Annotated in this window: 66 protein-coding genes, 1 other RNA gene and 3 other annotated features (2 of these 70 cut by a window edge); of the genes, 52 read left to right on the top strand and 15 right to left on the bottom strand. The window is 45.4% G+C overall.

Features of this window, described 5'->3' with window-relative positions:
* Positions 1-15, top strand: a sequence feature (ribosomal protein L21 leader region) (it extends 55 nt beyond the left edge of the window).
* 13 nt (positions 16-28) lie between these two features.
* The 8 genes from rplU (at position 29) to SFC25_RS05860 (ending at position 5585) form a co-directional block, all read left to right on the top strand.
* Positions 29-337 carry a 50S ribosomal protein L21 gene (gene rplU, locus SFC25_RS05895; protein WP_038561656.1) on the top strand — a complete coding sequence of 103 codons (309 nt, stop codon included), beginning with the start codon at positions 29-31 and terminating at the stop codon, positions 335-337.
* A gap of 8 nt (positions 338-345) precedes the next feature.
* Positions 346-675 carry a ribosomal-processing cysteine protease Prp gene (locus SFC25_RS05890; RefSeq protein ID WP_411214376.1) on the top strand — a complete coding sequence of 110 codons (330 nt, stop codon included), beginning with the start codon at positions 346-348 and terminating at the stop codon, positions 673-675.
* A gap of 14 nt (positions 676-689) precedes the next feature.
* Positions 690-980: a 50S ribosomal protein L27 gene (rpmA, locus tag SFC25_RS05885; protein WP_038561650.1), complete on the top strand. Its 291-nt coding sequence runs from the start codon at positions 690-692 to the stop codon at positions 978-980.
* Between the two features lie 130 nt (positions 981-1110).
* Positions 1111-1644: a Spo0B domain-containing protein gene (locus SFC25_RS05880; protein ID WP_411214375.1), complete on the top strand. Its 534-nt coding sequence runs from the start codon at positions 1111-1113 to the stop codon at positions 1642-1644.
* A gap of 9 nt (positions 1645-1653) precedes the next feature.
* Positions 1654-2934: a GTPase ObgE gene (obgE, locus tag SFC25_RS05875; protein ID WP_411214374.1), complete on the top strand. Its 1281-nt coding sequence runs from the start codon at positions 1654-1656 to the stop codon at positions 2932-2934.
* Positions 2935-2961: 27 nt separating this feature from the next.
* Entirely contained in the window at positions 2962-3411 is a 450-nt protein-coding gene (locus SFC25_RS05870) for an ACT domain-containing protein (protein WP_411214373.1), read from the top strand.
* 18 nt (positions 3412-3429) lie between these two features.
* Complete coding sequence (gene pheA, locus SFC25_RS05865; protein WP_411214372.1) at positions 3430-4293, top strand: prephenate dehydratase; 864 nt, start codon at positions 3430-3432, stop codon at positions 4291-4293.
* An 89-nt stretch (positions 4294-4382) separates the two neighbouring features.
* Positions 4383-5585 (top strand): SafA/ExsA family spore coat assembly protein, encoded by a 1203-nt coding sequence (locus SFC25_RS05860; protein ID WP_411214371.1) that lies wholly within the window; start codon positions 4383-4385, stop codon positions 5583-5585.
* Between the two features lie 39 nt (positions 5586-5624).
* Here SFC25_RS05860 and SFC25_RS05855 read toward each other — a convergent pair whose 3' ends face one another.
* Positions 5625-5834, bottom strand: coding sequence for a hypothetical protein (locus SFC25_RS05855; RefSeq protein WP_411214370.1), 210 nt, complete (start codon positions 5832-5834; stop codon positions 5625-5627).
* A gap of 164 nt (positions 5835-5998) precedes the next feature.
* On the opposite strand from SFC25_RS05855, the gene SFC25_RS05850 reads away from it, so the two are divergent.
* From SFC25_RS05850 to yajC, 7 genes are all read left to right on the top strand, one after another.
* Positions 5999-6484 (top strand): BofC C-terminal domain-containing protein, encoded by a 486-nt coding sequence (locus SFC25_RS05850; RefSeq protein WP_411214369.1) that lies wholly within the window; start codon positions 5999-6001, stop codon positions 6482-6484.
* 119 nt (positions 6485-6603) lie between these two features.
* Positions 6604-7218, top strand: coding sequence for a Holliday junction branch migration protein RuvA (gene ruvA, locus SFC25_RS05845; protein WP_095226826.1), 615 nt, complete (start codon positions 6604-6606; stop codon positions 7216-7218).
* A 12-nt stretch (positions 7219-7230) separates the two neighbouring features.
* Positions 7231-8232: a Holliday junction branch migration DNA helicase RuvB gene (gene ruvB, locus SFC25_RS05840; protein ID WP_411214368.1), complete on the top strand. Its 1002-nt coding sequence runs from the start codon at positions 7231-7233 to the stop codon at positions 8230-8232.
* The gene (locus tag SFC25_RS05835; protein ID WP_411214367.1) at positions 8229-8429 is read left to right on the top strand and encodes a DUF2905 domain-containing protein; all 201 of its coding nucleotides are present in this window, start codon (positions 8229-8231) and stop codon (positions 8427-8429) included. Before ruvB ends, SFC25_RS05835 begins: the two co-directional genes overlap by 4 nt.
* Positions 8430-8451: 22 nt before the next feature.
* A complete protein-coding gene (gene queA / locus SFC25_RS05830; RefSeq protein WP_411214366.1) occupies positions 8452-9480 on the top strand; it encodes a tRNA preQ1(34) S-adenosylmethionine ribosyltransferase-isomerase QueA in 1029 nt (342 codons plus the stop codon).
* A gap of 29 nt (positions 9481-9509) precedes the next feature.
* Entirely contained in the window at positions 9510-10646 is a 1137-nt protein-coding gene (gene tgt, locus SFC25_RS05825) for a tRNA guanosine(34) transglycosylase Tgt (RefSeq protein ID WP_374076741.1), read from the top strand.
* A gap of 16 nt (positions 10647-10662) precedes the next feature.
* Positions 10663-10926, top strand: coding sequence for a preprotein translocase subunit YajC (gene yajC, locus SFC25_RS05820; protein WP_038561613.1), 264 nt, complete (start codon positions 10663-10665; stop codon positions 10924-10926).
* Positions 10927-10960: 34 nt separating this feature from the next.
* On the opposite strand, the gene SFC25_RS05815 is transcribed toward yajC, so the two are convergent.
* Positions 10961-11332 carry a TIGR04086 family membrane protein gene (locus SFC25_RS05815; protein ID WP_411214365.1) on the bottom strand — a complete coding sequence of 124 codons (372 nt, stop codon included), beginning with the start codon at positions 11330-11332 and terminating at the stop codon, positions 10961-10963.
* Positions 11333-11438: 106 nt separating this feature from the next.
* Between SFC25_RS05815 and SFC25_RS05810 the strand changes: the two genes are divergently transcribed.
* Positions 11439-12104, top strand: coding sequence for a DUF421 domain-containing protein (locus SFC25_RS05810; RefSeq protein WP_411214364.1), 666 nt, complete (start codon positions 11439-11441; stop codon positions 12102-12104).
* A gap of 6 nt (positions 12105-12110) precedes the next feature.
* On the opposite strand, the gene spoVB is transcribed toward SFC25_RS05810, so the two are convergent.
* The gene (gene spoVB / locus SFC25_RS05805; RefSeq protein ID WP_411214363.1) at positions 12111-13658 is read right to left on the bottom strand and encodes a stage V sporulation protein B; all 1548 of its coding nucleotides are present in this window, start codon (positions 13656-13658) and stop codon (positions 12111-12113) included.
* 119 nt (positions 13659-13777) lie between these two features.
* On the opposite strand from spoVB, the gene SFC25_RS05800 reads away from it, so the two are divergent.
* The 11 genes from SFC25_RS05800 to ssrS all read left to right on the top strand — a co-directional run bounded on the left by SFC25_RS05800 (position 13778) and on the right by ssrS (position 26629).
* Entirely contained in the window at positions 13778-14074 is a 297-nt protein-coding gene (locus SFC25_RS05800; protein WP_411214362.1) for a post-transcriptional regulator, read from the top strand.
* 154 nt (positions 14075-14228) lie between these two features.
* Positions 14229-16487 carry a protein translocase subunit SecDF gene (gene secDF, locus SFC25_RS05795; RefSeq protein WP_411214361.1) on the top strand — a complete coding sequence of 753 codons (2259 nt, stop codon included), beginning with the start codon at positions 14229-14231 and terminating at the stop codon, positions 16485-16487.
* 86 nt (positions 16488-16573) lie between these two features.
* Positions 16574-16957, top strand: a complete 384-nt coding sequence (locus SFC25_RS05790; protein ID WP_411214360.1) for a LapA family protein — start codon at positions 16574-16576, stop codon at positions 16955-16957.
* Between the two features lie 57 nt (positions 16958-17014).
* Complete coding sequence (recJ, locus tag SFC25_RS05785; RefSeq protein WP_411214359.1) at positions 17015-19360, top strand: single-stranded-DNA-specific exonuclease RecJ; 2346 nt, start codon at positions 17015-17017, stop codon at positions 19358-19360.
* Positions 19350-19865 (top strand): adenine phosphoribosyltransferase, encoded by a 516-nt coding sequence (locus tag SFC25_RS05780; protein WP_411214358.1) that lies wholly within the window; start codon positions 19350-19352, stop codon positions 19863-19865. Before recJ ends, SFC25_RS05780 begins: the two co-directional genes overlap by 11 nt.
* A gap of 167 nt (positions 19866-20032) precedes the next feature.
* Positions 20033-22249: a RelA/SpoT family protein gene (locus tag SFC25_RS05775; RefSeq protein ID WP_411214357.1), complete on the top strand. Its 2217-nt coding sequence runs from the start codon at positions 20033-20035 to the stop codon at positions 22247-22249.
* Between the two features lie 18 nt (positions 22250-22267).
* Complete coding sequence (gene dtd / locus SFC25_RS05770) at positions 22268-22729, top strand: D-aminoacyl-tRNA deacylase (protein WP_411214356.1); 462 nt, start codon at positions 22268-22270, stop codon at positions 22727-22729.
* A gap of 80 nt (positions 22730-22809) precedes the next feature.
* Entirely contained in the window at positions 22810-22980 is a 171-nt protein-coding gene (locus SFC25_RS05765) for a hypothetical protein (RefSeq protein WP_411214355.1), read from the top strand.
* Between the two features lie 46 nt (positions 22981-23026).
* Positions 23027-23245 (top strand) — a binding site (T-box leader).
* A 76-nt stretch (positions 23246-23321) separates the two neighbouring features.
* The gene (hisS, locus tag SFC25_RS05760; protein ID WP_411214354.1) at positions 23322-24614 is read left to right on the top strand and encodes a histidine--tRNA ligase; all 1293 of its coding nucleotides are present in this window, start codon (positions 23322-23324) and stop codon (positions 24612-24614) included.
* Positions 24607-26388 carry an aspartate--tRNA ligase gene (gene aspS / locus SFC25_RS05755; protein WP_411214353.1) on the top strand — a complete coding sequence of 594 codons (1782 nt, stop codon included), beginning with the start codon at positions 24607-24609 and terminating at the stop codon, positions 26386-26388. Before hisS ends, aspS begins: the two co-directional genes overlap by 8 nt.
* A 62-nt stretch (positions 26389-26450) precedes the next feature.
* A non-coding RNA gene (gene ssrS, locus SFC25_RS05750) (6S RNA) lies at positions 26451-26629 on the top strand.
* 57 nt (positions 26630-26686) lie between these two features.
* Here ssrS and SFC25_RS05745 read toward each other — a convergent pair.
* Together SFC25_RS05745 and SFC25_RS05740 are read right to left on the bottom strand one after the other, a co-directional pair.
* Positions 26687-27427, bottom strand: a complete 741-nt coding sequence (locus SFC25_RS05745; RefSeq protein WP_374076723.1) for an RsfA family transcriptional regulator — start codon at positions 27425-27427, stop codon at positions 26687-26689.
* A 105-nt stretch (positions 27428-27532) separates the two neighbouring features.
* On the bottom strand, positions 27533-28801 hold the full coding sequence (locus SFC25_RS05740; RefSeq protein WP_411214352.1) for a replication-associated recombination protein A: 1269 nt from the start codon (positions 28799-28801) through the stop codon (positions 27533-27535).
* Between the two features lie 158 nt (positions 28802-28959).
* On the opposite strand from SFC25_RS05740, the gene cymR reads away from it, so the two are divergent.
* From cymR to greA, 15 genes are all read left to right on the top strand, one after another.
* Positions 28960-29379, top strand: a complete 420-nt coding sequence (gene cymR, locus SFC25_RS05735; protein ID WP_411214351.1) for a cysteine metabolism transcriptional regulator CymR — start codon at positions 28960-28962, stop codon at positions 29377-29379.
* 15 nt (positions 29380-29394) lie between these two features.
* Positions 29395-30543 carry a cysteine desulfurase family protein gene (locus SFC25_RS05730; protein WP_411214350.1) on the top strand — a complete coding sequence of 383 codons (1149 nt, stop codon included), beginning with the start codon at positions 29395-29397 and terminating at the stop codon, positions 30541-30543.
* Between the two features lie 5 nt (positions 30544-30548).
* The gene (mnmA, locus tag SFC25_RS05725) at positions 30549-31661 is read left to right on the top strand and encodes a tRNA 2-thiouridine(34) synthase MnmA (protein WP_411214349.1); all 1113 of its coding nucleotides are present in this window, start codon (positions 30549-30551) and stop codon (positions 31659-31661) included.
* 54 nt (positions 31662-31715) lie between these two features.
* The gene (locus SFC25_RS05720; RefSeq protein ID WP_411214348.1) at positions 31716-32390 is read left to right on the top strand and encodes a tetratricopeptide repeat protein; all 675 of its coding nucleotides are present in this window, start codon (positions 31716-31718) and stop codon (positions 32388-32390) included.
* Between the two features lie 13 nt (positions 32391-32403).
* Positions 32404-34743, top strand: a complete 2340-nt coding sequence (gene recD2, locus SFC25_RS05715) for an SF1B family DNA helicase RecD2 (RefSeq protein ID WP_411214347.1) — start codon at positions 32404-32406, stop codon at positions 34741-34743.
* A 59-nt stretch (positions 34744-34802) separates the two neighbouring features.
* Complete coding sequence (locus tag SFC25_RS05710) at positions 34803-35003, top strand: hypothetical protein (RefSeq protein WP_093727763.1); 201 nt, start codon at positions 34803-34805, stop codon at positions 35001-35003.
* Positions 34969-36069 carry an AI-2E family transporter gene (locus tag SFC25_RS05705; protein ID WP_411214346.1) on the top strand — a complete coding sequence of 367 codons (1101 nt, stop codon included), beginning with the start codon at positions 34969-34971 and terminating at the stop codon, positions 36067-36069. The genes SFC25_RS05710 and SFC25_RS05705 overlap by 35 nt, the downstream gene beginning before the upstream one ends.
* Positions 36070-36111: 42 nt before the next feature.
* Positions 36112-36325 (top strand) — a binding site (T-box leader).
* A 55-nt stretch (positions 36326-36380) separates the two neighbouring features.
* The gene (gene alaS, locus SFC25_RS05700) at positions 36381-39017 is read left to right on the top strand and encodes an alanine--tRNA ligase (protein ID WP_411214345.1); all 2637 of its coding nucleotides are present in this window, start codon (positions 36381-36383) and stop codon (positions 39015-39017) included.
* A gap of 67 nt (positions 39018-39084) precedes the next feature.
* The gene (locus SFC25_RS05695; protein WP_411214344.1) at positions 39085-39348 is read left to right on the top strand and encodes an IreB family regulatory phosphoprotein; all 264 of its coding nucleotides are present in this window, start codon (positions 39085-39087) and stop codon (positions 39346-39348) included.
* Positions 39345-39773, top strand: coding sequence for a Holliday junction resolvase RuvX (ruvX, locus tag SFC25_RS05690; RefSeq protein WP_411214343.1), 429 nt, complete (start codon positions 39345-39347; stop codon positions 39771-39773). Before SFC25_RS05695 ends, ruvX begins: the two co-directional genes overlap by 4 nt.
* Before the next feature lie 13 nt (positions 39774-39786).
* Entirely contained in the window at positions 39787-40074 is a 288-nt protein-coding gene (locus SFC25_RS05685; protein ID WP_095222443.1) for a DUF1292 domain-containing protein, read from the top strand.
* 139 nt (positions 40075-40213) lie between these two features.
* On the top strand, positions 40214-41341 hold the full coding sequence (gene mltG, locus SFC25_RS05680; protein ID WP_411214342.1) for an endolytic transglycosylase MltG: 1128 nt from the start codon (positions 40214-40216) through the stop codon (positions 41339-41341).
* A gap of 22 nt (positions 41342-41363) precedes the next feature.
* Complete coding sequence (locus tag SFC25_RS05675; RefSeq protein WP_411214341.1) at positions 41364-42002, top strand: O-methyltransferase; 639 nt, start codon at positions 41364-41366, stop codon at positions 42000-42002.
* Between the two features lie 29 nt (positions 42003-42031).
* The gene (gene udk / locus SFC25_RS05670; protein ID WP_411214340.1) at positions 42032-42664 is read left to right on the top strand and encodes a uridine kinase; all 633 of its coding nucleotides are present in this window, start codon (positions 42032-42034) and stop codon (positions 42662-42664) included.
* Positions 42665-42783: 119 nt separating this feature from the next.
* Positions 42784-43260: a transcription elongation factor GreA gene (gene greA, locus SFC25_RS05665; RefSeq protein WP_411214339.1), complete on the top strand. Its 477-nt coding sequence runs from the start codon at positions 42784-42786 to the stop codon at positions 43258-43260.
* Positions 43261-43305: 45 nt separating this feature from the next.
* Here the strand turns inward: greA and SFC25_RS05660 are convergent, their stop codons facing one another.
* Positions 43306-43560: a hypothetical protein gene (locus SFC25_RS05660; RefSeq protein WP_411214338.1), complete on the bottom strand. Its 255-nt coding sequence runs from the start codon at positions 43558-43560 to the stop codon at positions 43306-43308.
* Between the two features lie 219 nt (positions 43561-43779).
* On the opposite strand from SFC25_RS05660, the gene SFC25_RS05655 reads away from it, so the two are divergent.
* The 3 genes from SFC25_RS05655 to SFC25_RS05645 all read left to right on the top strand — a co-directional run bounded on the left by SFC25_RS05655 (position 43780) and on the right by SFC25_RS05645 (position 45425).
* Positions 43780-44412 carry a YrrS family protein gene (locus SFC25_RS05655; RefSeq protein ID WP_411214337.1) on the top strand — a complete coding sequence of 211 codons (633 nt, stop codon included), beginning with the start codon at positions 43780-43782 and terminating at the stop codon, positions 44410-44412.
* A 12-nt stretch (positions 44413-44424) separates the two neighbouring features.
* Positions 44425-45117 carry a 5'-methylthioadenosine/S-adenosylhomocysteine nucleosidase gene (gene mtnN / locus SFC25_RS05650; RefSeq protein ID WP_411214336.1) on the top strand — a complete coding sequence of 231 codons (693 nt, stop codon included), beginning with the start codon at positions 44425-44427 and terminating at the stop codon, positions 45115-45117.
* 80 nt (positions 45118-45197) lie between these two features.
* A complete protein-coding gene (locus tag SFC25_RS05645) occupies positions 45198-45425 on the top strand; it encodes a YrhC family protein (RefSeq protein ID WP_411214335.1) in 228 nt (75 codons plus the stop codon).
* A gap of 25 nt (positions 45426-45450) precedes the next feature.
* Here SFC25_RS05645 and SFC25_RS05640 read toward each other — a convergent pair whose 3' ends face one another.
* From SFC25_RS05640 to sda, 9 genes are all read right to left on the bottom strand, one after another.
* Positions 45451-45576, bottom strand: a complete 126-nt coding sequence (locus SFC25_RS05640) for a hypothetical protein (protein WP_411214334.1) — start codon at positions 45574-45576, stop codon at positions 45451-45453.
* A gap of 49 nt (positions 45577-45625) precedes the next feature.
* On the bottom strand, positions 45626-46324 hold the full coding sequence (sigK, locus tag SFC25_RS05635) for an RNA polymerase sporulation sigma factor SigK (RefSeq protein ID WP_095218165.1): 699 nt from the start codon (positions 46322-46324) through the stop codon (positions 45626-45628).
* A 112-nt stretch (positions 46325-46436) separates the two neighbouring features.
* Entirely contained in the window at positions 46437-46829 is a 393-nt protein-coding gene (gene mnhG, locus SFC25_RS05630) for a monovalent cation/H(+) antiporter subunit G (RefSeq protein ID WP_411214333.1), read from the bottom strand.
* On the bottom strand, positions 46810-47121 hold the full coding sequence (locus tag SFC25_RS05625; protein ID WP_411214332.1) for a monovalent cation/H+ antiporter complex subunit F: 312 nt from the start codon (positions 47119-47121) through the stop codon (positions 46810-46812). Before SFC25_RS05625 ends, mnhG begins: the two co-directional genes overlap by 20 nt.
* Positions 47118-47594 carry a Na+/H+ antiporter subunit E gene (locus SFC25_RS05620; RefSeq protein WP_411214331.1) on the bottom strand — a complete coding sequence of 159 codons (477 nt, stop codon included), beginning with the start codon at positions 47592-47594 and terminating at the stop codon, positions 47118-47120. Before SFC25_RS05620 ends, SFC25_RS05625 begins: the two co-directional genes overlap by 4 nt.
* Complete coding sequence (locus SFC25_RS05615; protein WP_411214330.1) at positions 47595-49079, bottom strand: Na+/H+ antiporter subunit D; 1485 nt, start codon at positions 49077-49079, stop codon at positions 47595-47597.
* On the bottom strand, positions 49072-49410 hold the full coding sequence (locus SFC25_RS05610; protein WP_411214329.1) for a Na(+)/H(+) antiporter subunit C: 339 nt from the start codon (positions 49408-49410) through the stop codon (positions 49072-49074). Before SFC25_RS05610 ends, SFC25_RS05615 begins: the two co-directional genes overlap by 8 nt.
* Positions 49410-51767, bottom strand: coding sequence for a hydrogen gas-evolving membrane-bound hydrogenase subunit E (gene mbhE / locus SFC25_RS05605; protein ID WP_411214328.1), 2358 nt, complete (start codon positions 51765-51767; stop codon positions 49410-49412). The genes SFC25_RS05610 and mbhE overlap by 1 nt, the downstream gene beginning before the upstream one ends.
* A gap of 172 nt (positions 51768-51939) precedes the next feature.
* A complete protein-coding gene (sda, locus tag SFC25_RS05600; RefSeq protein WP_038561505.1) occupies positions 51940-52080 on the bottom strand; it encodes a sporulation histidine kinase inhibitor Sda in 141 nt (46 codons plus the stop codon).
* A 389-nt stretch (positions 52081-52469) separates the two neighbouring features.
* Between sda and SFC25_RS05595 the strand changes: the two genes are divergently transcribed.
* The 7 genes in view from SFC25_RS05595 to rsfS are tightly spaced (at most 13 nt apart) and all read left to right on the top strand, a layout consistent with a single transcriptional unit that may run on beyond the window.
* A complete protein-coding gene (locus tag SFC25_RS05595) occupies positions 52470-52985 on the top strand; it encodes a YqeG family HAD IIIA-type phosphatase (RefSeq protein WP_411214327.1) in 516 nt (171 codons plus the stop codon).
* Between the two features lie 2 nt (positions 52986-52987).
* The gene (gene yqeH, locus SFC25_RS05590) at positions 52988-54091 is read left to right on the top strand and encodes a ribosome biogenesis GTPase YqeH (protein WP_411214326.1); all 1104 of its coding nucleotides are present in this window, start codon (positions 52988-52990) and stop codon (positions 54089-54091) included.
* 13 nt (positions 54092-54104) lie between these two features.
* Positions 54105-54941, top strand: coding sequence for a shikimate dehydrogenase (aroE, locus tag SFC25_RS05585; RefSeq protein ID WP_411214325.1), 837 nt, complete (start codon positions 54105-54107; stop codon positions 54939-54941).
* 1 nt (position 54942) lies between these two features.
* Complete coding sequence (yhbY, locus tag SFC25_RS05580) at positions 54943-55233, top strand: ribosome assembly RNA-binding protein YhbY (RefSeq protein ID WP_411214324.1); 291 nt, start codon at positions 54943-54945, stop codon at positions 55231-55233.
* Between the two features lie 11 nt (positions 55234-55244).
* Positions 55245-55814: a nicotinate-nucleotide adenylyltransferase gene (locus SFC25_RS05575; RefSeq protein ID WP_411214323.1), complete on the top strand. Its 570-nt coding sequence runs from the start codon at positions 55245-55247 to the stop codon at positions 55812-55814.
* Positions 55801-56373: a bis(5'-nucleosyl)-tetraphosphatase (symmetrical) YqeK gene (gene yqeK, locus SFC25_RS05570; protein ID WP_411214322.1), complete on the top strand. Its 573-nt coding sequence runs from the start codon at positions 55801-55803 to the stop codon at positions 56371-56373. The genes SFC25_RS05575 and yqeK overlap by 14 nt, the downstream gene beginning before the upstream one ends.
* Positions 56374-56490 carry the start of a ribosome silencing factor gene (gene rsfS, locus SFC25_RS05565; RefSeq protein WP_411214321.1) on the top strand. The gene runs 240 nt beyond the window's last position, so only the first 117 of its 357 coding nucleotides appear in the window; it begins with the start codon at positions 56374-56376; its stop codon lies beyond the right edge, outside the window. It begins immediately after the preceding gene.

The following is a 56490-nucleotide window of genomic DNA, read 5'->3' as shown; positions in this document are numbered from 1 at the left end:
AGTCTGAGTTTAAGAGGAGGTGCGTTACATGTACGCAATTATTGAAACTGGTGGAAAACAAGTTAAAGTAACAGAAGGACAAACTATCTACGTTGAGAAATTGGACGGAGAAAACGGTGCAGAAGTTACTTTTGACAAAGTATTGGTAGTTGGTGGCGACGATGTTAAAATCGGTGCTCCATTCGTCGAAGGTGCGACGGTTACTGCAACTGTTGAGAAGCAAGGCCGCGCTAAAAAGATCAACGTGATCAAGTTCAAAGCGAAGAAAAACTACAAACGCAAACAAGGCCATCGTCAACCTTACACTAAATTGACAATCGGCAAAATTAACGCGTAAGGCGAACCATGATAACTGTTACAATAAACCGTGTCGATGAGGATATTCACAGCTTTGAGCTTAGCGGACATGCGGAGAGCGGCCCTTATGGCTATGATCTTGTGTGTGCAGCTGTTTCGGCAGTTAGCTTCGGGGCAGTGAACGGCCTTTTCGTTCTCGGTGAGTTTGAGCCAGAGGTAGAGCAGGGCGGCGACGGTGGGTATCTACGAGTAGTACTTCCCGATCAATTGTCTGAGGAGCAGCTTGATAAAGCGTCTCTTTTACTTGAAGGTATGCTCGTCTCGCTCCAAACGATTGAACAGGACTATGGGAAGCATATAAGAATTATCGAACAATAAGGAGGTGCACCACTATGCTACGTTTAGATTTGCAGTTTTTCGCATCCAAAAAGGGTGTTGGTAGCTCCAAAAACGGACGTGACTCTGAATCCAAACGCCTAGGCGCTAAACGCGCTGATGGTCAGTTTGTAACTGGCGGATCCATTCTTTACCGTCAACGCGGTACGAAAATCTACCCAGGAACAAACGTTGGAAAAGGAGGAGACGACACATTGTTCTCTAAGATCGACGGTGTTGTTAAATTCGAACGCTATGGCCGTAACCGTAAAAAGGTCAGCGTATATCCGGTAGCTCAAGAAGCTTAATGTTTGCAGAGAGACTCTAGCCTTCGGGTTAGAGTCTTTTTTTCTAATCCACATCTATTCGCACCACATATTGTTGAGTATGAAGAAGGAGTTGCCCTCTCAACTGCTTTTTCTTAAAGGAGGAATACAGTTGGAATATCATGAAGTGATGACGCTGTTGGGATTTACACGCCATGAATGGATGAATCGGCTCCAACTCCTACATAGCTATTCCAAATTAGGCAAGGATGAAAAGGTACAGGAAAAAATCGAGGAAGCCATTCATTTGGCGGATGAAGAGCGAAAGCTTTCCAATCTGAATATTCCAGAGACTTTTGTCTGGATTCTTTCTTTCAACTGGACCTACTCCCAGTTTCGGATTAAATTCCAAGTGGATGAGCCTATACCGAAGATTTGGGAATATGACAAGCGGATTCGTGAAAACTTAGAAGCAGTAGTGGATGCATTAAGTGAAAGCGCACAAGAGATGGAATTGTATGAAGGCTTACTCCATATAAAGACACGGGAGGAAGAGCCAGTCATTGAAATGTCGTTTGTCGGAACGTTTACTGGCTGGGATAATTTGCAATTGATCGGCCAGAAAGATTATGTCCGAGAAGTGAAAATCGAATCATTGCCAGAGAAGAAATCACGCTGTACCATCGTACTGGCGTGCAATATATGAGGTGAAACCATGTTTGTAGATCAGGTCAAAGTATTTGTAAAAGCAGGCGATGGCGGTAACGGTCTAGTTGCTTACCGCAGAGAAAAGTATGTTCCGCTTGGAGGTCCGGCAGGTGGTGACGGAGGAAATGGCGGAGATGTCATTTTCAAAGTAGACGAAGGTTTGAACACATTAATGGATTTCCGTTATCAGCGCCATTTTAAAGCAAAACGCGGCGAAAATGGAATGAGTAAAGGACAGCATGGTAAAAATTCGGAACCGCTTATTTTGCCAGTACCACCTGGCACGCTGGTTCGCGATGAAGATACGGGTGAAGTAATTGCGGATTTGACAAAACATGAACAAGAAGCAGTCATCGCAAAAGGCGGCCGCGGCGGTCGTGGGAATTCACGGTTCGCTACACCGCGCAATCCTGCTCCCGACTTCGCGGAAAATGGTGAGCCAGGTGTGGAGCGTAATCTTCAAATCGAGCTGAAATTGATCGCGGATGTCGGTCTGGTCGGCTTCCCGAGTGTAGGAAAATCTACATTTATATCTGTAGTAAGTGCGGCAAAACCGAAAATCGCGGATTACCATTTTACGACGCTTGCTCCAAATTTGGGCGTTGTTGAAACACAGGATCAGCGCAGCTTCGTACTTGCTGACTTACCAGGTTTGATTGAAGGGGCGCATGAAGGAATTGGTCTTGGACATCAGTTTCTTCGTCATGTAGAGCGGACCCGTGTCATTGTCCATGTAATTGACATGGCTTCGACTGAAGGGCGTGATCCGTACGATGACTATGTGACAATCAATGAAGAACTGAAGCAATATAATGAGGACCTTACAACCCGTCCGCAAATCATTATTGCTAACAAGATGGATATCCCGGAAGCAGAAGAAAATTTGGTTGTCTTCAAAGAGAAGATACCAGCAGATATTGACGTATTCCCGATTTCTGCTATCACTCGTGATGGTCTCCAGGATGTGCTGTACGCTATTGCGGACAAGCTGGATGAGATTCCGAAAATCGATAAACCGGTTGAAGAACAGACAGAGCGTGTTGTCTACCGTTTCGAGGAATCAGAAAAACAATTCGAAATCACTCGTGATCCGGATGGAGCATTCGTCTTATATGGAGAGCCAATCGAGAAGCTGTTCAAGATGACGGACTTCAACCGGGATGAAGCAGCTAGACGTTTCTCTAGACAGCTGCGTGCAATGGGCGTAGATGAAGCGTTGCGTAAGCGCGGAGCCAAAGACGGCGATATAATCCGTCTATTGGAACTTGAGTTCGAATTTATAGATTGATTCTGTATTAGCCAAGGTGGGGATAGCATGGCAGAGAAGGAAGAACAATTTTATCTCGTGCGCAGTGATGTACTGCCGGAATCGATGAAAAAAACATTGCAGGCAAAGGAACTGCTGGAGCGCAATAAGGTTGCTTCGGTTTTCGATGCAGTACAGCAGGTTGACCTTTCCCGCAGTGTGTTTTATAAATATCGGGATGCGGTATTCCCGTTCCGCGCAATGGTGAAGCAGCGGATGATCACCCTTTTCTTCCACTTAGAGGATCGGACAGGCACGCTGTCTGAGCTTTTGGCTATCGTAGCAAGATCAGGGGGAAACATCCTGACGATTCACCAGACGATTCCCTTGCAAGGAAGAGCCAACGTAACCATATCATTGAATACGGCTGGCATGCATACTGATATCCAGTCGCTGCTGGATGAACTTAGAGCATTGGCATATGTAGATAAAGTAGAGATTTTGAGTTCGGAAGCTTAGGCAAGGGAGCAGAGGAAGATGAAAATCAGTTATCTAGGTCCAAAGGGAACATTCACGAAAATGGCTGTAGATGCTTTATTCCCAGGTGAAGAAGCATACAGCTATGCCACGATCCCGCAATGCATGGATGCTGTCACAAATGGGGAAATGGACTATTGTGTCGTTCCAGTCGAGAATACGATTGAGGGTACAGTACCAATCACGATGGATTATCTGATCCATCAAGCAAAACTGCCGATTGTCGGTGAAATTGTCATTCCGATACGGCAGCACTTACTGACAAAGCATCAGTTGGAGTTAAGTGAAATTGAAGCGGTGTACTCCCATAGTCATGCGATTGCACAGTGTCATCAATTTTTGCATACAAAGCTCCCGCAAGCAATCACCCATGCCACTTCTTCCACTGGAACAGCGGCTGAGATGGTTGCTGGAATGGAGGAGTCTGCAGCGGCTATTGGCAATGAGCTGGCTGCAAAAGAGTTCGGGCTGAAGATTTTGCAAGAAGATATCCATGATTACGCGAATAATCATACACGCTTCTTCATTTTGGCGGACCCGGCAGCGAAAGTACCGGAAACAATCGTTTCAGGGATCAACAGAAAAACATCCTTGTACGTAACGCTTCCTCGTGACTACGCAGGTGCGCTGCATCAAGTATTGGCAGCTTTTGCTTGGCGAAAGATCAATATGTCGAAAATTGAATCCAGACCGATGAAAACAGGACTGGGGAATTATTTCTTTATTATGGATGTTACGTGTGAAGCGGAGGATGTTCTTTTCCAAGGTGTCCAGCAGGAACTTGCGGCTTTAGGCTGCAGTCTCACGGTACTTGGAAGTTATCCGATTCATCAATATGAGAAAAAAGCCGGCGCGAATTTATAGCGTGCCGGCTTTTTCTATTTCAACCTTTTCGAATGTGATGCATATGATGGTGAAGTAGTGCGTGAGTTCATGAAAGGGGAGTTTCAGTTTTGAAGATTCATATTGTACAGAAAGGCGATACAATGTGGAGTATCGCGAGAAAATATGGTGTCAGCTTTGATGAATTAAGAGAATTAAACGGGCATATCCGTGAGCCGGAACTTGCAGTGCCAGGGATGAAGCTGAAAATACCATCAACAGCAAAAGTGGTAGAAAAAGAAGCGGTTCTCCGCTCTGAAGCTGGAGGAAGCACACCTCCTGTAAACACTGGACAGCAAACACCTGCTCCGACGTTTCATGATACACCACCTATTCAAGAGGATGACATGTCTGCTGCTCCATATCCAATCATGCCGCAGATGCCGCAAATCTCGATGCCAGGTCAAGGCGGAGGATCTTATCCTAATTTGCCGCAGCAGCAGGCTTATACGGGAGCGCTTCCTATGCAGCCAATTACTCAAATGCAGCCAGATCAGCAGCTGCAAGGGTTTCCATCTTATCAGCCGCAACAAGGTATTTGGCAGCAGCCACAGCACGGAAGCTGGCTGATACAGCAGCCAGGATATGGCGGTATGCCGCAGCATGGAGGCTGGAACATGCAAGGAATGCAGCCAGGTCAGCAAATGCAGGGTGACTGGAGCATGCAAGGAATGCAACCAGGCCAGCAGCTGCAGGGTGACTGGAACATGCAAGGAATGCAGCCAGGTCAGCAGCTGCAGGGTGACTGGAACATGCAAGGAGGTCAGCCAGGTCAGCAAATGCAGGGTGACTGGAGCATGCAAGGAATGCAGCCAGGCCAGCAGCTGCAGGGTGACTGGGGAATGCAAGGAGGTCAGCCAGGCCAGCAGCTGCAGGGTGACTGGGGAATGCAAGGAGGTCAGCCAGGCCAGCAAATGCAGGGTGACTGGGGAATGCAAGGAGGCCAGCCAGGCCAGCAAATGCAGGGTGACTGGGGAATGCAAGGAGGTCAGCCAGGCCAGCAAATGCAGGGTGACTGGGGAATGCAAGGAGGTCAGCCGGGTCAGCAAATGGGAGTCCCTTATAGCCCTCAAAATCAAGCAGCGCCGTATTCCTACCCGCCAGCGACGATGCGCTCTTGTTGCGGACCGGATATTCCTTTTACAGCAGTACCAGAGTTTACGCAAGCACAGCCTGAATATAGGGATCCGTACGGTGTTCAGCAGCCTCTTGCCGATTTCTATGAACCTTCACCTGCCCATGATCTGCCGGGAGAAGAACAAGAAGATAAATGACATAAAAAAAGTCCCTTCACTCGCTGAAGGGGCTTTCATTTATAATATACCATGTTCTTCGAAAATGCGGTGCATATCCTGGCGATACTTATCCTCCATAGCGAGTACTTCTGCTTTGGACAAGCCGGCGTGCTGGATGTGATTTCTAAGTATCAAGGTCGCTTTTTCCTCTGAGAAAACGCTCGCCATGTTTGCTTCGCTTTTCGCTTCCACGTAGTGGAGGTACTTTTGCTGCGCAGTGTTTCTCACTTATATCCCGCCTTTGTTTTTAACTTTCTAGACCTTTACCACATATAATCGAAAAGAAAACCTAAAAAGTGTGGGTCAAAATAAAATTTTTTCAAAAAAACCGGATAAAGAAGCCCTAGCAGGAAAAAATGAGAGCAAATGCAACGGAATAGGGGTGGAAGATCATGAGGCGTTTCGTAGTCTTTTGTTTGCTTTTCCTTTTAGTGGTTCCAAGTATGACAGCGCAGGCTGCAGATCCAGTAGAAGTGAAGGTTATACTGCAGCGTCAATACATTGATGGCAAGCACACGGAGGTTGCCCATCAAGAGAAAATCTATGCAATGGAAGATTTCTGGTCGACCTATCATGATTGGCAGCTTGTTTCCCAGAAAGAAGGTTTGGTTATATTCAAACAGGATGTGATGGATATCTCACCTTCATTAAAAAAGAATGGCTATTTCGGTATCTACAAAGGGAAGCTTACGATATTTGAAGGCCGTCCAATCGATCAACAGGCAATCCAATCTTTCTATCAAATAAATAAAGGTAAGCTGGAGAGCCATCAAGCGAAAGAGCTTGAGGAAGGAATCAAAATTCAATCAAGAGAAGTATATGAAGATGTCCTGGAAGCATTCCGCTCCAAAAACGATATAGCACCGATGCCAGGCTAAGGATCGTCCCTCAGGAGAGGGAGGTCCTTTTCCTGTTTTTCGCCTTTAACCTTATACGAACATACGCTTGTGTGGTAAAATAGAAGCTAGTTATTTGATTCAGGTAGGGGAGAAACAGCATGATAGCGTATGTGAAAGGCAAGATTACTGGAATTACAGAAGAAGCGGTGCTTGTAGAGGCACACGGTGTAGGTTATGAAATCATCTGCCCGAACCCTTTCCAATTCCAAATGGAAGAAGGCAAGGAGGCACTGGTCCATACATATCATTATGTACGGGAGGATGCACAGACATTGTTCGGGTTTAAAAATACAGAAGACAAATTCTTGTTCCAAAAACTGCTTGGAGTATCAGGTATCGGACCAAAAAACGCCCTGCAGATCCTAGCAGGTGTCAATGTGGAGGAATTTGTCGCTGCAATCGAGCGGGAAGATGACAAGTTCCTGACAAGCTTCCAGGGTGTCGGTAAGAAAACAGCACGTCAGATGGTGCTTGATTTGAAGGGCAAACTCGTTTATATGGTTTCACTTACGGCCATTGAAGCGTCTGCGGGAACAGAAAGCAATACATCCAAGAAACGTCTTGCATTGGCAGATGCAGAGGATGCGATGCGTGCTCTCGGCTATCAGGAGCGGGAGATCAAGGCAATATTGCCGCAGCTGAAAAAAGAAGACAGCGACAGTGCGGATCACTTGATCAAGAAAGGCTTGGCTTTGTTAAGTCAAAAGAAATAAAGGAGTGCGAAGATGGAAGATCGCATGATAACGAACGAATTGAAACAGGAGGACGAAGTAATCGAGCTGAGTCTGCGTCCGTCCACCTTAAAGCAATACATCGGTCAGCATAAAGCGAAGGAAAATCTGGCTATCTTTATTGAGGCAGCTAAGATGCGTGATGAGCCGCTCGACCATGTTTTACTGTATGGGCCTCCTGGTCTTGGGAAAACAACAATGGCGTCAATCATTGCCAATGAAATGGGAGTCTCTTTCCGGGCAACGAGTGGTCCGGCTATTGAAAAAGCAGGAGACTTGGCAGCGATTTTAAGCTCGCTTGAAGCAGGCGATGTACTGTTCATCGATGAAATCCATCGTTTGCCGCGAGCTGTCGAGGAGATTTTGTATCCGGCTATGGAAGATTTCTTTTTGGATATTGTAATTGGAACCGGACCTAGCGCCCGCAGTGTGCGTCTTGACTTGCCGCCATTCACACTGGTTGGCGCGACAACGAGAGCAGGATTGCTATCTGCACCTCTAAGAGACCGTTTTGGCGTGCTAAGCCGTCTTGAATTTTATAATACCGAAGATTTGGCCAGCATTGTAGAGCGTACAGCCGTCATTTTCGATGTAGAGATTGAACCTTCCGCTGCCAACGAAGTGGCATTGCGTTCGAGGGGGACACCCCGGATTGCCAATCGGCTGCTGAAACGGGTGCGCGATATATCCCAGGTCAAAGGGGAAGACTATATTACGCAAGAGACAACCCATGCAGCGCTAAATCAACTGCAAGTCGATGAAAAAGGCTTAGATCATATTGATCATAAGCTGCTGACAACTATCATGGATCAATTCCGCGGAGGTCCGGTCGGACTGGATACGATCAGTGCGACAATCGGGGAAGAGTCCCAGACGATTGAGGATGTATATGAACCGTATTTGCTGCAAATTGGTTTTATACAACGTACACCGCGCGGACGCGTTGTGACACCGCTTGCCTATGCCCATTTCAACCGGGAGGTGCCAAAGGCTTGACCGGCATTGGAAAAATCTTTATTCTTATAGGCGTTGTGTGTATTATAATCGGTATCATTATGTCGTTTATTGGCAGACTGCCAGGAGATATCGTTTTCAAGAAAGGGAACACGACAGTTTACTTCCCGATTGTGACATCAATCTTAGTAAGTATCGTGCTGTCGCTCATTTTGTTCCTTTTCAACAAATTTCGCTGATACAGACTAGGAGTTAACAGGTATGGATATACAGGATTACGATTTTCATTTACCAGAAGAACTAATCGCCCAGACGCCGCTTCAGGATCGGACAGCGTCGAGGCTGCTTGTTCTAAATAAAGAAGAGAAGACAATGGAGCACCGTCATTTCGCTGATATCGGTGACTATCTTAAAGCAGGTGACTGTCTTGTCCTCAATGATACGCGTGTGCTTCCGGCACGATTGTATGGTATCAAGAAGGACACACAGGCAAAAGTGGAGATTCTTTTATTGAAGCAAGTGGAAGGTGACAGCTGGGAGGTATTGGTCAAACCGGCCAAGAAAGTCAAAGTTGGTACAGAGCTTAGCTTTGGTGACGGTAAACTAAAAGCTGTGTGCAAGGAATTGCTTGAGCATGGCGGCCGGATTGTTGAGTTCCAGTATGACGGCATATTCTATGAAGTGCTTGAGCAGCTTGGAGAAATGCCTTTGCCTCCATATATCAAGGAACAGCTTCCCGATCAGGAGCGTTACCAGACTGTTTATGCTAAGGAACAAGGATCGGCTGCTGCTCCGACAGCAGGGCTTCATTTTACAAAGGAGCTGCTTGCGAGTCTCCAGGAAAAAGGTGTGGAAATCGCGTTCATTACACTGCACGTTGGATTGGGAACGTTCCGTCCAGTTAGTGTGGAATCAATAGAGGAACACGAAATGCATGCTGAATTCTATCAGATGTCACAGGAAACAGCAGATCAGCTGACTCGGATCCGTGAAAACGGCGGACGGATCATCTCGGTCGGAACGACATCCACACGAACATTGGAAACAATCACGCGTGACCATGATGGGAAATTCGTGGCAGCAAGCGGGTGGACGGATATTTTCATTTATCCAGGTTTCACCTATCGGGCTATAGATGGCTTGATTACTAATTTCCATTTGCCGAAATCCACATTGATCATGCTAGTAAGTGCATTTGCAGGGCGGGACTTCATCCTCGATGCGTACCGGACTGCTGTAGAAGAACGTTATCGTTTCTTCAGCTTCGGCGATGCAATGCTGCTCGTATAGATTGATAACAGAAAGGGAATTACTATAATATGGCAATTCGTTATGAATTCATTAAACAAGATAAGCAGACAGGCGCAAGGCTCGGAATCGTACATACACCTCACGGAAGTTTCGAGACGCCTACATTCATGCCAGTAGGAACATTGGCAACGGTAAAGACAATGAGTCCGGAGGAATTAACCGAACTTAACGCGAATATTATTCTATCAAACACCTATCACCTATGGCTTCGTCCGGGACATGAAATCATTCGCGAAGCAGGCGGGTTGCATAAGTTCATGAACTGGGATGGAGCTATTCTGACAGATTCGGGCGGCTTCCAGGTGTTCAGCCTGAGTGATCTTCGTGACATTCAGGAAGAAGGCGTGCATTTCCGCAATCATATTAGCGGAGAGAAGCTGTTCCTTTCCCCTGAAAAAGCGATGGAGATTCAGAACGCGCTTGGCAGTGACATTATGATGGCATTTGATGAATGTCCGCCGTATCCAGCGACATATGATTATATGAAGGCATCAGTAGAGCGGACAAGCCGTTGGGCAGAGCGCTGTTTGACTGCACATGCTCGTCCGGATGTACAAGGCCTATTTGGTATTGTACAGGGAGGGGAGTTTGAGGATCTTCGTAAACAGAGTGCACAAGATCTTGTCAGTATGGACTTCCCTGGCTATGCTGTAGGCGGTCTGTCTGTAGGCGAACCAAAGGACGTCATGAACCGTGTGCTGGAATTCACCACTCCATGGCTTCCGCAGGATAAGCCGCGTTACTTGATGGGTGTTGGCTCACCAGATTCCTTGATTGACGGTGCTATCCGCGGCATCGATATGTTTGATTGTGTGCTTCCGACCAGGATTGCACGTAATGGAACATGTATGACATCCAAGGGCCGTCTCGTTGTCCGTAATGCGCAATATGCTCGTGACTTCGGCCCTATCGACGAGAATTGTGATTGTAAGGTATGTAAGAATTATTCACGCGCTTACATTCGCCATCTTATCAAATGTAACGAAACATTCGGATTTAGGCTTACTACTTACCATAACTTGCATTTTCTGATAGAATTGATGAGGAAAGTCAGAGAGGCGATCAAAGAAGATCGACTTGGCGATTTTCGAGATGAATTCTTCGAAAGTTATGGTTTCAACAAGCCGAACGCGAAGAATTTCTAGAAAGGGGGAGCAGTGAATGAATATTCAAAGTTTAATACTGATTGTATTAATGTTTGTCATCTTCTACTTCCTGTTGATTCGTCCGCAGCAGAAGCGTCAGAAACAGGTTAGAGAAATGCAGTCTAGCTTGAAAAAAGGAGACAGCATCGTTACCATCGGTGGTTTACATGGTAAGGTGCATGCTATAGACGAGGCATCTGTAGTCTTGACTACGGATGACGGCAGCAAATTGACGTTTGATCGTAACGCGATCCGTGACGTTAAACCTTCAGAAGTGTAAAAGACAAAGACAGGAGATTTCTCTCCTGTCTTTTTTATGTGCTTGTTTTAATGTTGACACCAATCATACCTCCGACAAGTGCAGCTGCTAGAAACCCGCCATGCGTCAGCAGCTGTGTACCGGAAAATCCCACTTGATAACCGAGATACTGATAGAGAAGAATGAATAGGGAGAAGCCGATTGCGGTCATTCCGCCGAGCATCCAACCCTTATCTTCGCCTTTCACCCCAGCAATGAAACCACCGATGAATAAACTGAGTACTCCAGCTCCGAGGGTTGTCCAGTCGAGCATACCTTCTCCCATTTCCGTGAATCGAAGCAGCAATGCCAGTGTGAAGCTGATGAATAGCAGCAGTGCAAAGACGGTAATCCAGCCATACAATATTGCTTGTACATTTCTTTTCACAAAGATCCCTCCAGCATGTCTATATGGCTACTGTATGCTCGTCCATCCAAATTAAGAACGAATAGAACTAGTACTCTTACACAAAATAAACAAAAAGGAGGCAGGCATGTTGTTGGATGCATTGGAATGGTCCATTATAGGAAGAACGTTTCTTTCTTATATAGTCATCGTTATTATTTTCCGCCTTATGGGAAAACGCGAGATAGGTGAACTGAGTATCATCGATTTAGTTGTTTATTTGATGTTAGCTGAAATAGCTGTGTTCTCCATCGAAGACCCAAGCAGTCATTTGCTTCACTTTATCGTACCGATGGTTATACTCTTGATTATACAAAGAGGCACGGCACTTCTTTCTTTGAAATTTCCTAAGATGCGTGATTTCATGGAAGGAAAGCCATCTGTCATTATTTCCCGGGGGAAGATAGACGAGCATGAGATGCGCAAGCAGCGTTACAGTTTTTCTGATCTCCAGCAGCAGCTGAGAGAAAAGGGGACGAAAAGTGTACAAGATGTTGATTTTGCTATTCTGGAGACATCCGGTGAGTTGTCTGTATTCGAAAAGCAGGATACAGATGATGGCAGCAGCGGATTTGTCCAGCCATTGATTATTGACGGCGAAATACAGCAAAAGGGATTAGATACCCTGGATAAATCTGCATCTTGGCTCCGCGGTGAGATGAAGCGTCATGGCCACCCTGATATACAGCGTATCTCGTATTGTACCCTCGACCAAGATCACAATTGGTACATTGACCGAAAAGATGAACGCTGACACTAATTACCGTTTCTTTCGGGACATGAATTGCTTTACTTCATCTCTCGTTATAAAACCAAAACTTAACATGAACAACAGATAGAGAATCGTTAGAATGAAAAGCAGTAATAGAAATGATGGAAGGTTATATAATGAGCTGGCGAATATTCCCTTCAATAGATGCGCAGTAAAAGCTGTTAATCCGAGCAAACCAAGCATTTGGCCGAGTTCCTTCATAGATAGCCGGAAGCCAGCCACACGTGAGAGTGAGATCAAATGCAATAGTGTAATCAAAACAACTGTGACGATCATACTGATAGCCACTCCGATAATGCCAAACTTCGCATTGGAAGCCAATGAGACGAGCAGGATTATTTTCACACCTGCGCCGATGATGGTATTCCACATTGCAGATTTGGCTGCGTCAAGTGCTTGAAGCGCGGTGCTGAGCGGCATTTGGATATACATCATAAGATAAAATGGCGCCATGAGCAGAATGAATCGCTCCGCATTCTCGCTTCCGTACATATAATGGAGGATAGGCCCTGCGAATACAGTCAGAATGACCGTTGCTATTGCACCTGAGGCAAAACTTAGCCGGATTGCCTGGTGTATCCGATAATGGACGAATTGGTGCCGGTTCTGTTCATTTGCCTCGCTGATAGACGGCAGCAGAGCTGTTGCGAGAGAGTTCGTAATAAAAGTAGGTAAAAACAATAGGGGCAGTGCGTAACCAGTAAGTTCTCCGTATTGCCTGGTTGCCATTGCCGTGCCGACTCCGGCCAGGGCGAGACTTTGGGCAGTAAGGATTGGCTCAAGAAAATGGGTGCCGCTGGCAACCAGCCTGCTGCCAGTGGCTGGTAAAGCAATAGAGAATAGACGCTCTAATGTCTGTTTGCCTCCCTTTAGGGCAGTAAAGAAATGAGATCGTATTTTTACGGTCTTTTTTCGTTTGAATTGATAAAACATATAGAGCAATGAAATGAATTCTCCAATGAACACAGAAATCATCGCCCCTAGAGCAGCGAATTCCACTCCATAAGGCAAAAAGAATTTTACGAGAAAGACAGTACAGCTAATCCGGACAATTTGTTCAATCACTTGGGAAAAGCTCTGCGGCTTCATGTTTTGTTTGCCTTGAAAATACCCTCGGAGTACCGCAGCCACTGCCAAGATCGGAATGATGGGTCCGATTGCCAGCAAGGGATAAATAACACGTGCATCTTTCAGCAGTTTATCAGCAAGAAATGGAGCTGCTAAGTAAAGAACTCCAACAAATACAATACTGATACTCAGTGTAACCGTCAGGGAGACGACGACAATTTTTTTGATTTGATCGTTGTCTCCGCGTACATCTGCTTCGGCTACCCGCTTGGAGATAGCGGTCGGTAAACCAAATTGTGTGATAGCTATTGCCAGAAACAATGTCGGCATAGCCATCATGTATAGACCAATCCCTTCTTCTCCCATGACACGTGCAACGACAATCCGGTTCACGAATCCAAGGAAGCGGGTGATCAAGCTGGCAGCAATCAGAATGAGTGCCCCTTTTAGGAAAGTCTGCTTTGTCACATCGACAACCTGCCTTCTCAAATGTTAGTTTTTCGGCTACAATTAAATGTATGCATGAGATATGGCCAAGCATGACTAGCCTGTACAGAACAAGGCAAGTTGTTTTAGGAGGTAGAAACGTGTACGAAACAAAGACAGTGAACGAGTGGAAGTCGGAAGTGATGCCTGCAGTGATCAGCAAGAAGGAAGAATTTCACCTGCTTGGCTATGATAAAGCGTCTGCTGCGGATATTTGGAGCTGTATGGAGAAAAAGGTTTGGAAGAAAGAGAATGATCAGCCAAAACGTCTATATGAAGTAGTCGCTGATATCATGCAGCTGAATGTATCGGTTTATATGGGATACTTGACAATGTCAGTATACGAGGAAGATGAGGATCTGATGGCATCTATCGCAGCGATCAATGGTCTATCCTGATCAGGGTGAAGTTGACAGTGCTGTATCATGTTCTCTATACTATGTGAGTATTTGACGGACAAGCACAGCATGTACATACATGTAATGGTATTGCAGACAACATCTGCAGCATATTAGGTTTCCGTTTGAACGGAAAATGGGAGGCAGTTGCATCATGGTGAAAAGAGGCAGAATTGTTGCCTTCTTCTTGATCGTCCTATTACTTTTGGGAGCGATGGGAACGACGATTAAAGGAATCGCAAATGATTTAAACTTAGGACTCGATCTGCAGGGCGGATTCGAAGTACTATATGAAGTTAGTCCGCTGGAAGAAGGGGACGAAGTGAATACGGCAACGCTGAATGCCACAGCGCAGGCATTGAACGAGCGTGTCGATTCCTTGGGTGTCAGTGAAACAAGCATTGATATCGAGCAGCCGAACCGTATTCGCGTCCAGCTTGCTGGTGTGAAGGACCAGGAACAGGCTCGTGAAATGCTATCGACTACTGCGAATCTATCATTTCGTGATACAGAAGATAAAGAGTATCTGAATGGTACAGATATCGAGGCAGGCAGTGCGAAACAGGCGTTCGACCCGCAAACGAATCAGCCGCTTGTCACGGTCGATATGAAAGACGCTTCTAAATTCGGTGAAGTGACGAGTGAACTTTCTCAGCGTGCATTCCCGGAAAACCGTCTGGTCATTTGGCTGGATTATGAGGATGGGGACTCTTATGAAGAGGAAGCACAAAAGCCTGAGGATGAACAAAAATTCATCTCTGCTCCTGCAGTTTCTCAGACTATCAATAGTAAGTCGGTTCAGATCGAAGGTAACTTCACAGTAGAAAGTGCGCAGGAACTTGCGGATCTGCTGAATGCTGGCTCACTTCCTGTGAAGATGGATGAAGTGTATTCCAACTCAGTAGGAGCTCAATTCGGGCAGGAAGCACTTGACCAGACAATGCTTGCAGGCTATATTGCATTCGCTCTTATTCTGCTGTTCATGATCGTCTATTACAGACTTCCAGGTTTGATTGCATCCATCACATTGGCAGTTTTTGCTTATCTAAACATTCTTGTATTTGATTTATTAGGCGTTGTTCTGACGCTTCCAGGAATTGCAGCATTAATTTTGGGTATAGGAATGGCAGTAGATGCCAACATCATCACATATGAACGGATTAAAGATGAACTGAAAACAGGCAAGTCACTCAAAGCTGCCTATAAAGCTGGTAACAAGAACTCATTGGCAACAATTACCGATGCCAACTTGACTACGATGATTGCGGGTATCGTTCTATTCATCTTCGGAACGAGCTCCATCAAAGGTTTCGCAACGACGTTGATCATCAGTATTCTATTGAGCTTCTTCACCGCTGTTTATGGATCACGTGCTTTGCTTAGTTTGATGGTGAAAAGCCGTGCATTCGATAAAAAGCCAGGCTGGTTCGGTGTATCGAAGAAAAATATCCGCAAACTGAATGACAAAGAAGAGCGTGAAGTCACTTTCTACGGTTTGAAACTGAACCTAGTGAAACACAGAAAAGTGTATTTCGCTTTCTCTATCGCCCTTACGATTGCCGGGATCATCTGCTTGAGTGCATTCAAGCTGAATCTTGGTATCGACTTTACGAGCGGGTCACGTGTGGAATTCGATTCCAACCAAGCTTTGACAACAGAACAGGTAGAGCAGAAGTTTGATGACTTCGGCTTTGAGTCGAGAGAAACACAGCTTTCAGCTGATGGCAAACACGCCTCTGTCCGACTTGATGATACACTCACAAAAAATCAAGAGAACGAATTGAAGAGCAGCATCCAGGATGAATACGGAGATGCACCGAGCATCAGTACCGTATCTCCTGTAATTGGAAAAGAACTAGCAAAAAATGCATTGTATGCTGTCATATTCGCTTCAATAGGTATCGTGCTGTATGCCACGATCCGATTCGAGTTTAGATTTGCTGCAACAGCTATCCTGGCCTTACTGCATGATGCCTTCTTTATTCTGGCAGTATTCAGTATTACAAGGCTGGAATTCGACATTACGATCATTGCGGCAATTCTGACGATCATTGGTTATTCCATCAACGATACGATAGTTACCTTTGACCGGATCAAAGAAAATATCCGGATCAAACGGAAAGTCAAAACGTTCGATGAGCTGGCCAAGATTGTGAATGACAGCTTGTTACAGACACTTGTGCGAAGTGTGAACACAGTATTGACAGTCATCGTCGCAGCGATCATTCTTTGGATCTTCGGTGCGGCATCAATCGCTAACTTCTCCATTGCGCTTATAATTGGTTTAGCAGCGGGGACATACTCATCCCTGTTCCTTGCTTCGCAGCTGTGGCTCGTATGGCGCGGCAAAAATATTGAAAAAAATCCAATCATCCATGAAGAGAAAAAGAAAGTGGAAGGACCTCAAGTCTGATTGGAGGACCCCCGTAGTAAATACGGGGGTTATTTTTTTTGAAATAGGGAATGTAAAGAGTAGCCGCATTAGAAAGGAGCCAGCAAATGAAGGCACAATGGTATATCATTCTAGCAGTCATCTTTGCAGTACTTATTGCAGTATTCGCAGTTATCAACGTAGACAGCGTGCAGGTGGACTATTTATTCGGAACAGGTTCCGCCCCGCTAATCCTGATCATTCTGTTCTCCGTTTTGATGGGCGTCTTGATTACAGCATCTGTAGGAGGGTTGCGTATGTTCAAGCTAAATAGGGAAGTACGCGCTTTACGTAAGGATAATGATAAAAAAGCAGCTGAAATAACGGAACTTCAAGAAAAACGTGCGGAACAGGGACATGAAGAATTGGAACGTCCCACGACAAATATTTCCGATCCGACAACGAATACGTATCCAACATCCGAACGGATAAGAGATGAATACAGGCAATAACACATTGCTCCCTTGACCAGGCTCTAGTATAATAGCTTGGTTAGGGGGTCTTTTTTTATGTTGGAAAGCAGAATGAGATGGAAGGATAATAGCAGCAGCCCTTTAGCCTACGAGCCGATGGGCTTAGGTGTTTCTCCGCTTGTGGAGCAGCTGCTCATACAGCGCGGAATTACATCGGTCGAGGCTGCAAAACGGTTCCTTCATCCGTCTCTTGAGGACCTACACAGCCCGGAACTTATTTCTGATATAGATGTTGCAGCGGAACGTATCCATGCTGCAGTGGAGCAGGGTGAAAAAATTCTGGTTTTCGGAGATTATGATGCAGATGGTGTTTCATCCACTGTAGTTTTGTTGGAAGCATTACGGGAACTGGGAGCGGACTGTGATTATTATATTCCGAATCGATTTACAGAAGGGTACGGACCGAACGAGGCAGCTTTCCGAGCTGCTAAGGACAATGGTTATCAGTTGATTGTGACAGTTGATACCGGTATTGCTGCGAACCATGAAGCAAAAGTAGCAAAACAAATCGGAATCGATCTTATCATCACGGATCACCATGAAGTGCAGGAAGCAGTCCCTGAAGCTATCGCAGTTGTACATCCAAAATGCTCGCCAGATTATCCTTTCCATGAGCTCGCAGGAGTAGGTGTCGCTTTTAAGCTGGCACATTATTTACTAGGCTATTTCCCAAAGCAGCTGCTTGATCTTGTTGTGATCGGAACGATTGCTGATTTGGTGCCGCTTGTAGATGAGAACAGGGTGCTGGCTGCAGAAGGATTAAAGGCGATCGCAGCGTCGACGAGGCCTGGAATCCGCGCGCTGAGGGACAGCTGCGGACTGGATGGTGTTGTAACGGAAGAGGATATCGGTTTCAAAATCGGTCCGCGCATCAATGCTGTTGGACGATTGCAGGATGCCGACCTTGCTGTTGAACTGCTGCTTGCAGCTTCGTACGAGGAAGCTGCTGAAATGGCAGAGGAAATACAATCACTCAATACGGAACGACAGAATATCGTGGCTAAAATAGCCAAAGAAGCAGAAGCAATGGTTAGGGAACAGTCTGCTGAAGACAGCAGTCATGTCATCGTCGTTGCCAAAGAAGGCTGGAACGAAGGGGTTCTTGGTATTGTGGCCTCTAAATTGGTGCGTACTTTCGACCGGCCTGCGATAGTGCTTGCGATCCATCCGGAAAAAGGTACGGCAAAAGGGTCTGCCAGAAGCATAGATGCGTTTGATTTATTCCATCATTGCATGCAAGTTCGCGACCACTTCGTCGCTTTTGGCGGACACTCTCAAGCAGCTGGGATGACATTGGAATTGGAACAATTGCCCAAGCTTCGAAAAGCATTGAATCAAATGGCAGCAGAAACGCTCTCTGCGGAAGATTTCAAACAAACGCTTGCCATCGACTTGTCTGTTACCGTCGGTGATGTATCGATCGATTTGATACGGGACATGGCTCAGCTCTCGCCTTTTGGAATGCAAAATCCAAAGCCGCTCGTCAAGCTTACGTCACCAATGCGGGAAGTTAAGCTCATCGGAGCAAATAAAAACCATCTTAAGTTCGTATTCGCAGAAGACAGCGTACAGTTGGATGGTGTATGTTTCGGACAAGGAGAGCTTTATCCATTCCTCACTCCGGCAGATGATTTGGAAGTTGTCGGAGAATTGTCTATCAATGAATGGAACGGAAGACAAAGACCGCAGATTTTGATTGAAGATGTGGCAATCCGCTCTTGGCAGTTATTTGATCATAGAGGCAGCAGACAGCTGCAGAAAGTCGTCCAAATCAAAGACGCAGAAGAGACAGCTGTCGTACGGTTCCGGCCGAATACGGATTTAAGCTGGCTGTCTGATCAAATTCGCGTACTTGATTTTGAAACAGAAGGGCTTGCAAATGCGGCCGGCAATACCAAGGCAGTCATACTCGCTGACCTGCCCCGCCGTTTGGCAGATCTTGCGTATGTCTTGCAGCATATACAGCCAGATTTAATTTATGCTTGTTATGACGTCAAGGAGAATGCCTATCTTCAAGGGTTCCCGGATCGTGACCAATTTAAGATATTTTATGCCCTTGTACTGAAGCAGAAGACAATGCTTTATCGCCAGCTCGAAGATTATCTGAAAAACAGCAGGGGCTGGAGTCCGGAAAGGACCAAGTTTATTTCCGACGTGTTTTTTGAGCTGGAATTTGTTAAACTAGATAAGGATCAAATTTCAATCAGCCCAAATCCTTCCAAACGTGATCTGGCTGACTCCGAGGTCTACCAGGGATTGAAGGAAGCGATAGAAGTAGAGAAGATCTTATATTATTCCGGCTATAAAGAATTGAAAGCGTGGCTGGAGCGCGTACTTGAACGCGGGGAAGTTATCGAGGAGGAAGCAGTAAATGGATTATAAAAAATATATCACAGTCGTAGAGGACTGGCCGAAACCGGGTATCCGATTCAAAGATATCACTACTTTGATGGATAATGGTCCGGCTTATAAATCAGCGGTAAATGAAATCGTGGAATTCGCTAAGGATAAAGATGTGGACTTGATCGTCGGTCCTGAAGCTCGCGGCTTCATCGTTGGCTGCCCAGTATCTTATGCATTGGATATCGGCTTTGCCCCTGTCCGCAAAGAAGGCAAGCTTCCTCGTGAAGTAATCAAAGTCGCTTATGGACTTGAATACGGCGAGAATGTTTTGACAATCCATAAAGATGCAATCAAACCAGGACAGCGCGTCCTCATCACGGACGACCTGCTTGCAACTGGCGGTACAATCGAAGCAACAATCAAGCTTGTTGAAGAATTAGGCGGCATTGTTGTCGGATGTGCGTTCTTCGTAGAACTGTCATATCTGGACGGCAGAGATAAGCTTGATGGTTACGATGTACTTACACTGACTAGCTACGAATAATATCGAACATAACTGGAGTGCCCTTTTTCGGGGCACTCTTTGTTTCATTTTAAGAAACAGATACTTGTCGAATAGATTGGATATTTGTTAAGCTTATAAAAATAACATGTGACAGTTTAGAACCCTCGTCGCTTATGCAGACGATGAGAAGGAGTTTAGCTAAAGAGATGCCAAAGGAAAAAGTTCTCACGGCCGAAGAGGTCATTCAAGAAGCAGCCCGATATCTGTCGGACGAGCATATAGATTTTATCCGGAGAGCGTATGAGTTCGCCGAAAAAGCGCATGAAGGACAATTCCGCCGTTCCGGTGAAGCTTACATTATCCATCCTGTACAAGTGGCGGGAATCTTAGTTCATCTTGAACTCGATGCTGAAACAATTGCAGGCGGCTTCCTGCACGATGTAGTGGAGGATACACCGGTTACGGTCGAAGAATTGGAAGCGGCCTTCAATGCGGAAGTTGCAATGCTCGTTGATGGTGTTTCCAAGCTTGGGAAAATCAAATATAAGTCAAAACAGGCCCAGCAGGCTGAGAATCACCGGAAGATGTTCGTTGCGATGGCAAAGGATATCCGGGTTATTCTGATCAAGCTGGCTGACCGTTTGCATAATATGCGTACGCTGAAGCATTTGTCACCTGAAAAGCAGCGCCGGATTTCCAATGAGACGCTTGAAATTTTTGCGCCGCTTGCTCACCGGCTGGGGATCAGCACGATCAAGTGGGAACTGGAGGATACGGCACTTCGCTATATGAATCCGCAGCAGTATTACCGAATCGTCCACCTGATGAAGCAAAAGCGCGATGAACGGGAAAGCTACATTGGCGACGTAATGGATCAGATTCGCAGCCAGCTTAGTGATATTCATATCGATGCCGATATATTCGGACGGCCAAAGCATTTGTACAGTATATACCGGAAAATGGAATATCAGCATAAGCAGTTCAATGAAATCTATGACCTGCTTGCGGTTCGAGTCATTGTAAAGAGCATCAAGGACTGTTATGCCGTTCTGGGTGTGATCCATACATGCTGGAAGCCGATGCCTGGCAGATTCAAGGATTATATTGCGATGCCGAAACTCAATTTGTATCAATCATTGCATACGACTGTCATCGGACCAAAAGGCGACCCGCTGGAAGTGCAGATTCGTACAGAAGAAATGCATGAAATCGCAGAATATGGTATCGCAGCCCATTGGGCATATAAAGAAGGCAAACAGCTGAACACGAGCACACAGAAAAAATCATTTGAAGAGAAACTGACATGGTTCCGTGAGATTCTTGATTTCCAGAATGAATCGGATAACGCGGAGGAATTCATGGAATCACTTAAGCTCGACCTTTTCAGTGACATGGTTTATGTGTTCACACCAAAAGGCGATGTGATCGAACTTCCTTCGGGTTCTGTTCCGATTGATTTCGCTTACCGAGTCCATACAGAAGTGGGTAACCATACGGTTGGCGCGAAGATTAACGGTAAGATGGAGCCGCTTGAGTATAAACTGAAGAATGGCGATATTGTGGAGATGATGACTTCCAAGCATTCCTATGGACCATCTCAGGACTGGGTCAAGCTTGCCCAGACTACGCATGCTCGCAATAAGATCAAACAGTTCTTCAAGAAACAGCGCCGGGAAGAGAATGTAGCCAAAGGCAAGGAGCTAGTCGAAGAAGAAGTCAAGCAGTCTGGCTTCGATCTGAAGCTTGTATTTACGCCGGACAACCTTCGCAAGGTAGTCGAGAAATTCAACTTCACATCTGAAGAAGATATGTATGCAGCTGTTGGTTACCAAGGTATAACAGCAGCTCAGATTACCACCAGACTTACCGAGAGCCTGCGCCGTCAGTATGAAAAAGAAGAAGTGATGGAGAAGACGATCGAAACAGCGAAGATGGCAAGTGCGTCCAAATCCGCTGCTTCAAGCCGCAAGCGGGATTCCGGGGTACGTGTCGAGGGTGTTGATAATATGCTAGTTCGTCTGTCCAAATGCTGCAATCCGGTACCAGGTGATGAAATTGTCGGCTATATAACGAAGGGAAGAGGCGTTTCTGTCCATCGCAGCGACTGTCCGAATATGCAGACGGAAGATGCTCAAACACGTAAGCTTCAAGTCGATTGGGAAAACAATGCAACCATTTCGAAGCAGTATCATGTAGACTTGGAGATTACTGCTTTTGACAGACATGGATTGATGAATGAAGTGCTGCAGGCAGTCAATGAGACGCGAACACAGATTACTGCTGTCGACGGAAAATCCGACCGGAATAAACTAGCAACAATCCACCTGACCATCTTGATTCACAATATCGGTCATCTTCGGAAAATCGTAGAGCGGATCAAGCAAATCAAAGATATTTATACAGTTACAAGAATGCTGCAATAGAGAAATGAGGCGCAAGACATGAAAGTAGTAGCACAGCTTGCCAAGGAAGCCAGCGTCACTGTGCGTGAAGAGGTTATCGGAAAAATCGGAAAAGGCTTTATGCTGCTTGTGGGCATCACACATGATGATATGGAAGCGGATCTTGACTATATCGTAAATAAACTGATTCACCTTCGCGTATTTGAAGATGCTGATGGGAAGATGAATGAGTCACTCCTTCAAATCGGCGGGGAAGTACTGTCGATATCCCAATTCACTTTGTATGCTGATACGCGGAAGGGACGCCGCCCGAGCTTCACTGACGCTGCTAAGCCGGATATTGCCATTAAGCTTTACGAACAATTCAACCAAAAGCTCATGGAAGCAGGCATTCATGTGGAAACTGGGGAATTCGGTGCGCATATGGACGTACAGCTGATCAATGAAGGACCGATTACCATTATCCTGGACAGCGCAGATCGACCGAACAAGGAAGCATAGAGCTTTCTTGTTTTTTTTGTATAAAAAAGGCTTGAACCGAGAATACTAGTTGAGAAAAAATCCGAAAAGGTGTGATCAGCTTGCGAAGCAGTAATGCGCAGCAGCATGTATTCGCCGCAGCCCGGCTCGATGCTGTCCGGCTTCGGGGTGAGCCAGCTTCTATGAAGGATGATCTGTTTATACCCGACTGCACAGGATTACCTAACAGCATCGAACGAAAAAAATTACAAGAACGGCTAAAACAATCTTGACAATCTTTCTTACAAACATGTACTATTATTACAATCTAAAGAAACCGGAAATCCGATGAGGGAAAGAGTAAGTCGAAATCACTGTGATCAGAGATCAGGCGTCATTGGCTGTAAGCGCCTGGCACAGCTTCGAACTGAAAGACATTCCTTAGGATCACTGTCGAACAACGCAGTAGACAGTGACGTAGCAGGCGTTAACTGACCAAGGTGGGATACAGCTGTATCCAACTAGGGTGGCAACGCGGGAAAAACTCCCGTCCCTTGTGTTATAAGGGACGGGGGTTTTTTGTCGTTATTTTTAGGAATCCGGGGATTGGGTCATTAGTCGAGGAGGTTATCACATGGATATGAAAGCGCCAAGAGGTACACAGGATATCTTGCCTGGTACATCAGAAAAGTGGCAGTATGCAGAAAAAGTACTGACAGATCTGGCAAGCAGATTCAATTACAAGGAAATAAGGGTGCCGATTTTTGAACACACAGAGTTGTTCCTTCGCGGTGTAGGGGAAACAACTGATATCGTACAGAAAGAAATGTACACATTTAAGGATAAAGGCGACCGCAGCTTGACGCTTAGACCAGAAGGAACGGCTTCTGTCGTCCGCGCATATGTACAAAACAAGCTTTATGGTCAGCCAGAGCAGCCGACAAAACTGTTCTATTATGGACCGATGTTCCGTTATGAGCGACCGCAGCAAGGACGCATGCGTCAGTTCGTTCAGTTCGGAGTTGAGGCATTGGGAAGTGAAGATCCGGCAATCGATGCAGAAGTAATCAGCTTGGCAATGAGCGGCTATCAGCAATTGGGCTTGAAATCATTGAAACTGATCATCAATACGCTAGGAGATAAAGAAAGCCGCGAAGCACACCGGAAAGCTCTGATCGATCACTTCACACCTGTCAAAGATGAGCTATGTGCTGACTGTCAGAACCGTCTGGAAAAGAACCCGTTGCGCATACTTGATTGTAAGAAGGATCGGGAGCACCCGAAAGTGAAGAGCGCACCATCCATCCATGATTACCTTAATGATGAATCCAAAGCATACTTCGACGCTGTTAAAGCGAATCTGGATGCAATCGGTATTCCGTATGTAGTAGATCCGAATCTTGTCAGAGGCCTGGATTATTACAATCACACAGCATTTGAAATCATGAGTGACGCGGAAGGTTTTGGTGCTCTTACAACACTTACAGGCGGCGGACGCTACAACGGTCTTGTCGAAGAAGTTGGCGGACCATCTACACCAGGTATCGGTTTCGCATTGAGCATTGAACGTTTATTGTTTGCGTTAGAAGCAGAAGGTATCGAATTGCCTGTTAAAACTGGAACGGACGTGTATGTCGTAGCACTTGGTGACGAAGCTGTCCAACAAGCAGCAGCGAGGCTGACATATCAGCTGCGTTTAGCTGGAGTGACTGCAGATAAGGACTACCTTGGCAAGAAAATGAAGGGCCAATTCAAGGCTGCCGATCGCCAGCAGGCGAAATTCGTAGTTGTCCTCGGTGAAGATGAGCTGGCAAAAGGTGTTATCTCCTTACGTAATATGCAAGATGGACAGCAGAACGAAGTAGCAATCAAGGAAGCTGTTGAGACGATCAAACAACAGCTGGATGGAGGAAAAGCGGATGAGTGAAAGACAAAAGGCTGGCCTGCTGCGAACGAGCCATGCAGGTGAAACAGTAACAATCAAAGGCTGGGTTCAGAAACGCCGTGATTTAGGCGGACTGATTTTTGCTGATATCCGGGATCGTTCCGGAATCGTGCAAGTCGTTTTCAATCCTGATGTATCCAAAGAAGCACTCGAAACTGCTGAGCAAATCCGCTCTGAATTCGTCGTCAGTGTGACTGGTAAAGTTGTGGAGCGCGAAGAAGCAACTAAAAACCAGAACATGGCTACTGGTGAAGTTGAAGTTGTCGCAGAAGAAATCAGCATTTTGAACAAAGCGAAGAGCCCAGCATTCCAAATCGAGGATGATGTAGATGCATCTGAAGATGTCCGCTTGAAGTACCGCTATCTCGATTTGCGCAGAAAGCCGCTGCAGGAGACATTCCGTCTTCGCCATCAGGCAACACAAGCGATCAGAAACTTCTTGAACGAAGAAGAATTTTACGAGATGGAAACGCCGATGCTGACGAAAAGCACACCAGAAGGAGCGCGCGACTATCTTGTACCAAGCCGTGTGCATCCAGGTGAGTTTTATGCACTTCCGCAATCTCCTCAGCTTTTCAAACAGCTGCTGATGATTTCAGGTTTCGAAAAGTATTACCAGATTGCTCGCTGTTTCCGCGATGAAGATTTGCGCGCAGACCGTCAGCCAGAGTTCACTCAAATCGATATCGAGACTAGTTTCATGTCCACTGAAGAGATCATCGGTATGACAGAACGCATGATGAAGCGCGTAATGAAAGAAGTGAAGGACGTTGAGGTTCAAGTGCCATTCCCGCGCTTGCCTTATGCAGAAGCAATGGAACGCTTCGGTTCCGATAAGCCGGACACACGTTTTGAACTTGAATTGGTAGATGTGAGGCAAGCAGTGAAAACTGCCGACTTCAAAGTATTCCAGGATGCGATTCAAAACGGCGGCCGCGTCAGCGCAATTAACGTCAAAGGACAGGCTTCCAACTTCTCTCGCAAGGATATTGACGCACTAACTGATTTTGTTAAGATTTACGGAGCAAAAGGTCTTGCATGGGTCAAGACAGAAGAAGATGGCAGCTTGAAAGGGCCAATTGCGAAATTCCTTGATGAAACTGTCCAAGGCCAGCTGAAGGACGTTCTTTCTGCTGAAGCAGGTGACTTGCTGGTATTCGTTGCAGATAAGACAAAAGTGGTCTTTGATAGCCTAGGAGCATTGCGTAATAAATTAGGTCGCGAGCTTGAACTTATCGATGAATCGAAATTCAACTTCCTATGGGTGACAGATTGGCCTTTGTTCGAATACGACGAAGAAGAAGGCCGCTATTATGCAGCCCATCATCCATTCACGATGCCGGCAGCAGCGGATATCGACAAGCTGGAAACAGATCCTGCTTCTGTCAAAGCGGAAGCATATGACATTGTCCTCAATGGCTATGAGCTGGGAGGCGGTTCGCAGCGTATCTACCAAATGGATCTGCAAAACCGGATGTTCGAGGTTCTTGGCTTTACGAAAGAAGAGGCACAGGAGCAATTTGGCTTCCTATTGGATGCATTGGAATCAGGAGCTCCTCCGCACGGTGGAATTGCACTTGGTTATGATCGTTTCATCATGCTGCTGTCCAACAGCACTAATCTTCGGGATACCATTCTATTCCCGAAAACAGCGTCTGCGACGGATCCATTGACAGATGCGCCGGATCCAGTAAGCAAAAAGCAGCTGGATGAGCTGTATTTGGATATCCAGAAAAAATCGGGGCAGGAAGCATAATAAAGAGAGTTAGCAGTTGAAAACTCTGTTTATCCATGCTAATATAGTTCCATAATCAAATAGCAATCCTGATGTGTACGTTCTTCATATGTTTTGACCGATTACAATGAAGTACGGGAGCCCGAAAGTCTTCATGCGGCATGCAAGCCTCCATAGAGTGGACGCATAAAGTGTGAATCAGGGCACCCACCTGCGGAGAGCGGGTTCAAAACTTCAATAGGACGGCACGATCGGGATTGCTATTTTCCGTTTAAAATGAACAAAGCAGCACACACCCTAATGGGGTATGTGCTGCTTTTTATTTAGCAACTTGTTCCAGGTTTCCGTTTTTGTCCATCCGAAAAGCCGGAGGAGCAAAAGCATCTTGGTCATCGAAGATAACCATTTTCCTGGCACGATCCATGATTTGGATAAGCACCTGATAATCTGCTTTCATCGTTTTCAGCTGATTTTTCAAGCTCTCGCATTCTTCTGTAAGCTTTTCATTTACTTGACGGAGATTATGGTTCTCCGCTTCCAGCTGGTGTATGGTATGCCGGCTTGTTTCACTAGTTTGATAACCTTGCTCCAAAGATTGCAAATAGCCGATTACTTGAGACAGATTCAGTTCAGCCGTTTGCTCGCTGCTGTCATTCTCTGTTTCGGTATGTTCACCGACTATGAATGTCTCTTGTGCAATTTCTGCTTCGAAGCGGGCTGTTTCTTCATCCATTGTAATTGGGAAAGCTTGTTGTGTGTCCATCACGGACATCACCGGTACTGGCTGATGAACAGGTGCAGCAGCTGGCTTTTGTGCTCTTTGTTCTGCACGCTTTTTCTCTTTGCGCTGGCGCTTGGCAATGGCAACGGCCTGTTCGTAGCGATTGCGGATTTCTGCGTTCCATCGGAAACCGCAAGCTGCTGAGGTGCGATTCAGTTTGTCACCTACTTCATCGAAGGCTCTCAGCTGCGTGCTTCCTTCACGAATATGCCGAAGTACGGTTTCGGCGAGCAGTAAGTCGTCTTCATGACTCCATGCATCTTGTCTTACTTTAACCATATGGGCTAACACTCCATTTCTTATCTGTTAATCTACAAACATAGAAAGTAATAAAAACTGTTAGCCACATTGTTGCCGCAGACTGCTGCTCGTATACCTATAACCTTATTTTCTTTTTGTCACGCGTTCATAGACTTGTTTGAGAGCTTGTTCAAACTTGCCAGTATCGACAGGTTCATAATACCGTCTATTCTTAAGAAGGTCCGGTAAGTACTGCTGTTCTACCCATGCACCTGGGTAGTCATGCGGATATTGATAACCTACGCCCCGGCCCATATGCTTAGCTCCTTGATAGTGGGCGTCTTTCAAATGAGCAGGCACTTCGCCGACTTTTCCTGACCGGATATCGGAAAGTGCAGCGTTGATGCCTTTGTACGCGCTGTTTGATTTAGGAGATAAACAGAGTTCCACAATTGCGTTAGCCAAAGGAATGCGTGCTTCCGGGAAGCCGACGCGTTCAGCTGCTTCTACTGCTGCTAAAACACGAGGGCCGGCTTGCGGATTGGCCAGCCCAATATCTTCATAGGCACATACAATCATCCGGCGGCCGATGCTGTCGAGGTCGCCTGCTTCTATCAGACGAGCCAGATAATGCAGGGCTGCATTCACATCGCTGCCGCGTATCGATTTCTGGAAAGCGCTCAGTACGTCATAATGGGCATCGCCATCTTTGTCATGGGAGAAGCTTTTCTTTTGCATACAAGCTTCCGCCACTTCCAAATCGATATGGACAATTCCATCCTGCGCAGGGGTAGAATAAGCCGCTAGCTCCAGGCCGTTCAATGCAGCTCGCAAATCACCGCCTGATGCATTTGCAAAATGCTCCAGTGCATCTTCTGTTATGTCCAGCTGCATGTTGCCGAGTCCTTGATCGGAATCTTGGACAGCTCTTTGAAGCGCTTCTTTCACATCCGCTGGTTCCAAGCTGTTCAGTTCGAACAGATGGCACCGGCTCCGAATTGCAGGATTTATAGAATGATAGGGATTGCTTGTTGTGCAACCAATCAATGTAATCAAATTACTCTCGACATGCGGAAGAAGAAAATCCTGCTTCGCTTTGTCGAGACGATGGACCTCATCCAGTATAAGAACGAGCTGGCCGCTCATCTTTGCTTCCTCAACGGCGATTTCCATATCCTTTTTCTTGTCCACTACCGCATTGAGCAGCTTGTACCGAATCTGGACACTGGAAGCAAGCGCGATGGCCATCGACGTTTTCCCCGTCCCCGGCGGCCCGTACAGGATCATTGAGCTTAATCGATCTGCTTCCACCATCCGCCGGATCATTTTGCCTTCTCCAACGAGATGTTTTTGGCCGATTATCTGGCTGATATCCTTCGGCCGCATGCGGTATGCTAATGGTTGTCTGGCCATAATTATTCCTCCATCCTGTTTCTGCTTGTCTTAGCGTATCCAGCGACCAGGGAAAATGCAAGCCACTTGCTATCCATGATATAATATTTTCTGGTATAATAATCGTTATTGTTTTGGAAACCGAACATTACTGAGGCAGTTATGAGGAGTTTTAAGAGATGAAAATATCGACAAAAGGACGATATGGATTGACTATCATGATCGCATTAGGAAAGCATTATGGAGAAGGACCAGTCTCCTTGAAGACTATTGCGACAGAAAATAAATTGTCCGAGCATTATTTGGAGCAGCTCGCTGCACCGCTTAGGAATGCCTGTCTGGTCAAGAGTATACGCGGCGCCAAGGGCGGCTATATGCTGGCATCACCGCCATCAGAAATTACGGCTGGCGATATCATCCGTACACTTGAAGGCCCGATTACACCTGTCGAGGGAATCGAAGAGGAGGAGCCAGCTAAGCAGCAGCTTTGGCTGCGCATCCGTGATGCTGTAAGGGACGTATTGGATACGACAACTTTAGAGGATCTTTGCCGTCATGGAGATGATGAGACCCAAGATCCTTATATGTTTTATATTTAATGGAGGCAAGCAGTTATGAAACCAATCTATCTTGATCACGCGGCAACATCTCCGATGCACCCGGACGTCATTCAAGCAATGATTCCAGTGATGGAGGGCACATTCGGCAATCCTTCAAGTGTTCATGCATTCGGCCGTGAAGCGCGCTATATCGTGGATATTGCACGTGAGAAGGTTGCAGCAAGCATCGGTGCAACAGATAAAGAGATCATTTTCACAAGCGGAGGCACAGAAGCGGATAATATGGCACTCATTGGTGTGGCGAATGCCTGCCGGGAACAGGGTAAGCATATTATTACGACTGCAATCGAGCATCATGCTACACTACATGCAGCCAACTATCTGGAAAGCCAAGGTTTTGAGGTGACATACCTGCCGGCCGATGCGTCAGGAGCTGTCAAGCTCGCAGATTTGCAAGCAGCTCTACGACCGGATACGGTACTTGTTTCTGTAATGATGATCAATAATGAAACAGGTGTGATGCAGCCGATCCAAGCGATTGGAGACCTGCTTCAATCTCATCCTGCTTATTTCCATACAGATGCTGTCCAAGCTTACGGTACCGAAGAGATCGATGTCAAAACACTTGGAGTCGACCTTTTAAGTGTTTCAGCACATAAAATTAACGGACCAAAAGGAATTGGCGCTTTGTATGTTGCCGATGGCGTGCGTATCAAACCGATCACGTTCGGCGGGGAGCAGGAGCGTAAACGCCGGGCGGGAACAGAAAATGTTGCCTCCATTGTTGGTTTTGGCAAGGCAGCAGAATTGGCAATGCAAAAAAGGTCGGAACGTAAAGCAGCGTATCAGCTGCTTCAAGATACATTCATTTCCGAGCTGAAGCTTACAGGTATCGACTTTACCATCAATGGGGAGTCAGGTCAGCGTTCCGCTGGGATAGTCAATATCAGTTTTCCAGGGACGAATGTAGAATCTCTGCTGATGAACTTTGATTTGTCCGGTGTTACTGTATCCAGCGGCAGTGCTTGTACAGCAGGCTCCGTTGATCCTTCACATGTGCTGAAAACGATGTACGGTGAAGATGAACGTGTTACGAACAGTATCCGTTTCAGTTTCGGGTATGGCAATACAGCTGAATCCGTTGCAGAGGCTGCACAGACAGTCGCTGCTATTATAAAACGTCTAACAAAAGGAAAGGAGTGACAAAGATGAAAGAAAACAAAGATATTCGTGTTGTCGTCGGTATGAGCGGCGGTGTCGATTCTTCCGTTGCTGCCCTGCTGCTCAAACAGCAAGGCTACGACGTGGTCGGCATTTTCATGAAAAACTGGGATGATACGGATGAAAATGGCTTCTGTACCGCTACAGAAGATTATGAAGATGTAAAAAAAGTTGCTAACCAAATCGGTATTCCATATTACGGGGTGAACTTCGAAAAGCAGTATTGGGACAAAGTATTCACATACTTCCTTGAAGAATACAAAGCTGGACGTACACCGAACCCGGATGTTATGTGCAACAAAGAAATCAAATTCAAAGCTTTCATGGATCACGCTATGTCTCTAGGAGCCGACTACTTGGCAACAGGACATTATGCGCAAGTCGAAGAGCGTGACGGCAAAACTGTTATGCTCCGTGGGCTGGATGAAAACAAAGACCAAACGTATTTCCTGAACCAGCTGACAGAATCCACACTTTCTAAAGTCATGTTCCCGCTAGGCGGAATGGACAAGAAAGAAGTTCGCCGTATCGCAGCGGAAAACAATCTTGCTACAGCAACGAAAAAAGATTCCACTGGTATCTGCTTCATCGGGGAGCGTAACTTCAAAAGCTTCCTAAGCGAGTATCTGCCAGCACAGCCTGGTGTCATGTCCACACTGGATGGTGTCGTCAAAGGGAAACATGACGGTCTTATGTATTATACAATCGGACAGCGTCAAGGTCTTGGTATCGGCGGAGAAGGCGAACCATGGTTCGTTGTCGGAAAAAACCTGAAAGAGAACATCTTGTATGTTGAACAAGGTTTCGATCATGAAAGTTTGTACTCTGATGCGCTGATAGCAACAGATATGAGCTGGGTTTCCGAAAAAGAACTAACTGAACCGATTACGGTAACTGCTAAATTCCGTTACCGTCAAAAAGACAGCAAAGTAACGGTTACACCAATCGGTGATAACAAAGTACGCGTCGATTTCCATGAACCGCAGCGCGCGATCACACCAGGACAAGCAGTCGTCTTTTATGACGAAGATGTATGTCTTGGCGGCGGTACAATCGATGATATCATCAAGAACGAACAACAGCTTGAATACGTCGGTTAAAACAGAAACCCTTGTCTTATGGCAAGGGTTTCCCTTACATAGAGGAGTGAAACAATGGATCATATAAAATCAGGAATAGAGGCTTTGCAGAAGCAGGATTTAGAGGGAGCTGCCAAGCACTTTAATTTAGCTATCGAAGAAAACCCAAACGATCCAGTTGGATACGTCAATTTCGGGAATTTGCTGATGCGGATGAACGAATTGGAGAAAGCAGAGCGTTTCTTCCAACGCGCCATTGAGCTTGATGGGAAAGCTGCGACAGCGTATTACGGTCTTGGAAGTATGTATTATACTGGAGAAATGTATGATAAAGCGATCCAGCATCTGATGGAAGCTGTGAAACTTGGTCTGGATGAAGGAGATGTCCATTATCTGCTGGGTATGTCCTTGCAGCAGACGGAACAAGAAAAGCTTGCACTTCCATATTTGCAGCGTGCTGCAGAACTTGAAGACCGCGATGCAGCTATCGTCTTCCAATATGGTTTGGCACTTGCAACCGCAGGGGAAATCGATACAGCGCAAAAAGTGCTGCTTGATCTCCTGGAATGGAGTCCACAGCATAGTGATGCCTTGTATAATGTAGGTGTCGCATATCTGTATCAGCAGCAGTTTGAAAAAGCGCTGGAATATATGGATAAAGCGCTCGAAGCACAGCCTGATCATGAAATGGCCATGCACGGAAAAGCGCAGATTGAATTGATTATGGAGCAAATCGAGAACGAAGAGTAAGGAGCACAGGCGTATGGAATATGGGGAGACTGCCGAGAGCCCAAAAGGCTTTGTGAAAGGTGAATTATTGCATACGATTTTCCGGAAAGAAGAAGAACAGTTTTCCATTGTCCGGATTAAGGTATTGGAAACAAATGAGACGATTGAGGAAAAGGATATCGTCATCAAAGGGTATATAGGGGAACTGGACCAAGGCGAGCCATATTTGTTTTATGGATCGATGGTCAACCATAAACGATTCGGTGAACAGTATGAAGTAACAGAATACAAGCGATATGTACCGGAAACAAAGGATGGGCTCATTCAATACCTTTCCAGTGATCTGTTCTATGGTATCGGAAAACGGATTGCTGAAAGAATTGTGGCAAAGCTCGGTGAAAATGCGATAGCGGATGTTCTGTCAAATGCAGATTTGCTTGACGGCATTCAAGGGCTGAATGAGGAAAAGAAAGAACGGTTTCTTCATGACCTCCGTACGCATCAAGGCTTCGATCACGTGATGGTGCATCTGTCGAAGTACGGTATCGGGCTGAAGCTTGCACAGAAAATCTATAAAGTGTACCGGGATGAAGCAATTCAAGTACTGGAGAAAGATCCGTACCAATATGTATTTGACATTGAAGGATTTGGTTTCCACCGGGCAGATGAAGCAGCCCGTCAGAATAACCTCGCGATGGACCATGACAGTCGCCTGCAGGCGGCATGTTTGATGGTGCTGCAAGACAGCATGCAGGCAGGTCATGTTTATTTGCCGAATGAGGAAGTCCTGAAACAAGCATCTGTGCTTTTGCGCAGTGCGCAATTTGGCATCGGTGCTGATCAGATTGAAGAACAGCTTGGTGTGCTGCATGCGCAGAAAAAGGTAGTCAAACAGGAAGATCGTGTTTATCATCCGATGCTGTACTTTGCGGAGACAGGCTTCTGCAGCCATATGCAGCGGTTGACCGAAAAAGAAACCGAGACGGAAATTGTCCAGGCAGAGCTTCTGAAGATAATCGGCAAGCTGGAGGAAGCGGAGACGATCAGTTACGGGAAGGAACAGTTTGAAGCAATCGAGCAGGCGCTGCAATCAAAGGTAATGATATTGACCGGTGGACCAGGGACCGGTAAAACAACAGTTATCAAAGGATTTATCAAAGCATATGCGGAAATACATGAACTTTCCCTTGATCCGAAGGACTACAAAGATAAAGATGAGAGTTATCCATTCGTCCTGACTGCTCCAACCGGAAGGGCAGCCAAGCGGATGCATGAGTCAACGAATATTCCTGCCAGCACCATCCACCGTTTGTTAGGGTGGGACGGGAACGACTCATTTGAAAGGGATGAAGATAACCCGCTGGCTGGAAAGCTGCTGATTGTCGACGAATTTTCGATGGTTGATATTTGGCTGGCAAACAGATTGTTCAAAGCCATTCCAGATGATATGCAAGTACTCCTCGTTGGTGATGAGGATCAATTGCCTTCCGTCGGTCCTGGGCAAGTGCTGTCTGATTTGCTTCGCTCAGAAGCTGTACCGCGTGTGATGCTGAAAGATGTGTATCGCCAGAAAGAAGGATCGAAAATCATCACGATTGCCCATGCGATCAAAAATGGGACACTAACGCAAGACGAACTGGAAAAGGACAAGGACTTCAATTTCATTCCTTGCCGAGAGCATCAAGTAGTCGATGTGATCACGCAGATTGTTGGCCGCGCTGTCGAAAAAGGCTGGGATATGCGCGATGTACAGCTGCTGGCACCGATGTATCGCTCGCAGGCAGGCATTCATGAATTGAATAAGCAGCTTCAGCAGCTGGTAAATCCAAAGGACAAGCAGAAGCGGGAAATGGCAGCTAAAGATGTCATTTTCCGCAAGGGTGACAAAGTCATCCAGCTTGTGAATGATCCAGAGGAAGGTGTCTTCAATGGAGACATCGGTGAGGTAGTCGCGTTGTTCCGGGAAGAAGAAAATATCGAGCAAAAGGAACAGCTAGTCGTTGCCTTTGAGGAAAAAGAAGTTGTCTATGAAAGCAAGGACTTATTGAATTTGATGCATGCATATTGTATCTCGATCCATAAATCCCAGGGCAGCGAATTTCCAATCGTTATTTTGCCTGTTGTTCCTGGCTATCGCAGAATGCTCCGTAAAAATCTGCTATACACTGGGATTACAAGGGCGCAGCGTTCTTTGATCCTAGTTGGGGAAAAACAGGCCTTTCTGCAAGGAATCCAAACAGAAGATACGAACCAGCGCTATACTTCCCTTGTGGAGCATCTTGGAGGATTCCACGAAGTGGGAGATGAGATTGATCGGATGCTGCGCGAGGCAGAAGCTGAGCAGGAAGATATTTCTCCTTACGATTTCATGTAGTATATACGAGGAAATAATTGGACATTCTAACATGTAAAAAGGATTTGGAGTGATCCAACATGTTGAAATGTCCGAATTGCAGCAGCAAAGATATCGGAAAGATAGGACCTGAACAATATTATTGCTGGGGCTGTTTTATCGAACTGTCGTATAAAGATGAGATGCTCTCCCTGCATCAAGTAGAGGAAGATGGCTCGTTGAGTTCCCTTGATGATTTGTTCACGGATGAAGAACGGAAATGCGACGGCGCATCATTCTAGCAATATGAAAGAGGGATCCCGTCTTTATCGCGTTCTCCTATGGATGGTGACGGTTGTCGTCGCCTTGCTGCTTTGTTTTCTGCTTATCAAATTATATCCATTTTATCGTTCGTTTCTGCTATTTTTAGGCGGACTATTCCTGCCATTCATCATCGCAGGTTTGATTGCTTATTTGCTTCATCCAATTATCGATTTTCTTGCTGCGTGGCGACTGCCGCGCTGGCTGTCGGTTCTGATTATCTATACTCTGTTTTTCGGTCTTACCGGGTTCCTGCTTTATAAGGGCTTTCCGGTACTGATCAGTCAGGTAAAAGAATTCAGCCATAATTTGCCGGCATTGACGCAGCGCTATGATCATTATGTACAATTCATGTATGAACGGACGGCGTTCCTTCCCGAAACAGTGCATGATCAAATGGACAGCATTCTGCATGGCTTGGAACTGCGTGCGGAAGGATTTTTGAAAGACTTGCTGCATATATGGAACAAGCTGCCGCAGGTAGTTATTTTTCTTGTCGTTACACCAGTTATCGTGTTTTATATGCTGAAAGATACGGATAAAATCGGCCAAGCGGGCCTCATGCTGCTGCCTCGCCGTTATCGCGGCAAGGTAAAAAGCTTAGTGCTGCGCATCGATAGTAATTTAGGCTATTATATCCGCGGAGTACTGCTTGTCAGCTGCATCGTCAGTCTTCTGACCTGGACCGCATTCACGCTGATCAAGCTTCCATATTCCTTGGTATTGGCGTTACTGGTAGGAGCAACGAACATCATCCCGTATTTTGGTCCGATCATTGGGGCAATCCCTGCTATACTTGTCGGAATAACCATCAGCCCCAAAACGGCTCTACTGGCTGGAATAATGGTTTTTATCATCCAATTGATTGAAGGGAATCTGCTTTCTCCCTTCATAGTGGGAAAAAGCATCCATATCCATCCGCTTCTGATTATCTTTGCCTTGCTTGTAGGCGGGGAACTTGGAGGTATCATTGGTATGATCGCTGCTGTCCCTTGTCTTACGATCATAAAAGCTTGCTTGGATACAGCTAAGGAGGCGGATGTTTGACAAAATCCGCTTTTTTATCTATACTAACGCTTAGATTTATAGCGAAAAGCGATGAAGGTACAAGTACATGACGTCCTTTTATCAAGAGAGGAGATTCCCTGGGCTGGAAGAATCTCCATAAAAGTGTGATGGAAAGCTATACTGGAGCTCTGAGTTAATCCTTATCGGCTGCGCACCGTTATCTGCGCCTAAAGGTGATAGACCAACACTGGGTCTATAATCAGGGTGGTACCGCGATCATACTCTCGTCCCTGCATATGGCAGGATCGGGAGTTTTTTGTGTGTTTACATAATAAAGGAGGCATTTTTTTATGGAAAGATTAACGTCTGCTGAAGTAAGACAGAAATTCCTCGATTTCTTCAAGGAGAAAGGACATAGTGTCGAGCCAAGTGCTTCGCTTGTACCGATTGAAGATCCTTCCTTGCTGTGGATCAACAGTGGCGTCGCAACGCTGAAGAAATACTTTGATGGACGAGTTGTGCCTGAGAATCCACGTATCGTGAATGCACAGAAAAGCATACGTACAAATGATATTGAAAATGTAGGCTTCACTGCCCGCCATCATACGTTCTTCGAAATGCTTGGAAACTTCTCGATTGGGGACTATTTCAAAAAAGAAGCAATCCTTTGGGCATGGGAGTTCCTAACAGATAAGAAATGGATCGGCTTTGATCCAGAACGTCTATCCGTTACGGTACATCCGGAAGATGAAGAAGCATATCAAATGTGGCGTGATCTTGTTAAATTGCCAGAAGAGCGCATCATCCGTACAGAAGAAAACTTCTGGGATATCGGGGAAGGCCCTAGTGGTCCGAACTCTGAGATTTTCTATGATCGCGGTGAAGAATACGGTAACGATTCATCTGATCCAGAACTTTATCCTGGCGGGGAGAACGAGCGCTATCTCGAAATCTGGAACCTTGTGTTCAGTCAATTCAACCATAATCCAGATCACACATATACGCCGCTTCCAAAACAAAACATCGATACAGGGATGGGTCTGGAGCGTATGGTTTGTGTCATTCAGGATACAAAAACAAACTTTGAAACAGATCTTTTCATGCCGATTATCGAGAAGACAGCTACTTTTGCTAAAAAGGGCTATGGGGAAACAGCAGCAGAAGATACGGCATTCAAAGTTATTGCCGACCATATCCGTACGGTGTCCTTTGCTATCAGTGATGGAGCGCTTCCTTCCAATGAAGGCCGCGGCTATGTACTCCGCCGTTTGATCCGTCGTGCAGTACGTTATGCAAAGAACATCGGCATCGAAAAGCCGTTCATGAAAGAGCTTGTACCAGTTGTTGGTGAAATCATGGATGCTTTCTACCCGCAAATCCTTGAAAAACGTGACTTTATCGAAACGGTTATCCAAACAGAGGAAGAGCGTTTCCATGAAACACTTGCGGATGGTCTGACTATCCTTAACCGAATCGTAGAAGAAGAGAAGGAAAAAGGCAGTAATGTCTTCCCTGGAACAGAAGTATTCCGGCTATATGATACGTATGGCTTCCCGAAAGAGCTCACAGAGGAATATGTCAGCGAAGAAGGCTTCACGATCGATGAAGCAGGTTTCGAAGAAGAAATGCAGCAGCAGCGGGAACGTGCGCGTGATGCACGCCAAAAAGTGAACAGCATGCATGTGCAAGATAGCGTCCTTCAGGAAGTAGAAGCGGAAAGCACTTTTATCGGCTATGACCGCACAGAAACAGACACAGCGATTCTTGCTATCGTAAAAGATAAGCAGCTTGCTGATGTAGCTGTTGAGGGAGATGAAATATTCTTCATCCTGGAAGAAACGCCATTCTATGCAGAAAGCGGCGGACAAGTGGCGGACGAAGGCTGGGTGACCACGGAAACAGCGACTGTTTTCATACAAGCAGTCAAGAAAGCACCAAAAGGTCAAAATCTGCATCAAGCAATAGTGAAGCAAGGTCAGATCCAGGTGAAGGAAAACGTCCATGCAAAAGTTGATACAAGCAGACGTCAGCATGTAGTCAAAAACCATACAGCGACACATCTGCTGCATCAGGCATTGAAAGATGTATTAGGTACACATGTAAACCAGGCAGGATCTTTAGTTGCTCCTGATCGTCTTCGATTCGACTTTTCTCATTTCAATGCAGTAACAAAAGAAGAATTGGAAAAGATAGAAGAAATCGTCAACGAAAAAATCTGGGATGAGCTTGCTGTCAGTACGTCATACCAAAGCTTAAGCGATGCGAAAGAAATGGGCGCCATGGCCCTGTTCGGTGAGAAATACGGCGATGTTGTTCGTGTTGTTCAAATCGGTGACTACAGCCTTGAGCTATGCGGCGGTGTACATGTTCGAAACACATCCCAAATCGGACTATTCAAGATTGTTTCCGAAAGCGGCATTGGTGCAGGTACGCGCAGAATTGAAGCAGTCACTTCAAAAGAAGCATATCGTTTCACACAGCAGCAGCAGCAGATTCTGTCTCAAGCAGCAGGAGAACTAAAAACAGCAAACGAACAAGTGCCTTCCCGGATCGAAGCCGTATTTGCGGATCTGAAAGAAGTGCAGCGTGAACGCGACAGCCTGCGCAGCAAACTGTCTCAGCTGGAAGCGGGTAATATCCTTGATAAAGTACAAGAAGTGAAGGGTGTTAAAGTTCTTGCGGAGCAAGTGGATGTTGCGGACATGAACCAGCTTCGCGGTATGGTCGATGATCTGAAACAAAAGCTGGATAGCGGCGTGATCCTTCTGGCAGCAACAGCTGAAGGAAAAGTACAGCTTGCGGCCGGCGTTTCCAAAGACTTGATCGGACGCGGTCTGCATGCCGGTAACCTGATTAAAGAAACTGCGAAACGTTGCGGCGGCGGCGGAGGCGGTCGCCCGGATATGGCACAGGCCGGCGGTAAAAATCCGGATCAAGTGCCGGATGCACTCGCATATGCTGCAGTATATGTCGAAGAGCAGCTTTGATTTTCCAAATCCGACAGAAAAGTATATACTGAAAAAAAGACTGGCAATTTAAGCGAGGTGGCTTCACTTGAGTTCGATGGATAAAACGATGAAATTCAACTTTCCGGAAGAACCAATAGACGAGAATGTCCGGGAAGTACTAATGTCCGTATACGAAGCATTGCGGGAAAAAGGTTACAATCCAATTAATCAGATTGTCGGCTATCTTCTGTCTGGGGACCCAGCCTATATTCCCCGGCACAAGGATGCCAGAAATCTGATCCGCCGCATGGAGCGCGATGAGATTGTGGAACAACTGGTAAAATTTTATTTGGAACAGAATAAATCATGACTGACATACTAAAGACGATTGGCTTGGATGTCGGATCCAAAACGATCGGGGTAGCAATCAGCGATGGACTTGGATGGACCGCTCAGGGTCTGACTACGATCCATTGGAATGAAGCAGATTACGAAACAGCAAGGCATGAATTGGAACAGATCATTCAGCAGCACGATGTCCGCAGGGCAGTCATTGGTTTGCCGAAGAATATGAATGGTACAATCGGTCCAAGGGGAGAAGCTTCGCAAGTTTTCTCCCAATGGATCAAGGATGAATTCAATCTCGAAACGGTGCTTTGGGACGAGCGTCTTACGACGATGGCGGCAGAACGTGTGCTGCTTGAAGCGGACCTCAGCCGTAAGAAACGCAAGAAAGTAATCGACAAGATGGCAGCAGTTATGATTCTGCAAGGCTTTCTGGATTCGAAACAATAAGGAGTGTAGCCACATGGCATTGGAAGAAAAAGAACGTATCATTATCCCGGACGAAAACGGTGAGGAACATTTATTCGAAGTATTGTTCAACTTCGACGTGGATGAAACTGGACACTCATATATTGCAGTCGTACCAGCTGAACAAGCTGATGCGGATGATGAAGTAGAGGTGTTCGCTTTCCGCTACGAAGAAAAAGGCGATGACAAAGATCTGACTTTATTCCAGATCGACACAGAGGAAGAATGGGAAATGGTCGAAGAAATGCTGAATACACTTACTGATGAGGAAGACGGCATCTAATTTTGTAATAGGCAGTCCTCTCTTTCCGATAAGGCAGAGAGGATTTTTTCTTGCAGCTTTATCCGCATAAATTGTCGGACGGGTGGAGACCCGCTTGACGTTTGTTGTATAATAAGGCGGATAAAGGAGGAAAGATAGCTTGACTGCCTCGAATGATGATCTTTTTCAACAGAATCGGGACAGAAGAATGGAGGAAGCAAGCGTCGTGCGGAAAATAGTTTTAATGATCGTATCCGTAATAATCGTACTTCTATTGATTGGTGCACTCGGAACCTTTATCTACGTAAATGCCAGTATGAAAGCTGTTGATTCAGACAATGATACAACACAAGTTGTCGAAGTTCCTATGGGAGCAACTGCTAGCTCAATAGGTCAATCCCTGGAGGAGCAAGGTCTGATAAAAAATGCTTTCATTTTCAGGCTGTATGTGAAGTTTTCTGGTGAAGCCAACTTCCGCGCGGGGAATTATGAGCTTTCCCCTTCCATGTCCATGCAGCAGGTCGTCGATGAACTGAACGATCCAGAGGCGGGTAATACCCCCTCTGCATCTGCTGCTGTTCCAGAAGGGTCCGATATTGAGGAAATCAGCGTAATCCTGTCTGGAGCATTGGGTATAGACCAGCAGGCTTTCCTGGATAAGATGAAGGATGAAGCTTATATCAAGCAATTGATAGATGAATATCCGGATATCCTGACTGAGGATATCTTGAATAAAGATATACGTTATCCGCTTGAAGGCTATTTATTTGCGGCCACCTATAACTTTACTTCTTCAGATGATATCTCTGTAGATAAGGTTGTCCATATGATGCTGGATAAGTCCCAGCAAATCATTTCACCGTATCTGGATGGATTCAAACAGAAGAAGTTGACTGTGCACGAAGCACTGACATTCGCTTCGCTTGTCGAGAACGAAGCAAGGAATGAAGATGAGCGCAAGAAGATTGCCGGAATCTTTTATAATCGTCTCGCAGATGATATGAGGCTGCAGACGGATCCAACTGTGCTGTATGCATTGGGAGAACATAAATCCCGCGTGTATTACAAGGATCTTGAAGTGGATTCTCCTTACAATACATATCGAATAAAAGGGCTTCCTGCCGGTCCGATCAGCAATTTCTCAGAGAATGCGCTTGAAGCTGTCGTCGAGCCGGAAGAATCCGATTATTTGTATTTCCTTGCCGGAGATGATGGAGAAATTTATTATGCGCGGACATTTGATGAACATGAAGAACTGATTGAGAAGCATATGCACTTGGACGAGTAAGCAGGTAAAGTGAGGAAATGATATGTTACAAGCAATAATGGGGTACTTGGAGGAGCATGTAGAGTCCTCACCAGATTGGGCAAAGAAACTGGAAGAGCTTGCTGCTGAAGATCGTGTACCGATAATGGAACCGCTTGGTATCCAATTTTTGATGCAGCTTATCCGGCTCCATCAGCCAGATAAAATATTGGAAATTGGTACGGCAATCGGCTATTCAGCACTAATGATGCGCTACGCGAAACCCGATGTCCGGATTGTGACTGTCGAACGCGATGACGTCCGCTATGACCAAGCAGTCACACATATCCAAGCGCAAGGTGCACAGGATGATATCATGATCCTAAAAGGCGATGCATTCGATTTGGAAGACAAAATCAGAGAGCATGCACCGTATGATTTCGTCTTTATTGATGCAGCAAAAGGTCAATATCAGCGTTTCTTCGAAGCCTATAGTGATATGCTGAGTGAACGTGGTGTCATCATCAGTGACAATGTCCTGTTTAAAGGATACGTGGCTGACGATAGTGAAGCTACACCTCGCATAGCTAATATCGCAAAGAAGATCCGTAAATATAACGACTGGTTATTCGAGCATGAAGCGTTCCACACGACGATCCTGCCTGTAGGCGATGGAGTTGCCGTCAGTGTGAAGAAAAAATGAACGAGGCAGTAGGAAGAGGAGCAGGAGCAATGGCAAAGAAACCTATCATTATCGGTGTTGCGGGAGGATCGGGATCAGGGAAGACGTCTGTCACTAGATCCATCTACAAACGGTTTACAGATAAGACAATTCTAGTGATTGAGCAAGACTCGTATTACAAGGATCAGTCTCATCTTCCGTTCGAAAAACGTCTCAATACAAACTATGATCATCCATTCGCCTTTGATAATGAACTGTTGATGCAGCATTTACAGGCACTTGGAGAACAGCAATCGATTGAGAAGCCGATTTATGATTACAAAATCCATACACGTTCTGAAGAGACAATACCAGTCGAGCCGAAGGACGTTATCATCCTGGAAGGCATACTGATCCTTGAGGACGAAAGACTTCGTGATATGATGGATATAAAAGTGTTCGTGGATACAGATGCAGATCTTCGGATTATCCGGCGTTTGCTGCGTGACATCAAGGAACGTGGGCGGACGATTGATTCCGTGATTGAGCAATATGTGAATGTAGTACGGCCGATGCATTTGCAATTCATCGAACCAACGAAGCGGTATGCAGATATTATCATTCCAGAAGGCGGGGAGAACCACGTAGCCATCGACTTGATGTCTGCGAAGATCGAAACGATCCTCTCTGGCCGCAACACGTGACTTGTACAGATAAGTATTGAATTTTCGGCGGGAATCTGCCATAGTATGGAATATGCATGAAAACGCTATAGAAGTTAGGCAAAGGGAAAGAATCTTTTAGAGCTCAAGGGGTGGTTGAATTGGCTACAGAAAAACAATATTACATGACGAATGAAGGTTTGGCGAAGCTGGAGGAGGAGTTGGAGTATCTGAAGACAACTCGTCGTCAAGAGGTTGTCGAGCGTATTAAAATCGCACGCGGCTTCGGTGACTTGTCCGAGAACTCCGAATATGATGCGGCGAAGGACGAGCAGGCATTTGTCGAGTCCAAAATCGCTACAACAGAAAATATGATCCGCAATGCAGTGATCATTGAAAGTGATACAGATAATCCTGATATGGTTGGAATGGGTAAAACAGTTACCTTCATTGAACTGCCAGACGGGGACGAAGAAAGCTATACAATCGTCGGAAGTGCTGAAGCGGATCCGTTTGAAGGAAAGATTTCAAACGATTCACCAATTGCTAAAAGCTTGATCGGCCATGAAGTCGGTGAAGAAGTAACGGTCTCCACACCAGGCGGCGACATACAGGTCAAAATTACTAAAGTAGAATAGTCACAAAACAAAAGCTGCTTCCGAATGCTATGGAAGCAGCTTTTGTTATTGAGCCTGATGAAATATCTGTGCAGAAGATTTCTCGAACGGGAAAAAGGGTATAAGTTTTTGCAGGATAAAACTTTCTTTGTCGAGTGCAAGCAGAAAAGAAAAGACAACTTGTTCTTTCACACTAGTAAAAGATAAACAGCATTCTTCCGATAAGAAGATAGAGAAGGTTTCGGCTTCCTTGTCATAGCCGACATACTCGAACGATTCGTGGCCCCAAAGGTTCGTATCCATTCTTGTCACTTTCATCACGTTTATCTTCCTCCCCATCCACAGGAACACTGATGACTGATCAAAGTAGTCCTACCTGCTTTTCTAATTTATATAGTTAGATACATATGCACAATATCCTTCCAGTATGTCAAAATTAGAGATGCTTCAACAAAATCATCGAAAGAAAAAGAACGTATAATATGACTTTGGCTTCGCCTCAGTTCATAGTATAATAGAGACCAATGAGGAGGGATGAGCATGGCGGATAATAATCAGGATTTTTCCAGATTGAATAATAGAAACAGACGCAGAAAACCTAGGAAGTGGCTAACCGCCGTCCTGGCGATTGCGGGTGTCGCCCTAGTCGTCGTGCTGCTCGTAGCCGTTTTGAATGATAAACCGACAATGGATAATCAGACAGCTGACGAACAGAACCAAAAATCCATCGCAGAACAACTTCAAGGCAATAATGATTCCAGCAATGGCGAAGATACAGAGCAAGCTGACGAAGAAAAGCAGGATGACGACAAAAAAGAAAAGGAAGACAAAAAGGAAGCCGAACCTTCGGATGACAATGTGAAGGAAGCTTACTCGAAAGATTGGGAGCCGGTAGGTACCGAGCAATCTGGTACACATACGACAACCTTTGAAAAAGGCACGCAGGACTGGAATGAAATGATGCAGGCAGTCGGAGGGGCAGTTGGATTGGATCCAGCTTCCATGACAGCTTGGTGGGTAGAGAACAATGGCAATGGCGGCAATGATATTATTGCGACCGTCTCCGCACCTGATGCAGAAGAAACCTTCCGTGTATTTGCAAGCTGGGTGGATGGAGAAGGCTGGCAGGCAACGAAAGTGGAAGTGTTGAAAGAAAACGACAGGAAGAGCTAAAGGAGCATACAGATGACAATCGGTATCATTGGAGCAATGGATGAAGAAGTAGCATTACTGAAAGAAACAATGGCAAACAAAAAGGAAGTAATCGTTGCAGGTTATGAAATTACAGAAGGCACACTATCTGGGAAACAAGTTGTCCTGCTTAAATCAGGAATCGGAAAAGTGAATGCAGCACTCGCAACAGCTATGCTGATTGAACGATATGCACCGGAAGGAATCATCAATACAGGTTCTGCTGGCGGTTTTGCAGCGAATCTGGAAGTGGGGGATATCGTCATCTCTGATTCTGTTGTCCATCATGATGTGGACGTTACAGCATTCGATTATGCATACGGTCAAGTACCGCAGATGCCGCCAGCTTTTCAAGCGGATCAGCAGCTAGTGCAGCTAGCGAAGAGTGTGATCGATCAGTTCCCTGATACGAACGCAGAAATCGGACTTATTGCGACGGGTGATAGTTTTATGTCTGATCCTGACCGCGTTGCATTTGTGCGGGACAAGTTCCCTGCCATGCTGGCAGCGGAAATGGAGGCTGCTGCAGTGGCTCAGGTAGCGTATCACTACGGCACAGCATTTGTCATTGTGCGGGCGTTGTCTGATATAGCAGGTAAAGAATCATCCGTATCATTTGATGCTTTCCTTGACCAAGCTGCACGTAATGCAGCTATGCTGATCATGAAGATGGTTGAACGTTTCTAATAGTTATGACAGCAATTACCAGGTAATTGCTGTCTTTTTTTATGTTACAATGTTGCTAGATTGGATGAGGAGGCGACAAGATGAATAGAAGACAGCAGCAGTTGATTGATAAGATTGCGGATTACCGTCGTTTTGCATTGGCGCTTCTGATTCTTGGCAGTTATTTATACCTTGGATCGGTGATCAATGTTTATTTGGCACCCTCAGATAAAGCAGATATCCTATTTGCCATGACTGGCGGATGTGTTATCGTAAGCGTGCTTATCTGGTTTGCGATTGAACGATGGAAAAAACAATTAGAAAGCTAAAACTCCGGCATAAACCGGAGTTTTTTTAATCCCATATATTTTCCCAGGCATAAGCCCCTCCTACAAACAGCAGGACGAGGAAGGCAGCAATAAGCACGCCGGTGCTGGTTCGATGCTTGTAGTGACTTGGAGAATAGCTATTTGCATACATATTGATAACCTCCTTTTCAAGCTTGTTAAAGTATAATCAACTGACACACTTATGTGCGATGCTGGCGGTAATATTCATGGAAGATCTTCATCAAAGCCCGTTTTTCAATGCGAGAAACATAGCTGCGGGAGATATTTAACTTTTTCGCAATTTCACGCTGTGTCATATCTTCTTCATTATTAAGCCCATAACGACTGATGATTACTTCTTTTTCACGTCCATCCAGAATATCGATATATTCCTTGATCTTTTCCACTTCCATATTCAGCTGAATATATTCAATGATATCTTCATTATCTGCTTGGAGGATATCAATGAGACTGATTTCGTTACCTTCCTTATCCTGGCCAATGGGATCATGAAGAGAAATGTCTTTCTTTGTTTTCTTTAGGGCCCGCAGATGCATGAGGATCTCATTTTCGATACACCTAGCTGCGTATGTAGCGAGTTTTGTGCCTTTATCACTCGAATAGCTTTCGATTCCTTTGATCAGTCCGATAGTACCGATAGAAATGAGATCCTCCGCATCTTCGCCTGTATTTTCGAATTTCTTCACGATATGTGCAACCAGACGCAAGTTATGTTCGATTAACTTATTGCGGCTCGTTTCATCCCCCTGCTGCATCCTTTCAATATGCAATGCTTCTTCCTCGGGAGGGAGAGGCTGAGGGAATGCATGATTCTTTACATAGGAAACAAAAAACATCGCTTCCTTTACTAGGAGTCCGATAGCACCAATAATACTCATTTCATTGCACCTCCTGTACATCTCCAAGATTGCCTATACACTCACTGTATGTGAAGGAAGCTCTGAACGTGTCTGTCCTGAAGAAAAAGAAAAAGTGAATGCCGGATGGCATTCACTTTGATTTGCGTTGTTGCTTTTGTCTCCGCTTTTCTCTATCGATTGCTTCTTGATACTGATCCTTTAATGTTCCATATGGCTTTGCTCCGCGAAGGTGAGCTGCCCTGGATATCAGATGACTTGCCACAGGAGCAGTAAGGAAGATGAACAGTACACCGAGAATCAGTTTTCCGCTTATGATTCCATACTCGGTGTAATGGAAGATAAAAGCGCCGATAAGAATTCCTGCAACACCAAGTGTCGAACCTTTACTCGCTGCGTGGAGCCTTGTATAAATGTCAGGGAACCGCAAAATGCCAACAGATGCAGTGAACATGATGAATGTGCCTCCTGAAAGAAAGACGATTACAAGGAGGTTCAGGATAATTTCAATCGTCTTCTGTATCAATTAAATCACCCTTTTCCAGATATATTGCAATTGCTACTGTCCCTATAAATAACAGGATTCCGATTAACAAGACGATGTCATTGAAGTTTGGTGTAATCAGGATGATAGCAAGCAAGGAAGCAAAAGCCATAATATTAACGCCGATGGCATCCAAAGCAACTGCTCGGTCAGCATTTGTCGGTCCTTTCATTACACGAATGATCAACAAGAGGATAGAGACACTCAGAGCAATCAAGCAAATGATGGATACTATCTGAACAATATCGGCAAAATTATTTTGCAGTGCGCTCATCGTGTCACCTCCATGATATGCTTCTCAAAGCTATTTTTGATTGCATGAACAGCGTCCTTCATGTCAACGATGTCCATGGCGTGAATATATAGCTCCTTTTTATCCGGAGAAACAGCCATAGTAACTGTTCCGGGAGTAAGCGTGATTAAGGTTGCCAACAAGGTAATTTCCCAATCAGTTTCTAGTTCTGTCTCGAGTGTAAAGATACCAGGATTGATATCCAGACGTCTGGCATAGACAAGTTTTGTGATTTCGAAATTGGAGAGGAACAGCTCTTTGATAAATATCATCGCCAATACCAAAATCTTGTATGCCCGCCACAAGTAGAAAGGGCCTTTCAGGAAACGGCGCAGCAAGAATAATAAGACGATACCTACGATATAACCAGTTACGAAGCCGGAAATACTATAGGACTCTCCGAGGAACATCCACATGAAGGCAATCAATAGGTTTATACAAACTTGAAAAGCCATTTAACGGCCCCCCTTCAATACGAGATCGATATATTCCTGCGGATCAAGAAGATAGTCAGCTATCTGCTGGACTGTTGGCAGAATCACTTCTGCACCAATTCCAAGGAATACAGTGAATAGCATTAGGAATCCAGCTGGCAGAAGTCGTTTTACACTGTGTCGCTTTTGTTGTGATACAGTTACACCTTCTCCCCAGAAGATACGGATAAAAGCTCTCACGATAGAAAGCAATATGAGTAAGCTCGTGAGCAGCATAATGATAACAGTAACTGCTTCTCCTTTTTCAAAAGCACCTCTTACAAGAAGCAGCTTTCCAATAAAGCCGCTGAATGGCGGCACACCTGCGAGTACAAGACCGGCAAGGAAGAACATCCAGCCAAGAACCGGATGAGAGCGTATCATGCCCCCCATTTTATTGATGTCCGATGTTCCGGCGGCAGCCGCGATGGTACCAGCCAACAGGAAGAGCGCTGCTTTTACGATCATATCCTGAAGCAGATAATAGATGCTTCCGCTCAAACCATCATGATTGAATATCCCGATTCCAACAAGCATGAAACCAATGGCAGGAATGATATTATAGGCGACGATTAGCTTGATGTTACGGGATGCCAGTGCGCCAATTACACCAAATAGCATTGTAAGATTACCGACCCAGATGAATAACTGATCGATAATTTCCGGCTGCTGGTGGAAGATGAGTGTAAAGGTGCGAATGAGGGAATACACACCCACCTTTGTTAAAAGTGCTCCAAATAGGGCAGACACGACTGGGTTCGGTACGATATAAGAGTGTGGCATCCAGTAATAGAGAGGAAATGCAGCCCCCTTGGTCGCAAAGACAAAGAACAGAAGGATGCCGACCGTCGTGATAATACCTGGCTGATCAGAGGCAGCTGCCCGTTCAGCCAATTGCGCCATGTTCACTGTTCCCAGAACAGCATATATGTAGGACACAGCAGTTACGAACAACATGGATGAAAATAAATTAATCAGTACGTACTTAATTGACTCACGAAGCTGTATTTTCTTACCTCCATGTGTAATCAAAGCATAGGATGCCATCAGCAGGACTTCAAAGAATACGAACAGGTTGAACAAATCTCCTGTAACAAAAGCACCTGATACACCAGTTACAAGCAAGAATACGAATGTGTAGAAATAGAAACCTTCCTGTTCCTCTGATACTGACACCGGTGCATACCAGACAACAGCCAAGAGAATGATGGAAGTAGTCAATACCAGTAAAGTACTTAAAGGATCCAGTACAAGGATGATACCGTACGGCGCAACCCAATCTCCAGCCTCCAATACAATACTGCCATCAAGAAGGACTTTGTAAAGAAGGTATCCCATCGTGAGCAAATGGATCAATGCAAAAAACATTGCCAAACGTCTGGTGAGCAGGAGCCGGTTATGGGTAAACGCCAATAAGATACCAGCTAAAAATGGAATCAATATTGGTAGGATAGCAAAATTAGTCATGATCATTACCTCTTAATTCTTCCATATTATCCGTGCCGTTTGTTTTTACTGTCCGATAAGCCAGAACCAGAAGCAGACTGGTGACACCAAAACTGATAACGATGGATGTAAGAATCAGCGCTTGAGGCAGCGGATCAGTATAATTCTCAGTTCCATCAGTAAGAATTGGAGCAGCACCGCGCTTTAATTTCCCCATAGTCAAAATGAACAAATGCGCAGCATGTGACAGAAGGGCAGTGCCGATAATAATTCGGAGGAGTTGCTTCTGTAAAATATTGTATACCGCAAATCCAAAGAGGATGCCGGCTAGTACAATCATAATAATTTCCATCAGCGATCCCCTCCTTTTTGGCGCAATTTGATAAGGGAATAGATTCCCAAAGCTGCAATAGCCAGTACAGTAATTTCAAATAATGTATCCAGTCCGCGGAAATCGACGAGGATTACATTGACGATATTATCGCCGCCTCCCAGCTTGTAGGAATACTTGACAAAATAATCCGAAATGGCAGGGAAGAGACGCTGACTGTAGGCAGCTAAGCCGACGAGCATCATCATAAGACCGCAAAGAGAAGCGATGATGATATTCATGATTTTTTTGGATGTTTTCTCTTTTCTTTCTCGTTTCATTTCCGGTAAATGGCGGAAGCATAGCAGGAACAAGACGACAGTGATTGTCTCGATACTAAGCTGCGTCAAGGCAAGATCTGGTGCCCGGAAAAGGACAAACAAAATGGACAAGCCGTACCCTACCACACCCAGAATAATGACTGCAGTCAATTTCTTCTGTGATACGGTGCTTCCAAAAGCTGCTGCAATCATAATGAATGCCACTGCAAGCTCAGGCAGGCTTTGAGGAAGCGAAACAGGCGAAGCATCAATATTTCGAAGATCAAATGAATTTGTTCCGAATAAAACCACTAAGGTTACAATTGAGATAACGCTTATGATGATCGCATTGTACTGTCGGATAGACCCGCTTACAATACGGTCATTCAATCTCTTGGTCTGTGTTTCACTAGCCGAAAGAAGGGAGGCATAGACGATATTTCCAGACAACTTTCCTGGCAGCACGTTGTATAATACCGTCCAATATTTTCGTGTGACATAAAATACAATGCCTAAAAAGACTACAATGAGTGACATAATCAATGCTGGCACAAAACCATGCCAGAAATGGATGCTGTGCTCTTTCATTGCTTCTCCATAGACAGCATTTGCTGCCGGCTGCAGCAAATGACGGCTGAACCAGTTCGGGATGATACTGATCAATAGTACACCTGAGACAAGTAAAACAGGTGCTGCCAGCATGCCGAATTTTGGATCATGCGCTTTGTCAGCAGCGGCTTTATCTGCTTTCCCTGTAAATGTACGGAAGTAAAAGTACATGCTGTATACAAATGTAAAAATGCTTCCAGCAACTGCTGCATACGGGACAATATTTGCTAGTACAGCTGCAAAGTCTGTTCCAAATGCACGGTCAGCAGTCAGATTCCAAGAGCTTGAGAAGAACTCTTCTTTACTATAAAAGCCGTTTAAAATCGGCAGCGGCACACCAGCCATCGAGAATGATGCAAGTATGCTGATTAATCCTGTGATTGGCATGAGCTTCCAAAGTCCGCCAAGTTTTCGGATATCACGCGTTCCCGTTTCATGATCGATGATGCCGACCGCCATGAACAAGCTTCCTTTGAACGTTGCATGATTCAGGATATGGAACATAGCAGCGAAGATCGCAGCTTCGGTTCCGTAACCAATCATCGTCATGATCATACCAAGCTGGCTTATTGTGGAGAAGGCTAAAATACCTTTGAGATCCGTCTGTCTGACAGCCATATAAGAGCCCCAGAATAAGGTGATAAGACCAATTAACGTTACAGCAATGAAAAATGCTTCACTTTCCTTGAAAACAGGAGTAAAACGGAGCAGCAGGAAAAGACCAGCTTTCACCATTGTGGCAGAGTGCAAGTACGCACTGACCGGAGTAGGGGCTTCCATCGCATCCGGCAGCCAAATATGAAATGGGAACTGAGCTGATTTTGTACAGGCGGCAAGAAGCAGAAGCACGACAATCAGAGGGAACCAATCACTAGCTAAAATCAAATCCCCTTTTGTGAGTATTTCGCGAATACTGGTTGTTCCTGTCACCAAGTGAAGAAGTACCAATCCTCCGAGTAAAGCGAATCCTCCAAGAAATGTGATCAGCATGGATTTCAGAGCGCCGTCCGTGGACGCTTTCCTGGTGAACCAAAAACTGATTAATAGGAAGGATGATACAGATGTGAGCTCCCAGAAGGTATAAAGTGCGTAGATATTATCTGAAGTAACAATACCGAGCATGGCCCCCATAAACAACAGGAGATATACATAGAAAGAACCCAGCCTTTCCTCGCGTTCCAAATAAAAAATAGAATAGAATGCAACCAGGACTCCAATACCGCTGATAAGTAAGGCAAAGAACAAGGCGAGTCCATCTGTATAAAACGTCAAGTCAAGGCCGAGTGACGGTATCCAGCTGTAATGGTATAGTCTATCGGTTTCTCCGCTGATCAGCAGCGTTATAAAATAAAGGAAAATGGAGAACGATGTTGCAACCACCGCATATCCGGTATGTATCCTGTATTTGAATTTCGCGATGAATGGGATGCACATAGCGATTAAAAATGGCATCAAAATGGCAAAGATCATATTATGGCAGTCCTCCTCTTGGTTAAGATATCGATAGTTTCTTCTATCTTATGTAGTTTCTAAAAAAACCATATACCCAATTGTAAAGTAATATAACCATACACTGCAACATACATAACTCCCGATAAGAAAAAAAGCCTTGCCGTATAGGCAAGACTGAGGGAGACGATGTTTAGCTGGTATAGCGGATCTTATGCGATAAGCCCCGTGACTGGATTTCTTTCTCTATTAGATGAATAAACTCTTGGCTTAAGTGGAGTTCGTTCGCCTTGTGGTAAGATTCGATCAGCAATTCATCAGACAGATGTTCCATCTTGCATTCCTCCTGATTGGAGATATCTTACTATCTTGCAGATCTTCTGTACGTGGGTTGGGGAGTTGATAAGTTATTAATAATGTATCACGAAAAAAATGGAGGGACAAGACGATAGTTATCTACACTAAACTGTTCATAACCTGTAGATAAAGTGTTTATAAATATACAGAATTAATTCATACAGCGGTTGATAATGTGGACATAGTTATCCACAAGAAGAAGAATGTAGAGATTTGTCGAAAGGTTTTACTTCTGAATTCCTGTCCATTGCATAAAGAAAGGTCGAAAAAAAGAGGAACAATGAAAGATTTTTTTGAAACCGTAGCTAAAATGTCTTATGATGGGTAAGTAACTGTTGAAGTGTACGAGATCGGAGGAAATCCACAATGCTAAAGAAGTTCTTGCCGAACGAGCATGTGAAAAGCATTTTTGATATAAAGCCAGAAAAATTGAAAGCGCAAGGAATCAAAGGTATCATTACGGATCTGGATAATACCCTGGTTGCATGGGATGTTGCAGATGCTACGCCGGAAGTGACGAATTGGTTCAAGGAAATGCGCGCGCATGATATTAAAATTACGATTATATCTAATAATAACGAGCAACGAGTGAAACTGTTTTCCGAACCCCTTGAGATTCCTTTCGTCTATAGCGCAAGAAAGCCGCTGGGACGAGCCTTCAAGCAGGCTGTCAAGCAGATGAACCTTGAGAAGGATGAGATTGTTATGATTGGTGATCAGCTCCTTACGGATGTATTAGGGGGCAATCTGGCTGGTTTCTATACGATAGTTGTGGTGCCAATCGTCAAAACAGATGGAAAAATCACCAGAATCAATCGGATGATCGAACGACGGATACTCAACTATTTCAGAAGAAAAGGAAAGATTACATGGGAGGAATGAATGTGGAAGAATTGATTTGCCAAGGCTGCGGTGCGCCGATCCAGACAGAGGACGCATCCTTGCCAGGTTATATCCCTGCATCAGCATTAGGGAAAAATGATGAGGTCATCTGTAAGCGCTGCTTCCGGCTCAAGCATTACAATGAAGTCCAGGATGTTGCAGTGACGGACGATGACTTCTTTACGTTGATCAGTGAAATCAATAACAAAGATGGAATAGTAATCAAACTGGTGGATATATTCGACTTTAACGGAAGTTTCATTTCCAGCATCAAACGGCTTGTCGGTGACAAACCAATCATTCTTGTGGGAAACAAAGTGGACTTGCTTCCAAAATCGACGAATCACGAACGTGTGAAACAGTGGCTGCGCGGAGCAGCTAGAGAATATGGCATCCAAGTTGCAGATGTGCATCTGATTTCAGCGAAGCGCGGTATCGGCATGGCGGAGCTGGAAGACAGCATCCAGGAATTGCGCGGTGGACAGGATGTATATGTTGTCGGGAGTACGAATGTCGGCAAATCTACGTTCATTAATGCCCTGATTAAGCATTCAACAGGAATAAACGATGCAATCACCACTTCTTATTATCCAGGTACGACACTTGGATTCATTGATATTCCGCTGGATGATTCAAGTTCCCTTTACGATACACCGGGAATCGTCAACCGCCAGCAAATTGCGCATTATGTGACGGAGAAAGACTTGAAAACCATCACACCGAATAAAGAAATCAAAGCACGTATCTTCCAATTGAATGACAAGCAGACGTTATTTATCGGAGGTTTGGCACGCATCGATTTTGAAAAAGGGGAAAGGCAGCCGTTTGTTTGTTATTTCTCTAATGCGCTCGATATCCATCGCACAAAGCTTGAGAATGCGGATGCGCTTTATGAACGCCAAAAAGGAGAATTGCTCACACCTCCATATAAGGAGCAGCTTGAGCATTTCCCTACTTTCCAGAGATCAACATTCAGGATAAAAGATCAAAAAACGGATATTGTCATTCCAGGTTTAGGATGGATTACACTGTCAGGTGAGCCTGCTTCTGTAACAGTCCATACACCAGAAGGAGTGCCGGCGACAATCCGCAGATCATTAATCTAAGGGGGAGCGAAAGATGAAAATATTGAAGTTAGGCCTGATCGGCCATCCAGTGGAGCATTCTTTATCACCATGGATACACACACAATTCATGGAACAAGCTGGTATCGAAGGGGAATACAAGCTATATCCGATCGAACCGGATGTTTTTGATGAAAAAATTACAGCATTACTGCAAAGCGGGATTGATGGCTTCAATATTACCGTTCCATATAAACAGCGCGTCATCCCATTCCTTGATGAGCTTGATCCGGATGCAGAAAAAATCGGTGCTGTGAATACTGCAGTACGGAAGAACGGCAAGTGGATCGGGTATAATACAGATGGATCGGGATATGTGCGTGCATTGGAACAGGTGATTCCCTCACAAGACTCTCTGCACGTGCTTATGCTTGGTGCAGGCGGAGCAGCTCGCGGTATTTACCGTGCATTGGTTGCCAAGGGCTTCCGCTATGTCGATATCGCCAATCGCACCACTTCCAAAGCGGAGCAGCTGCTTCAATTACAGGAACCAGAAACGATGACGGATATCTTGTCGTACGAAGAAGCACAGCAGAAATTGAGCAGTTATGATATCATCGTCCACACATCAAGTGTCGGAATGAGTCCGCATGATCAAGAGCAGATCATGTCGTTATCCAACCTAAAGCCTGATGCAGTGGTTAGTGATATTGTATACAAGCCGATTGAAACGATGCTCCTTCGCAGTGCCAAGCAGCAGGGAGCTATCATTCATCATGGTCATACCATGCTCTTATATCAAGCACAATACGCATTTGAAATCTGGTCGGGACAGCAAGTCGTGGTCGGAGACTTATTGAATCAACTGGAACAAAGATTAACGGAGGCATAATATGTTAACAGGTAAACAAAAAAGATATCTTCGCGCACAAGCGCATCATTTGAAACCAATTTTCCAGGTAGGGAAAATCGGTGTGAACGATAACATGCTCGTCCAAATCGGCGAAGCATTGGAAAAACGGGAATTGATCAAAGTGAGTTTGCTTCAGAACTGTCTGGATGAGAAAGAAGATGTTGCTGCAGCAATCGAAGAGGGAACTGGTGCCTCTATCGTTCAAATCATCGGCAGTACAATCATCCTTTATAAAGAATCAGAAGATAATAAACAGATCAAGCTGCCGTAAAGGAGTCAGTCATGAAAAAAGTCGGGTTATTGGGGGGGACATTCGACCCGCCCCATCTCGGACATTTGTTTATTGCGCAGGAAGTCCAGCACAGACTCGGACTGGATGAAGTCTGGTTCATTCCTGCCCACGAAGCACCGCATAAAGAAAAGTCCCATACCGATGCGGTTCTGCGTCTCGAGATGGTGCAGGCGGCAATTGCGGATAATCCTATTTTCCGTATGAATCCGATTGAGGTGGATCGCTTAGGTAAATCCTATACGTTTGATACAATAAAGCTGTTGCAGGAAATGCATCCGGATACTGCCTTCCATTTCATCATCGGTGCTGATTTAGTGGAGAACTTGCACACATGGCATCGTATCGATGATTTAATAGAAATGCTGACATTCGTAGGTGTCGGCCGGCCTGGATATGAGCTGGCCACAACTTACCCTGTCACTTATGTCGATATTCCGGAGCTTGAGATATCCTCGAGCATGATCCGGAAACGTGTCGAGCAGGGAGCTCCTGTACACTATCTTATTACAGGCGCAGTGTTCGATATTATAAAGGAGCAAAAGCTGTATGCAGAGAGATAAGGCATTGGCGATCGTTGAAAAACAATTAAAGAAACCGCGGTATGAACATACTATCCGTGTCATGGATACAAGCATCAGACTGGCAAAAAAGTATGGCGCTGATGAAAAGAAAGCAGAACTGGCGGCTATTTTTCATGATTATGCAAAATATCGTCCGCTTGAGGAAATGAAACGCTGGATCGAGACAGAACAGCTGCCGAAGGACTTATTGGATTATCATCATGAATTATGGCATGGTCCAGTAGGAGCACTTATGGTAAAACGTGAAGTCGGCATCAGCGATCCTGAGACACTGCATGCGATCACGGTACACACTACTGGATGTGTTGGTATGTCCCTGCTTGATAAAATCGTATTTCTTGCAGATTATATTGAACCAGGCCGTGCTTTTCCCGGTGTGGATGAAGTACGTAAAGTCAGTGAAAACCACTTGGATAAAGCGTGCTGGATGGCGTCGCGAAATACGATCAATATGCTTGTTTCGTTAAATCGAAAAGTATATCCGGACACGTTCCATGCTTATAACGATTTATTAAACTCTACTGGAGGTAACACATAAATGGAAACTATTGATATAGCACAAATAGCAGCAAATGCCGCAGATGCGGTAAGAGGGGAAGACGTAGTCCTTTTGGAAATGAAGGAAGTTTCCTTGATTGCTGATTACTTCATGATT

Source organism: Terribacillus saccharophilus, from assembly GCF_046592595.1.
Lineage (GTDB): Bacteria > Bacillota > Bacilli > Bacillales > Amphibacillaceae > Terribacillus > Terribacillus saccharophilus_C.
Note: the sequence above shows the minus strand (reverse complement) of the source record. Positions and strands in the feature narration are given on the sequence as shown.

What these genes read in the sequence shown, in the direction of transcription:
- rplU (WP_038561656.1), top strand. Translation starts at nt 29, where the DNA reads ATGTACGCAATTATTGAAACTGGTGGAAAACAAGTTAAAGTAACAGAA.
- SFC25_RS05890 (WP_411214376.1), top strand. Translation starts at nt 346, where the DNA reads ATGATAACTGTTACAATAAACCGTGTCGATGAGGATATTCACAGCTTT.
- rpmA (WP_038561650.1), top strand. Translation starts at nt 690, where the DNA reads ATGCTACGTTTAGATTTGCAGTTTTTCGCATCCAAAAAGGGTGTTGGT.
- obgE (WP_411214374.1), top strand. Translation starts at nt 1,654, where the DNA reads ATGTTTGTAGATCAGGTCAAAGTATTTGTAAAAGCAGGCGATGGCGGT.
- SFC25_RS05870 (WP_411214373.1), top strand. Translation starts at nt 2,962, where the DNA reads ATGGCAGAGAAGGAAGAACAATTTTATCTCGTGCGCAGTGATGTACTG.
- pheA (WP_411214372.1), top strand. Translation starts at nt 3,430, where the DNA reads ATGAAAATCAGTTATCTAGGTCCAAAGGGAACATTCACGAAAATGGCT.
- SFC25_RS05850 (WP_411214369.1), top strand. Translation starts at nt 5,999, where the DNA reads ATGAGGCGTTTCGTAGTCTTTTGTTTGCTTTTCCTTTTAGTGGTTCCA.
- ruvA (WP_095226826.1), top strand. Translation starts at nt 6,604, where the DNA reads ATGATAGCGTATGTGAAAGGCAAGATTACTGGAATTACAGAAGAAGCG.
- ruvB (WP_411214368.1), top strand. Translation starts at nt 7,231, where the DNA reads ATGGAAGATCGCATGATAACGAACGAATTGAAACAGGAGGACGAAGTA.
- queA (WP_411214366.1), top strand. Translation starts at nt 8,452, where the DNA reads ATGGATATACAGGATTACGATTTTCATTTACCAGAAGAACTAATCGCC.
- tgt (WP_374076741.1), top strand. Translation starts at nt 9,510, where the DNA reads ATGGCAATTCGTTATGAATTCATTAAACAAGATAAGCAGACAGGCGCA.
- yajC (WP_038561613.1), top strand. Translation starts at nt 10,663, where the DNA reads ATGAATATTCAAAGTTTAATACTGATTGTATTAATGTTTGTCATCTTC.
- SFC25_RS05810 (WP_411214364.1), top strand. Translation starts at nt 11,439, where the DNA reads ATGTTGTTGGATGCATTGGAATGGTCCATTATAGGAAGAACGTTTCTT.
- secDF (WP_411214361.1), top strand. Translation starts at nt 14,229, where the DNA reads ATGGTGAAAAGAGGCAGAATTGTTGCCTTCTTCTTGATCGTCCTATTA.
- SFC25_RS05790 (WP_411214360.1), top strand. Translation starts at nt 16,574, where the DNA reads ATGAAGGCACAATGGTATATCATTCTAGCAGTCATCTTTGCAGTACTT.
- recJ (WP_411214359.1), top strand. Translation starts at nt 17,015, where the DNA reads ATGTTGGAAAGCAGAATGAGATGGAAGGATAATAGCAGCAGCCCTTTA.
- SFC25_RS05780 (WP_411214358.1), top strand. Translation starts at nt 19,350, where the DNA reads ATGGATTATAAAAAATATATCACAGTCGTAGAGGACTGGCCGAAACCG.
- SFC25_RS05775 (WP_411214357.1), top strand. Translation starts at nt 20,033, where the DNA reads ATGCCAAAGGAAAAAGTTCTCACGGCCGAAGAGGTCATTCAAGAAGCA.
- dtd (WP_411214356.1), top strand. Translation starts at nt 22,268, where the DNA reads ATGAAAGTAGTAGCACAGCTTGCCAAGGAAGCCAGCGTCACTGTGCGT.
- hisS (WP_411214354.1), top strand. Translation starts at nt 23,322, where the DNA reads ATGGATATGAAAGCGCCAAGAGGTACACAGGATATCTTGCCTGGTACA.
- aspS (WP_411214353.1), top strand. Translation starts at nt 24,607, where the DNA reads ATGAGTGAAAGACAAAAGGCTGGCCTGCTGCGAACGAGCCATGCAGGT.
- SFC25_RS05745 (WP_374076723.1), bottom strand. Translation starts at nt 27,427, where the DNA reads ATGGTTAAAGTAAGACAAGATGCATGGAGTCATGAAGACGACTTACTG.
- SFC25_RS05740 (WP_411214352.1), bottom strand. Translation starts at nt 28,801, where the DNA reads ATGGCCAGACAACCATTAGCATACCGCATGCGGCCGAAGGATATCAGC.
- cymR (WP_411214351.1), top strand. Translation starts at nt 28,960, where the DNA reads ATGAAAATATCGACAAAAGGACGATATGGATTGACTATCATGATCGCA.
- SFC25_RS05730 (WP_411214350.1), top strand. Translation starts at nt 29,395, where the DNA reads ATGAAACCAATCTATCTTGATCACGCGGCAACATCTCCGATGCACCCG.
- mnmA (WP_411214349.1), top strand. Translation starts at nt 30,549, where the DNA reads ATGAAAGAAAACAAAGATATTCGTGTTGTCGTCGGTATGAGCGGCGGT.
- SFC25_RS05720 (WP_411214348.1), top strand. Translation starts at nt 31,716, where the DNA reads ATGGATCATATAAAATCAGGAATAGAGGCTTTGCAGAAGCAGGATTTA.
- recD2 (WP_411214347.1), top strand. Translation starts at nt 32,404, where the DNA reads ATGGAATATGGGGAGACTGCCGAGAGCCCAAAAGGCTTTGTGAAAGGT.
- SFC25_RS05710 (WP_093727763.1), top strand. Translation starts at nt 34,803, where the DNA reads ATGTTGAAATGTCCGAATTGCAGCAGCAAAGATATCGGAAAGATAGGA.
- SFC25_RS05705 (WP_411214346.1), top strand. Translation starts at nt 34,969, where the DNA reads ATGAAGAACGGAAATGCGACGGCGCATCATTCTAGCAATATGAAAGAG.
- alaS (WP_411214345.1), top strand. Translation starts at nt 36,381, where the DNA reads ATGGAAAGATTAACGTCTGCTGAAGTAAGACAGAAATTCCTCGATTTC.
- ruvX (WP_411214343.1), top strand. Translation starts at nt 39,345, where the DNA reads ATGACTGACATACTAAAGACGATTGGCTTGGATGTCGGATCCAAAACG.
- SFC25_RS05685 (WP_095222443.1), top strand. Translation starts at nt 39,787, where the DNA reads ATGGCATTGGAAGAAAAAGAACGTATCATTATCCCGGACGAAAACGGT.
- SFC25_RS05675 (WP_411214341.1), top strand. Translation starts at nt 41,364, where the DNA reads ATGTTACAAGCAATAATGGGGTACTTGGAGGAGCATGTAGAGTCCTCA.
- udk (WP_411214340.1), top strand. Translation starts at nt 42,032, where the DNA reads ATGGCAAAGAAACCTATCATTATCGGTGTTGCGGGAGGATCGGGATCA.
- SFC25_RS05655 (WP_411214337.1), top strand. Translation starts at nt 43,780, where the DNA reads ATGGCGGATAATAATCAGGATTTTTCCAGATTGAATAATAGAAACAGA.
- mtnN (WP_411214336.1), top strand. Translation starts at nt 44,425, where the DNA reads ATGACAATCGGTATCATTGGAGCAATGGATGAAGAAGTAGCATTACTG.
- SFC25_RS05645 (WP_411214335.1), top strand. Translation starts at nt 45,198, where the DNA reads ATGAATAGAAGACAGCAGCAGTTGATTGATAAGATTGCGGATTACCGT.
- SFC25_RS05640 (WP_411214334.1), bottom strand. Translation starts at nt 45,576, where the DNA reads ATGTATGCAAATAGCTATTCTCCAAGTCACTACAAGCATCGAACCAGC.
- sigK (WP_095218165.1), bottom strand. Translation starts at nt 46,324, where the DNA reads ATGAGTATTATTGGTGCTATCGGACTCCTAGTAAAGGAAGCGATGTTT.
- SFC25_RS05625 (WP_411214332.1), bottom strand. Translation starts at nt 47,121, where the DNA reads ATGAGCGCACTGCAAAATAATTTTGCCGATATTGTTCAGATAGTATCC.
- SFC25_RS05620 (WP_411214331.1), bottom strand. Translation starts at nt 47,594, where the DNA reads ATGGCTTTTCAAGTTTGTATAAACCTATTGATTGCCTTCATGTGGATG.
- SFC25_RS05615 (WP_411214330.1), bottom strand. Translation starts at nt 49,079, where the DNA reads ATGACTAATTTTGCTATCCTACCAATATTGATTCCATTTTTAGCTGGT.
- SFC25_RS05610 (WP_411214329.1), bottom strand. Translation starts at nt 49,410, where the DNA reads ATGGAAATTATTATGATTGTACTAGCCGGCATCCTCTTTGGATTTGCG.
- mbhE (WP_411214328.1), bottom strand. Translation starts at nt 51,767, where the DNA reads ATGATCTTTGCCATTTTGATGCCATTTTTAATCGCTATGTGCATCCCA.
- sda (WP_038561505.1), bottom strand. Translation starts at nt 52,080, where the DNA reads ATGGAACATCTGTCTGATGAATTGCTGATCGAATCTTACCACAAGGCG.
- SFC25_RS05595 (WP_411214327.1), top strand. Translation starts at nt 52,470, where the DNA reads ATGCTAAAGAAGTTCTTGCCGAACGAGCATGTGAAAAGCATTTTTGAT.
- aroE (WP_411214325.1), top strand. Translation starts at nt 54,105, where the DNA reads ATGAAAATATTGAAGTTAGGCCTGATCGGCCATCCAGTGGAGCATTCT.
- yhbY (WP_411214324.1), top strand. Translation starts at nt 54,943, where the DNA reads ATGTTAACAGGTAAACAAAAAAGATATCTTCGCGCACAAGCGCATCAT.
- SFC25_RS05575 (WP_411214323.1), top strand. Translation starts at nt 55,245, where the DNA reads ATGAAAAAAGTCGGGTTATTGGGGGGGACATTCGACCCGCCCCATCTC.
- yqeK (WP_411214322.1), top strand. Translation starts at nt 55,801, where the DNA reads ATGCAGAGAGATAAGGCATTGGCGATCGTTGAAAAACAATTAAAGAAA.